56 protein-coding genes and 2 pseudogenes (2 of these 58 running past the window's edge) are annotated in these 54,440 nt (G+C 67.2%); 19 read left to right on the forward strand and 39 right to left on the reverse strand.

The annotated features are described in order from the left end of the window. Positions 1-1,915: the 5' portion of a TonB-dependent receptor gene (locus tag AC07NN_RS15770; RefSeq protein WP_494642734.1), read on the reverse strand. The gene continues 752 nt to the left of window position 1, outside the view; 1,915 of the gene's 2,667 nt are visible here — the first part of the coding sequence; its start codon is at positions 1,913-1,915; its stop codon lies off the left edge, out of view. 277 nt (positions 1,916-2,192) lie between these two features. On the opposite strand from AC07NN_RS15770, the gene AC07NN_RS15775 reads away from it, so the two are divergent. From AC07NN_RS15775 to nagA, 3 genes are read left to right on the forward strand one after another with little or no spacing between them, the layout of a single operon-like run. Continuing rightward, positions 2,193-2,936 carry a GntR family transcriptional regulator gene (locus AC07NN_RS15775; RefSeq protein ID WP_494642736.1) on the forward strand — a complete coding sequence of 248 codons (744 nt, stop codon included), beginning with the start codon at positions 2,193-2,195 and terminating at the stop codon, positions 2,934-2,936. Positions 2,937-2,979: 43 nt separating this feature from the next. Next, a complete protein-coding gene (locus AC07NN_RS15780) occupies positions 2,980-4,056 on the forward strand; it encodes an SIS domain-containing protein (protein ID WP_494642738.1) in 1,077 nt (358 codons plus the stop codon). Next, the gene (nagA, locus tag AC07NN_RS15785; RefSeq protein WP_494642740.1) at positions 4,056-5,192 is read left to right on the forward strand and encodes an N-acetylglucosamine-6-phosphate deacetylase; all 1,137 of its coding nucleotides are present in this window, start codon (positions 4,056-4,058) and stop codon (positions 5,190-5,192) included. Before AC07NN_RS15780 ends, nagA begins: the two co-directional genes overlap by 1 nt. Before the next feature lie 116 nt (positions 5,193-5,308). Here nagA and AC07NN_RS15790 read toward each other — a convergent pair whose 3' ends face one another. The 13 genes and pseudogenes from AC07NN_RS15790 to AC07NN_RS15850 all read right to left on the reverse strand — a co-directional run bounded on the left by AC07NN_RS15790 (position 5,309) and on the right by AC07NN_RS15850 (position 18,472). Next, on the reverse strand, positions 5,309-8,359 hold the full coding sequence (locus AC07NN_RS15790) for a TonB-dependent receptor (protein ID WP_494642742.1): 3,051 nt from the start codon (positions 8,357-8,359) through the stop codon (positions 5,309-5,311). Positions 8,360-8,642: 283 nt separating this feature from the next. Further along, on the reverse strand, positions 8,643-9,113 hold the full coding sequence (locus AC07NN_RS15795) for a chemotaxis protein CheE (RefSeq protein WP_494642744.1): 471 nt from the start codon (positions 9,111-9,113) through the stop codon (positions 8,643-8,645). Continuing rightward, positions 9,110-9,712: a response regulator gene (locus AC07NN_RS15800; protein ID WP_494642746.1), complete on the reverse strand. Its 603-nt coding sequence runs from the start codon at positions 9,710-9,712 to the stop codon at positions 9,110-9,112. The genes AC07NN_RS15795 and AC07NN_RS15800 overlap by 4 nt, the downstream gene beginning before the upstream one ends. Before the next feature lie 6 nt (positions 9,713-9,718). Further along, positions 9,719-10,105, reverse strand: a complete 387-nt coding sequence (locus AC07NN_RS15805; RefSeq protein ID WP_494642748.1) for a DUF8776 family protein — start codon at positions 10,103-10,105, stop codon at positions 9,719-9,721. Between the two features lie 5 nt (positions 10,106-10,110). Next, entirely contained in the window at positions 10,111-10,677 is a 567-nt protein-coding gene (locus AC07NN_RS15810) for a chemotaxis protein CheD (protein ID WP_494642750.1), read from the reverse strand. Further along, positions 10,674-11,063 (reverse strand): response regulator, encoded by a 390-nt coding sequence (locus AC07NN_RS15815; RefSeq protein ID WP_494618900.1) that lies wholly within the window; start codon positions 11,061-11,063, stop codon positions 10,674-10,676. Before AC07NN_RS15815 ends, AC07NN_RS15810 begins: the two co-directional genes overlap by 4 nt. Before the next feature lie 3 nt (positions 11,064-11,066). Next, a complete protein-coding gene (locus AC07NN_RS15820) occupies positions 11,067-12,101 on the reverse strand; it encodes a protein-glutamate methylesterase/protein-glutamine glutaminase (protein WP_494642752.1) in 1,035 nt (344 codons plus the stop codon). Beyond that, on the reverse strand, positions 12,101-12,982 hold the full coding sequence (locus AC07NN_RS15825) for a CheR family methyltransferase (RefSeq protein ID WP_494642755.1): 882 nt from the start codon (positions 12,980-12,982) through the stop codon (positions 12,101-12,103). The genes AC07NN_RS15820 and AC07NN_RS15825 overlap by 1 nt, the downstream gene beginning before the upstream one ends. After that, a complete protein-coding gene (locus AC07NN_RS15830) occupies positions 12,982-13,449 on the reverse strand; it encodes a chemotaxis protein CheW (protein WP_494642760.1) in 468 nt (155 codons plus the stop codon). Before AC07NN_RS15830 ends, AC07NN_RS15825 begins: the two co-directional genes overlap by 1 nt. 2 nt (positions 13,450-13,451) lie before the next feature. Next, the gene (locus AC07NN_RS15835) at positions 13,452-15,716 is read right to left on the reverse strand and encodes a chemotaxis protein CheA (protein WP_494642764.1); all 2,265 of its coding nucleotides are present in this window, start codon (positions 15,714-15,716) and stop codon (positions 13,452-13,454) included. An 86-nt stretch (positions 15,717-15,802) separates the two neighbouring features. Beyond that, entirely contained in the window at positions 15,803-16,168 is a 366-nt protein-coding gene (locus AC07NN_RS15840; protein WP_099581620.1) for a response regulator, read from the reverse strand. Beyond that, entirely contained in the window at positions 16,165-16,452 is a 288-nt protein-coding gene (locus AC07NN_RS15845; RefSeq protein ID WP_494642768.1) for an STAS domain-containing protein, read from the reverse strand. The genes AC07NN_RS15840 and AC07NN_RS15845 overlap by 4 nt, the downstream gene beginning before the upstream one ends. After that, positions 16,452-18,472, reverse strand: a pseudogene (locus tag AC07NN_RS15850) (methyl-accepting chemotaxis protein). The gene AC07NN_RS15845 and the pseudogene AC07NN_RS15850 overlap by 1 nt, the downstream one beginning before the upstream one ends. A 297-nt stretch (positions 18,473-18,769) precedes the next feature. On the opposite strand from AC07NN_RS15850, the gene AC07NN_RS15855 reads away from it, so the two are divergent. Continuing rightward, entirely contained in the window at positions 18,770-19,081 is a 312-nt protein-coding gene (locus AC07NN_RS15855) for a hypothetical protein (protein ID WP_494642773.1), read from the forward strand. A 113-nt stretch (positions 19,082-19,194) separates the two neighbouring features. Here the strand turns inward: AC07NN_RS15855 and AC07NN_RS15860 are convergent, their stop codons facing one another. The 5 genes from AC07NN_RS15860 to AC07NN_RS15880 all read right to left on the reverse strand — a co-directional run bounded on the left by AC07NN_RS15860 (position 19,195) and on the right by AC07NN_RS15880 (position 25,072). Continuing rightward, positions 19,195-20,865: a methyl-accepting chemotaxis protein gene (locus tag AC07NN_RS15860; RefSeq protein WP_494642778.1), complete on the reverse strand. Its 1,671-nt coding sequence runs from the start codon at positions 20,863-20,865 to the stop codon at positions 19,195-19,197. Between the two features lie 197 nt (positions 20,866-21,062). After that, on the reverse strand, positions 21,063-22,211 hold the full coding sequence (locus AC07NN_RS15865; RefSeq protein WP_494642781.1) for an acyl-CoA dehydrogenase family protein: 1,149 nt from the start codon (positions 22,209-22,211) through the stop codon (positions 21,063-21,065). A gap of 84 nt (positions 22,212-22,295) precedes the next feature. Next, a complete protein-coding gene (locus AC07NN_RS15870) occupies positions 22,296-23,783 on the reverse strand; it encodes an amino acid permease (RefSeq protein WP_494642783.1) in 1,488 nt (495 codons plus the stop codon). A 33-nt stretch (positions 23,784-23,816) separates the two neighbouring features. Further along, on the reverse strand, positions 23,817-24,818 hold the full coding sequence (locus AC07NN_RS15875) for a putative sulfate exporter family transporter (protein WP_494642785.1): 1,002 nt from the start codon (positions 24,816-24,818) through the stop codon (positions 23,817-23,819). Beyond that, positions 24,815-25,072 (reverse strand): DUF6356 family protein, encoded by a 258-nt coding sequence (locus tag AC07NN_RS15880; protein ID WP_494642787.1) that lies wholly within the window; start codon positions 25,070-25,072, stop codon positions 24,815-24,817. Before AC07NN_RS15880 ends, AC07NN_RS15875 begins: the two co-directional genes overlap by 4 nt. 123 nt (positions 25,073-25,195) lie before the next feature. Here AC07NN_RS15880 and AC07NN_RS15885 point away from each other — a divergent pair, with 123 nt between their 5' ends. Then, a complete protein-coding gene (locus AC07NN_RS15885) occupies positions 25,196-25,663 on the forward strand; it encodes an Lrp/AsnC family transcriptional regulator (RefSeq protein ID WP_494642790.1) in 468 nt (155 codons plus the stop codon). A gap of 21 nt (positions 25,664-25,684) precedes the next feature. On the opposite strand, the gene AC07NN_RS15890 is transcribed toward AC07NN_RS15885, so the two are convergent. The 4 genes from AC07NN_RS15890 to AC07NN_RS15905 are packed head-to-tail and all read right to left on the reverse strand — an operon-like array spanning position 25,685 to position 26,543. Continuing rightward, on the reverse strand, positions 25,685-25,936 hold the full coding sequence (locus AC07NN_RS15890; RefSeq protein WP_494642791.1) for a hypothetical protein: 252 nt from the start codon (positions 25,934-25,936) through the stop codon (positions 25,685-25,687). 36 nt (positions 25,937-25,972) lie between these two features. Further along, positions 25,973-26,164: a hypothetical protein gene (locus AC07NN_RS15895; protein WP_494642795.1), complete on the reverse strand. Its 192-nt coding sequence runs from the start codon at positions 26,162-26,164 to the stop codon at positions 25,973-25,975. Beyond that, positions 26,161-26,346: a hypothetical protein gene (locus AC07NN_RS15900; protein ID WP_494642799.1), complete on the reverse strand. Its 186-nt coding sequence runs from the start codon at positions 26,344-26,346 to the stop codon at positions 26,161-26,163. The genes AC07NN_RS15895 and AC07NN_RS15900 overlap by 4 nt, the downstream gene beginning before the upstream one ends. Further along, positions 26,343-26,543 carry a hypothetical protein gene (locus tag AC07NN_RS15905; RefSeq protein WP_494642802.1) on the reverse strand — a complete coding sequence of 67 codons (201 nt, stop codon included), beginning with the start codon at positions 26,541-26,543 and terminating at the stop codon, positions 26,343-26,345. Before AC07NN_RS15905 ends, AC07NN_RS15900 begins: the two co-directional genes overlap by 4 nt. A gap of 540 nt (positions 26,544-27,083) precedes the next feature. Between AC07NN_RS15905 and AC07NN_RS15910 the strand changes: the two genes are divergently transcribed. The 3 genes from AC07NN_RS15910 to AC07NN_RS15920 all read left to right on the forward strand — a co-directional run bounded on the left by AC07NN_RS15910 (position 27,084) and on the right by AC07NN_RS15920 (position 28,600). Further along, entirely contained in the window at positions 27,084-27,209 is a 126-nt protein-coding gene (locus tag AC07NN_RS15910) for a hypothetical protein (RefSeq protein ID WP_494642804.1), read from the forward strand. Beyond that, a complete protein-coding gene (locus AC07NN_RS15915; RefSeq protein WP_494642806.1) occupies positions 27,206-28,123 on the forward strand; it encodes a beta-1,6-N-acetylglucosaminyltransferase in 918 nt (305 codons plus the stop codon). Before AC07NN_RS15910 ends, AC07NN_RS15915 begins: the two co-directional genes overlap by 4 nt. 87 nt (positions 28,124-28,210) lie before the next feature. Then, positions 28,211-28,600, forward strand: a complete 390-nt coding sequence (locus AC07NN_RS15920; protein WP_494642808.1) for a hypothetical protein — start codon at positions 28,211-28,213, stop codon at positions 28,598-28,600. Between the two features lie 15 nt (positions 28,601-28,615). Here AC07NN_RS15920 and AC07NN_RS15925 read toward each other — a convergent pair whose 3' ends face one another. Further along, the gene (locus tag AC07NN_RS15925) at positions 28,616-29,245 is read right to left on the reverse strand and encodes a TetR/AcrR family transcriptional regulator (protein WP_494642810.1); all 630 of its coding nucleotides are present in this window, start codon (positions 29,243-29,245) and stop codon (positions 28,616-28,618) included. 285 nt (positions 29,246-29,530) lie between these two features. On the opposite strand from AC07NN_RS15925, the gene AC07NN_RS15930 reads away from it, so the two are divergent. Together AC07NN_RS15930 and AC07NN_RS15935 are read left to right on the forward strand one after the other, a co-directional pair. Then, positions 29,531-30,373, forward strand: a complete 843-nt coding sequence (locus tag AC07NN_RS15930) for a UDP-2,3-diacylglucosamine diphosphatase (RefSeq protein WP_494642814.1) — start codon at positions 29,531-29,533, stop codon at positions 30,371-30,373. Continuing rightward, positions 30,373-31,464 (forward strand): glycosyltransferase family 4 protein, encoded by a 1,092-nt coding sequence (locus AC07NN_RS15935; RefSeq protein WP_494642817.1) that lies wholly within the window; start codon positions 30,373-30,375, stop codon positions 31,462-31,464. Before AC07NN_RS15930 ends, AC07NN_RS15935 begins: the two co-directional genes overlap by 1 nt. 1 nt (position 31,465) lies before the next feature. Here the strand turns inward: AC07NN_RS15935 and AC07NN_RS15940 are convergent, their stop codons facing one another. The 7 genes from AC07NN_RS15940 to phnC form a co-directional block, all read right to left on the reverse strand. Beyond that, on the reverse strand, positions 31,466-32,086 hold the full coding sequence (locus AC07NN_RS15940; protein ID WP_494642819.1) for a glutathione S-transferase family protein: 621 nt from the start codon (positions 32,084-32,086) through the stop codon (positions 31,466-31,468). A gap of 35 nt (positions 32,087-32,121) precedes the next feature. Further along, the gene (locus tag AC07NN_RS15945) at positions 32,122-33,435 is read right to left on the reverse strand and encodes a hemolysin family protein (RefSeq protein WP_494642821.1); all 1,314 of its coding nucleotides are present in this window, start codon (positions 33,433-33,435) and stop codon (positions 32,122-32,124) included. A gap of 163 nt (positions 33,436-33,598) precedes the next feature. Then, positions 33,599-34,642, reverse strand: a complete 1,044-nt coding sequence (locus AC07NN_RS15950; RefSeq protein WP_494642823.1) for a substrate-binding domain-containing protein — start codon at positions 34,640-34,642, stop codon at positions 33,599-33,601. A 74-nt stretch (positions 34,643-34,716) separates the two neighbouring features. After that, positions 34,717-35,976 carry an OprO/OprP family phosphate-selective porin gene (locus tag AC07NN_RS15955; RefSeq protein WP_494642825.1) on the reverse strand — a complete coding sequence of 420 codons (1,260 nt, stop codon included), beginning with the start codon at positions 35,974-35,976 and terminating at the stop codon, positions 34,717-34,719. Between the two features lie 289 nt (positions 35,977-36,265). Then, positions 36,266-37,081: a phosphonate ABC transporter, permease protein PhnE gene (gene phnE, locus AC07NN_RS15960; RefSeq protein WP_494642830.1), complete on the reverse strand. Its 816-nt coding sequence runs from the start codon at positions 37,079-37,081 to the stop codon at positions 36,266-36,268. An 8-nt stretch (positions 37,082-37,089) separates the two neighbouring features. Beyond that, positions 37,090-38,118: a phosphate/phosphite/phosphonate ABC transporter substrate-binding protein gene (gene phnD / locus AC07NN_RS15965; RefSeq protein WP_494642835.1), complete on the reverse strand. Its 1,029-nt coding sequence runs from the start codon at positions 38,116-38,118 to the stop codon at positions 37,090-37,092. Next, a complete protein-coding gene (phnC, locus tag AC07NN_RS15970) occupies positions 38,115-38,909 on the reverse strand; it encodes a phosphonate ABC transporter ATP-binding protein (RefSeq protein WP_494642839.1) in 795 nt (264 codons plus the stop codon). Before phnC ends, phnD begins: the two co-directional genes overlap by 4 nt. Positions 38,910-39,146: 237 nt before the next feature. Here phnC and AC07NN_RS15975 point away from each other — a divergent pair, with 237 nt between their 5' ends. From AC07NN_RS15975 to AC07NN_RS16005, 7 genes and pseudogenes are all read left to right on the forward strand, one after another. After that, a complete protein-coding gene (locus tag AC07NN_RS15975; protein ID WP_494642843.1) occupies positions 39,147-40,406 on the forward strand; it encodes a type III PLP-dependent enzyme in 1,260 nt (419 codons plus the stop codon). 162 nt (positions 40,407-40,568) lie between these two features. Beyond that, entirely contained in the window at positions 40,569-41,621 is a 1,053-nt protein-coding gene (locus AC07NN_RS15980; RefSeq protein WP_494642848.1) for a 1,9-bis(guanidino)-5-aza-nonane synthase, read from the forward strand. Between the two features lie 96 nt (positions 41,622-41,717). Continuing rightward, positions 41,718-42,497 carry an acid phosphatase gene (locus AC07NN_RS15985; RefSeq protein ID WP_494642852.1) on the forward strand — a complete coding sequence of 260 codons (780 nt, stop codon included), beginning with the start codon at positions 41,718-41,720 and terminating at the stop codon, positions 42,495-42,497. 17 nt (positions 42,498-42,514) lie between these two features. Beyond that, positions 42,515-42,669 (forward strand): annotated as a pseudogene (locus tag AC07NN_RS15990) (hypothetical protein); the annotation flags it as partial. Between the two features lie 77 nt (positions 42,670-42,746). Continuing rightward, positions 42,747-43,529 (forward strand): acid phosphatase, encoded by a 783-nt coding sequence (locus AC07NN_RS15995; protein WP_494642857.1) that lies wholly within the window; start codon positions 42,747-42,749, stop codon positions 43,527-43,529. 166 nt (positions 43,530-43,695) lie between these two features. Then, positions 43,696-44,184 (forward strand): transcriptional repressor, encoded by a 489-nt coding sequence (locus AC07NN_RS16000; RefSeq protein ID WP_494643988.1) that lies wholly within the window; start codon positions 43,696-43,698, stop codon positions 44,182-44,184. Positions 44,185-44,382: 198 nt separating this feature from the next. Next, on the forward strand, positions 44,383-45,330 hold the full coding sequence (locus AC07NN_RS16005) for a thioesterase family protein (protein ID WP_494642865.1): 948 nt from the start codon (positions 44,383-44,385) through the stop codon (positions 45,328-45,330). Between the two features lie 101 nt (positions 45,331-45,431). On the opposite strand, the gene AC07NN_RS16010 is transcribed toward AC07NN_RS16005, so the two are convergent. Next, a complete protein-coding gene (locus AC07NN_RS16010) occupies positions 45,432-46,322 on the reverse strand; it encodes an alpha/beta fold hydrolase (protein WP_494642869.1) in 891 nt (296 codons plus the stop codon). 87 nt (positions 46,323-46,409) lie between these two features. Here AC07NN_RS16010 and AC07NN_RS16015 point away from each other — a divergent pair, with 87 nt between their 5' ends. Beyond that, positions 46,410-46,844, forward strand: coding sequence for a DUF488 domain-containing protein (locus AC07NN_RS16015; protein ID WP_494642871.1), 435 nt, complete (start codon positions 46,410-46,412; stop codon positions 46,842-46,844). On the opposite strand, the gene AC07NN_RS16020 is transcribed toward AC07NN_RS16015, so the two are convergent. Together AC07NN_RS16020 and AC07NN_RS16025 are read right to left on the reverse strand one after the other, a co-directional pair. Next, complete coding sequence (locus tag AC07NN_RS16020) at positions 46,841-47,149, reverse strand: antibiotic biosynthesis monooxygenase (protein ID WP_494642873.1); 309 nt, start codon at positions 47,147-47,149, stop codon at positions 46,841-46,843. The two genes, AC07NN_RS16015 and AC07NN_RS16020, sit on opposite strands and share 4 nt — an antisense overlap. A 50-nt stretch (positions 47,150-47,199) precedes the next feature. Continuing rightward, positions 47,200-47,991 carry an SH3 domain-containing protein gene (locus AC07NN_RS16025; RefSeq protein WP_494642878.1) on the reverse strand — a complete coding sequence of 264 codons (792 nt, stop codon included), beginning with the start codon at positions 47,989-47,991 and terminating at the stop codon, positions 47,200-47,202. An 87-nt stretch (positions 47,992-48,078) separates the two neighbouring features. On the opposite strand from AC07NN_RS16025, the gene AC07NN_RS16030 reads away from it, so the two are divergent. Then, complete coding sequence (locus AC07NN_RS16030) at positions 48,079-48,939, forward strand: crotonase/enoyl-CoA hydratase family protein (RefSeq protein ID WP_494642882.1); 861 nt, start codon at positions 48,079-48,081, stop codon at positions 48,937-48,939. Positions 48,940-48,985: 46 nt separating this feature from the next. Here the strand turns inward: AC07NN_RS16030 and AC07NN_RS16035 are convergent, their stop codons facing one another. From AC07NN_RS16035 to AC07NN_RS16055, 5 genes are all read right to left on the reverse strand, one after another. Further along, positions 48,986-50,410, reverse strand: a complete 1,425-nt coding sequence (locus AC07NN_RS16035; RefSeq protein ID WP_494642884.1) for an alpha/beta hydrolase — start codon at positions 50,408-50,410, stop codon at positions 48,986-48,988. A 75-nt stretch (positions 50,411-50,485) separates the two neighbouring features. Beyond that, positions 50,486-51,721, reverse strand: coding sequence for a pentapeptide repeat-containing protein (locus AC07NN_RS16040; protein ID WP_494642886.1), 1,236 nt, complete (start codon positions 51,719-51,721; stop codon positions 50,486-50,488). 132 nt (positions 51,722-51,853) lie between these two features. Beyond that, a complete protein-coding gene (locus tag AC07NN_RS16045) occupies positions 51,854-52,813 on the reverse strand; it encodes a magnesium transporter CorA family protein (RefSeq protein WP_494642888.1) in 960 nt (319 codons plus the stop codon). 138 nt (positions 52,814-52,951) lie between these two features. Further along, positions 52,952-53,659 (reverse strand): CHAP domain-containing protein, encoded by a 708-nt coding sequence (locus AC07NN_RS16050; RefSeq protein WP_494642890.1) that lies wholly within the window; start codon positions 53,657-53,659, stop codon positions 52,952-52,954. 67 nt (positions 53,660-53,726) lie between these two features. Next, positions 53,727-54,440, reverse strand: the 3' portion of a protein-coding gene (locus tag AC07NN_RS16055) for an acyltransferase family protein (RefSeq protein ID WP_494642892.1). It continues 384 nt past the right edge of the window; only the last 714 of its 1,098 coding nucleotides appear in the window; its start codon lies beyond the right edge, outside the window; its stop codon occupies positions 53,727-53,729.

The following is a 54,440-nucleotide window of genomic DNA, read 5'->3' on the forward strand; positions in this document are numbered from 1 at the left end:
CGATGATGTTCACGCTCGGCAGGACGTTGTCGTAGCTCTTCTTGCTGGTCTGCCAGGCCCAGTCGGCGGCGGTGTTGCAGGCCGCGCCGGGCTTGCAGACGTAGCCGGCGCTGTCGACCGAGGTCTTCACATAGCGGAAGCCAAAGTTACCGCGCACGTTGTCGGCCTTGAAGTTGGCCTGAGCGTACAGGGCGTCGATGTTCTCCTGGATGGTCCAGTTGCCGGCCGTGAACTCGGCGGCGGCGAACACCGAAGGCTTCGGCATCGAAGCGCCGGCGGCCAGCCACTTGCCGCTCTCGACGTACGACAGCATCGTCTCGCCGTTGATGCGGAAGCGACCCGCCATCTGCGTGCCGACGTTGTCGAAGCCCTTCAGATAGTTGCTGGGCACGGTGCTCGGCGCGAACAGCGAGGACGGGGCGGCAACGCCGGTGATGGCGATACCGGCGTACTGCTGGCTGGTCTGGTGCTCACGACGCTTGTAGCCGACCTGCACGCGCTGGATGACCCCGTCGAAGTCCTTGCCCAGGTCGACCTGAGCGTACTTCTCTTCGTCCGACGTCGGCTTGGTGACGATGTTGCCGCTCCAGCCCGGATCGGTCGCGAAGGCGGCCGGGTTGGACATCACGTTGGTCGCGTAGGTCAGGCGGCCCGGGCTCTTGGGCGTGCCCGACAGGTCGACGGTGTAGTCGGCCCAGTTCAGGAACTCGAGGAAGACCTGACGCTTGGTGCCGCCGTCGGCGGTCGACTTGCCGATCTCGCCGTTCAGATCCCAGCCGTCACCCTTGTACTGGCCCTTCAGGTGATAGGTGTCGGAGTTCAGCTCGGCTTCGCGGTACTGCACGTCCAGGACGCTGAGGGCGTTCTTGAACGAGGCCTTGGTGACGACGCCGTTGTTGACCTCGATGCCCGTCAGGGCGCCCAGGCTGTTCCAGGTGTTGCCCTGGAAGGCGTACATCGACTGGTTGGTGTTGTCGTAGGTGGCCTTGATCTTCATCCAGTTGAAGTCGAACGCCAGCTGGTCGGTCGGCTTCCACTGCAGGCCGGTGGTGTAGGTCGTGCGGACCCGGCCCTGTTCGAAGAAGTGCGTGCCGAAGGCGTTCGGGCTGCGGGCGTTCAGGTTGGCCGTCAGGGTCGTGGCGCACGAGCCGACGCAACCAGCCTTTCGCGAGTCGACCGGGTTGTCCGGATTGCCGCCGGCCCACTGGTTGGCCGCGATCGTGCCGTAGCTTTCGATACCGTCGCGACGCAGTTGATCCTCGGCGCGCTGGACCGCGAAGCTGGCGCCGAAGGTGTTGGCGTCGTTCTTCCAGCTCGTCAGGAACGAACCCTGCAGATCGCCCTTCTTCGAGCGGTCAGTGTAGAGATAGCTCACCGCGCCAGCGATCATGCCGGACTTCAGGTCCAGCGGCTTGCGGGTGTTGACGATGACCGTGCCGCCGATGCTGCCTTCGTCGATGCGGGCTTCCGGCGACTTGTAGACTTCCACCCGGCCGACGATCTGCGGAGCCAGGAGGGCGTAGTTGAACGTGCGGCCCGGAGTGTCCAGGATGAACCAGTCGGCCGAGGCGACGGTCTGGCCGTTCAGCAGGGTGCGGTTCAGCGCCGGGTCGGTGCCCAGGATGCTGACCTTCTCACCTTGGCCGAAGGCGCGGTCGACGGTGACGCCCGGAACGATGGTCAGGGCTTCGGCGACGTTGCTGCTCGGGAACTTGCCCACGTCCTCGGCGGTGACGACGTCGACGATGGCGTCGGCCTTGCGCTTGGATTCGATGGACTGCAGCAGCGAGGCGCGGATGCCGGTGACGACCACTTCCTCGACGGTGCTGTTGTCTTGGGCCAGGGCCGGAGCAGCGACCATGACCACCATGGCGCTGGCCGACGCGGCCAATACGGACTTACGGAAATTCTTCATAACTCGGCTTCTCCCCATTATGCCGGGCCATTGGACCGGAGCCGAACCCCAAGCCCAATATGATACCAATTTTCTGGGAGGTTCCGCAGAAAGTGGTACTTCTCAGGCCTCGGACGGGAACTGTGACGAAAATTTTGCGGATGACAAGGCCAAAAAGAAACCAATTGCAGACCATGTTCTTATTGGTATGAAAATGGTCATATGCTATCGAGACAGGGACGAGGGGCGCCGTCGATTTGCGCGACCAGTCCGAATGCAAGCAGGGGGAGGGCTGTAAATGACGTTTGCTGAACGGATCGGACGGCTCGACGCCAAGGGCGATCACGCCCCGCTCTACAAGCAGCTGCAGCGCGCCCTGCGCGACGCCATCCAGAAGAAGGTGCTGTCGCCCGACGACGCCCTGCCCGCCGAGCGCGACCTGGCCGACGAGTTCAACATCTCGCGCATCACGGTGCGCAAGGCGCTGGACGGCCTCGTCAGCGAAGGCCTGCTGACGCGCCGCCAGGGCGCGGGCACCTTCGTCGCCGCCCGGGTCGAGAAGAGCTTCTCGAAGCTGTCCTCGTTCACCGAGGACATGATCTCGCGCGGGCGCACCCCGCGCAGCGAATGGATCAGCCGCGCCGAAGGCCAGGTGACTCCGGAAGAGTCGTTGACCCTGGGCCTGTCGCCCGGCACGCCGGTCTATCGCTTCGCCCGTATCCGCTACGCCGACGGCGCGCCGATGGCCGTGGAATACACGACGATCGCCGCTTTCGCCCTGTCCTCGCCCGATGCGGTCGGGACGTCGCTCTACGAAGCCCTGGAAAAGACCGGCCACCGTCCGGCGCGCGCCCTGCAGCGGCTGCGCGCAGTGCTGTTCCAGGCAGAACAGGCCGACCTGCTGGGCGTTCCCGTGAAGGACGCCGGGCTGCTGATCGAGCGGCGCGGCTTCCTGAAGGACGGCCGGGCGGTGGAAGTCACGCAATCCTACTATCGCGGCGATGCGTACGATTTCGTCGCGGAACTGAACTCGCTGTCCTGAGCGGCAGTGTCCCTAAGTGCGTTTTGAGTCCGAGGAGTAGAGCTTGGAGGCGACTGTCTTGACCCGTCCTGAGACCCCCGCGCCCGCGCGGAAGTCGCCTGAATCCACGCGTATGTTCCTTGAAGCCGGCCAAGCTTCGGCGGTCGCCGCCGCCCAGCTGACCGCCAACGCCCGCAAGATCGAGGCCCTGGCCGAGCGCCTGCGCGCCAACCCGCCGCGCGTGGTCGTCACCATCGCTCGCGGCAGCAGCGACCACGCCGCCACCTTCGCCCGCTACCTGATCGAGACCAAGGCCGGGGTCCTGACCTCGTCGGCCGGCCTGTCGGTCAGCTCGGTCTACGACGCCTCGCCCAATCTGGAAGGCGCGCTCGTCCTGGCCATTTCGCAATCGGGCAAGAGCCCCGACCTGCTGGCCGCCGTGAAGGCGGCCAAGGCCGCCGGCGGCTATGCCGTGGCCCTGGTCAATGTCGTCGACTCGCCGCTGGCCGAGCTGGCCGACGAGGTCATCCCTCTGCACGCCGGCCCCGAGCTGAGCGTCGCGGCCACCAAGTCCTACATCGCCGCCCTGGTCGCCATCACCCAGCTGATCGCCGCCTGGACGCAGGACGAGGAGCTGACCAAGGCCCTGGCCTCGCTGCCGACCGCGCTGGCCGAGGCCTGGGCCCTGGACTGGTCGCCGGCCGTCGAGCGCCTGAAGCTGGCCCGCAATCTCTACGTCCTGGGACGCGGCGTCGGCTTCGGCGTCGCCCTGGAGGCGGCCCTGAAGTTCAAGGAGACCTGCGGCCTGCACGCCGAGGCCTTCAGCGCCGCCGAGGTGCTGCATGGCCCGATGGCCCTGGTGAAGGACGGCTTCCCGGCCCTGGTCTTCGCGCAGGATGACGAGAGCCGCGCCAGCGTCGACGACATGGCCAAGGGCCTGCGCGAACGCGGCGCCGACGTGCTGCTGGCCGGTCCCGGCGACAATGGTCCCGGCGCCCTGCCCGCCCTGTCCAGCCACCCGGTGCTGGAGCCGATCCTGATGATCCAGAGCTTCTACCGAATGGCCAATGCGCTTTCGGTCGCGCGCGGCTACGATCCCGATAGCCCGCCCCATCTCAACAAGGTGACCGAAACCGTCTGATGCTGGCTGCTCTCGTAAATGGCCGCGTCCTGACGGAAGCCGGCGTCGTTGATGGCAAGGCCGTGCTGGTCGAAGACAGCGCAGTCGTCGGGATCGTCGATGCGCGCGACGTCCCGGCCCACGCCGAGCGTCGCGACCTGGCCGGCGACCTGCTGGTTCCCGGCTTCATCGACACCCAGGTCAATGGCGGCGGCGGCGTGCTGTTCAACGACTCGCCGACGGTCGAGGCGATCGCCGCGATCGGCGCCGCCCATCGCGCCTACGGCACGACCGGCTTCCTGCCGACGCTGATCAGCGACGACCTCTCGGTGGTCGACCAGGCGATGCGCGCCACCGAGCAGGCCATCGCGCAGGGCGTGCCCGGCGTGCTGGGCGTGCACATCGAGGGCCCGTTCCTCAACCCCAAGCGCAAGGGCATCCACGACGCCGAGAAGTTCCGCGTCATCGATGACGAGGCCCTGGCGCTGCTGACTTCGCTGAAGGTCGGCAAGACCCTGGTCACCCTGGCGCCCGAGCGCACGACGCCGGACATGATCCAGCGCCTGGCCGACGCCGGGGTGCGGGTCGCCGCCGGCCATACCAACGCCCTCTACAAGACCATGCGCCAGGCGCTGGACCACGGCCTGACCGGCTTCACCCACCTCTTCAACGCCATGTCGCCGCTGACCAGCCGCGAGCCCGGCGCGGTGGGCGCGGCGCTGGAGAGCCAGTCGGCCTGGTGCGGGATCATCGTCGACGGTCGCCACGTGGATCCGGCGACCCTGAAGATCGCCCTGCGCACCCGACCGCTGGACCGGTTCATGCTGGTCACGGACGCCATGCCGACCGTCGGCATGAGCGACAAGCAGTTCAACCTGCAGGGCCGCCACATCCGCGTGGTCGACGGCGTCTGCGTCGACGACCACGGCACGCTGGCGGGCTCGGACCTCGACATGGCCGGCGCCGTGCGCAACGCCATGGCGATGATGGGCCTGTCGGTGGACGACGCGGTGATGATGGCCTCGGCCGCTCCGGCGGCGTTCCTGGGCCTGGGCGACCAACGCGGCCGCATCGCTGTCGGCCAGGCGGCGGACTTCTGCCTGCTGGACGGCCAGATGAAGGTCGTCGCGACCTGGATCGACGGGGCCGAGGCCTAACCATCCTCGTCACGCCGCACCCTAAGCGCGGGATGACGGCTGCTGGATGAGCAAAAGAAAAGGGCGCTGACCTCGCGGTCAGCGCCCTTCCTTTTAGGCCCGGCGGCCGTGGAAGCTTAGAACTTCCACTTCACGCCCATGTAGAACTGACGGCCGTAGTGCACGTACTCTTCCGAGATCATGCGGGTCGAGTCGTCGAGCTTGCTGTCGGCCTGGTCGGTCAGGTTGATGCCTTCCAAGGTGACGGTGAAGTTGCCGAAGTTGTAGCTGACCTGGGTGTCGATGTTCATGGTCTTCTCTTTGATCCGAACATCGTTGTTGTTGGTGGCCGACGGGGCCACCTGGATCAGGTACGGGTCGCGGTACGAGGCCGAGACGCGGGCCTTAAACGGACCCTTTTCGTAGTAGAGCGTCGCGTTGTAGGCCTCGGGCGACAGGTTCACCAGCGGCTGGGTCAGCAGCACCGCGGGCGTGGTCAGCACGCGCGGCGTACCCGAATAGACCGGGTTGGCGATCACGTACTGGATGTCGCTCTCGACGTGCGTGTAGTTCACGATGCCGCCGAAGCCGTCGAACGGCGCGGGCAGGAAGGTGAACGGACGCTGCAGCGAGATCTCGTAGCCCTTCAGCTTGCCGCCGGGGGTGTTGATCTGCGTCGTGACCGTGAACAGCGTGTCGGCCGCGTTGCCGTTGGTCAGCAGGCTGTTCGACAGTTCGGTTTCCGACCACGGCATGGTGACCGCCGAGGTCTGGATGAAGGACTTGATGTCCTTGTAGAAGAAGCCGACCGAGAACAGGGTTTCCTTGTCCGGATACCACTCGAAGCTGAGGTCCAGGTTCTTGGACATCATCGGATCGAGGTCCGGGTTGCCGCGCGTCAGGGTCTGGGCCGACTGGCTGATGGCGGTGTAACCCGGGGTCAGGTTCTGCAGCTGCGGGCGGGTCATCGCCTTGGCGGCCGCGAAGCGGACATAGAAGTTGTCGTAGGGCTGAGCCGAGATGTTCAGCGACGGCAGGGTCCGCGTGTATTCACGCGAGGTCTTCTGGGTGCCGTCGGTCGGAACGGTCGTCGAGATCGTGCCGAAGGGCGTCGCCACCGGCGTGGTCACGCTGCCGGTGTTGTAGTGACCCAGCCCGTCCTGCTCGGTCTTGACGTAGCGGACGCCAAGATTGCCACGCACCGGAATGTTGGCGATGTCGTAGTCGAAGTCGCCCTGGATGTAGAGCGAGACGTCCTTTTCGTTGATCTGGCGCCAGGCGCCGAGCTGGTTCAGGACGCTCAGGCGGAAGTCGCCGTTGGCGTTGATGCAGTTACAGTCGTAACCGAGCTTGGCCTTCAGCTTGTCGAGGTCCGGCGCCAGCCACGAGGTCGGCACGCCGGCCGGCAGGTCGAGGCCGCGACCGAAGCCGGTGATCACGCGCGAGACGTCGGCCACGGTGGTGCCGGCGGGCAGGCCGAACGCGGCTTCCGACGTGAAGGTCGTGCCGGTGGTCGCCAGGTTGCGCGAGAAGAGGCGCTTTTCCCACGAGTTGAAGCCGTACTTCTTGAAGGCCGCGCCGTAGCGCAGCTTGAAGCCGTCCAGGATCTGGTAGTCGACGTCGGCGCGGAAGGTCTTGAACGTGTTGACCGCCTTGCTGGGACGCAGACGCAGCAGCGAGGCGTCGCCCAGGGCGTTGCTGGCGCTGTACTGGTAGTTGGCCGGGTTCGTCGGATCGAAGCCGTAGTTGAAGTTCGGCAGCTTGTCGTTGGCCGAGTAGTCGTAGCTGTAGCCGTCGCTGTCGTAGCGATCGAACGAGAAGGTCGTCTGGACCGGGTTGTCCTGGATCGAACGCGACTGGCCGTAGACCATGTTCAGGTGGCCGGCTTCGCCGAACTTGGTGTCGTAGGTCAGGACGAACTGGTTGAACTCGGTCTTCAGGTCGTCGTGGCGGTACTCGACCCGGGCGTCGACGTCATCGAACGTGCCCTTGATCAGGGTGCCCTTGCTGTCGGCCGTGAAGTTCACGACGTCGGTCAGGGGCAGGCCCGCGCCGCTACGGCTGAACGAGATGATCTCGAGATAGGTCTCGTCGCGGTTGTTCTTGAACTTGGCCAGCATCGCGTCGAGCGTCAGGGTCGAGCGATCGGTCGGACGCCATTGCAGCGAACCGGTCAGGCCCAGGCGGCGCTGATCGTAGTCCAGGCGGCCATAGCGCGGGATCCGCGGGTGCCACAGGTTGTTGGCGGTGCCGGCGGCGGCGAGGACGGTCGGCGTGGTGCCGCCCGTGACGGTGCCGATCGTCGTACAGGCCGGCGAGTTGGCGGCCGTCGTGCCGCCCGCGGCGGCGCCGGCGGTCGACGGGTTATAGGCCGCGCCGAAGCAGGGGAACGCCGTCGACGAGTTGAAGCGGACCGAGGGGTTCTCCCAGCGGCCGGTCGAGGAGCCTTCTTCGCGCTGTGCGCGGGTGGCGTAGGCGACCGAGACCAGGGCGCCGACTTCACCGATGCCCGTGTCCCAGCGGTTGCTGACCAGGAAGGTGTAGCGCGGGTCGCTCTTCCGCGAGAGGTCGTTCCAGCCCATCTTGCCGGACGCGCTCATCGTGAACTTGCTGTAGTCGAACGGGCGCGCGGCCTGCATGTCGACGATCGCGCCCAGCGAGCCTTCTTCGTTGCTGGCCGAGGTCGACTTGCGCACGGTGACGCTGTTGAACAGCTCCGAGGCGAAGATCGAGAAGTCGAACTGACGGCTGCGGTTGGCGCCGCCCGAACCATCCTTGCCGCCCGTGGTGGCGATGGCTTCCAGGCCGTTCAGGCGCACGACGGTGAAGTCGGCGTTCAGGCCGCGGACGGTGATCGTACGGCCTTCGCCGCCGTCACGGTCGATCGACACGCCCGGCACGCGCTGCAGCGACTCGGCCAGATTCAGGTCGGGGAAGTCGGCGATATCTTGCGCCTTGATGACGTCGACGAGGTCGTTTTCACGACGCTTGACGTCCAGGGCGTTGGCTAGCGAAGCGCGGAAGCCGGTGACGACGACGGCCTCGACGGTCTCATCGGCGGCGGGCGCGGCTGCCGCCGGAGCGGTCTGGGCCGATGCAGCGCCGGCAAAAGCCATCGCCAGGGCCAGTGCGCCGCCAGAGACGCCGTATTGCAGAGCGCGCACGCGCCCCGTGGTTTTCTTGGACATAGAACCTCCTCCCGTGTCGACCATTGTGGTCGGCGACGTTTCCGCCGCCTCGGCCTTGGTTCCGATTTCGCGTCCTTCCCACGAAATCGGCCTCAGCCATTTGGATCTTCATTTTTGCCACCGGTGTCAGAACCGAACAGAGGTTTTTGACACCGGTATCAGAGTGCTAACAAAGGCCGAGACGGCCGACAAGGCCACAAAGCCGTCACAACCTCTCAGACTCATACCGCCGTTGCCTTTCCGACACAGAGCGGCGTTCTGTCACAGACCCTGCCTTGGGGGTTCAGGCCTCGTCGGGGCGGTAGTGGCTGACCTGGTAGAGACCCTGGAGCATGGCGTCGCGCTGCGCGGCGGGCAGCTCGGCGCCGACCTGCCGCAGCAGCTTCAGGGCGTTCAGGTGCACGTCCACCGCGTCCCAGCGCCAGGCGCCCTGCTCCGAGCAGCTGTCGGCCAGACCGCACAGCGACGTCGCCGCCTTGTCGATCCCCGCATTGGCCACGAAGATGCTGACGTCGATCACCTTGGAAGCCAGCAGATACAGGGCTTCAAACGATTCCGAGACGCGATCCGGATTGCCCTTGCCGAAGCGCCGCTCGATCTCGGTCAGCTGCTCGTCCAGGGCGGCCATGGTGGATTCGCGCAGGGTCTCGACGCCGGCTTCGGCGGCGGCCAGGGCGTCCTTGGCCAGGACCCCACCCTTGTCCTTGATCAAGGAGGCCAGCCGGTTGGGCGGGCGGAACTTACGGACGGTCATATCTGCACCTTCGCTGGGCGCATCAGGTTGGCGATCTCGTCGTCCGACATATTGGGCGTCTGCGCATCGCCCACCTCCGCCGGTAGATCATCTTTACGCCGCCCGTCCGTCCCGGGGGGCGGCCCTTCGTGCTTGAAACGTCGATCCGGTCCGATGAACGTATCACATTCGATAAAGGCGCGGTCCTCCCGCGCTACCCAGAACACGCGTTCAAGCAACACCTTAGGCGTGATCGGCTTGGCCACGACATAGTTCGCGCCAGAGTCGCGAATCTTGAAAATCTGCGTGGTGCGCGTGTGACCGGTCACAAGAATGACCGGCACATAGCGGTTCGATTCGCCGCTCTCCCGCCTCAGCCACTCGATGAACTCGATGCCGTCCGTGACGGGCATCTGCACATCGCTGATGATCAGGTCGAAGGTGTGGACGCGGATCAGGGCCTGGGCGTCCATGACGCTTTCGGCGCGGTGCAACTGCTTGACGCCGAAGCCCGAGACGACCTGCGAGAGGATGTCCAGCGACGCGCCGTTGTCATCGAGGACCAGCACCGTGGCGCGCTCGAGGTTGATCCGGGTCGAGGGGAGGAGCGCGTCGACCATGGGCCGCTAGAAGAAGTCCAGCTCGCCCGCTTCGGCCTGCCAGCCGGCGTCCTCGCTGGCCCGCAGGCGCACCACGAGGTCGGCCAGGCCCAGGCCTTCCAGCAGGGGCTCGATCGACATGCTCCATTCGCCGGAGGCGTGCTGACCGATCCGCTGCAGCACCGCCGAAAGGCCGTGCAGGCGTTGGCTCAGCTCGTCCAGCGCCTGGAGCCGCGCGAGGTTCGCCAGCGCCGCGCCACCGTCGGCGAGGTCGCCGACGATGTGCTCGCAGTCCTGGCAGATGGCCGCCGCCGAGGCCAGCTCCACCGACAGACGACGCGATAGCTCTCCAACCGCGAGGTGTTCCCCGGGCGGATTGATCGGCGGCGTCGTCTGGAGCGGCAAAGCGGACATAGGCGTCAGAACAGATCCACGTCGCCGCTGGAAGCGGCAGGCATCGGGGCGGGCGCGGGACGACGGACGTCGCTCGGCGCGTTGTCGACGGCGACCAGGCGCTGGCGCACCCGGCCCGAGGTCGGCCAGAACTCGACGCGACGGGCCGAAACCCCGCCTGTGCTGGACGAGACGATCGGGATGCCTTCGTCGCGCAGGAACCGCTCGGCGAAGGCCGAGTTGCTGGCGCCGACGTCCGACAGGCCGTCGAACAGCTTGGCCCCGCCGAAGATCTTGGCTTCCAGCCGCTCGCGGCGGGCGCCGCGCTTCAGCAGGTCGTTGATCAGCAGTTCCATGGCGTAGGCGCCGTAGCGCACGGCGTCGCCGTCGCGGCGGTTGTCGCCCGAGTCCGGCAGCAGGAAGTGGTTCATGCCGCCGACGCCGGCTTGCGGGTCGCGAATGCACGCCGCGATGCACGAGCCCAGCACGGTGGTCATGACCACCTGGGGATCGGCCGTCACGTGGCTTTCACCTTGCGTGACGTGCACCTTGATCGAGCGTTCGAGGTCTTCGGATTGGTTGAATGGCGTCATGTCAGCGGTCCGAACACCTGTTCAATCTTCTCCCTCAAGCCCTGCACGGTGAAGGGTTTGACGCAGTAGTTGTTGACGCCGAACTGCACGGCGCGCTGGACCAGTTCACGGTCGGCGCGGCCCGTCAGCATGACGAAGGCGGTCTGGCGGATCGGCGGGTGCGAGCGCACGGCTCGCAACAGCGCCAGGCCATCCATCTTCGGCATGTTGAAGTCCGAGATGACGAGGTTGGCCGGCTTGGCCAGGAGGTTCTTAAGAGCCTCCTCGCCATCGGGCGCCTCACGGATGTCCTTGAAGCCGATCTGCTGCAGCGCATTGCGGATCAGAGCCCGCATGGTGAGCTGGTCGTCGACCACGAGAACGGAGATGGTGCTAGCTTGCGGCATGGTTCATCGCCTCGCGGAGGCCAGATCGAGAATGGATTGGCCCATGGAGGACAGGGAAACCTGCTTCTCCACCGCGCCAAGTTCGAAAGCGGATCGGGGCATGCCGTAGACGACGCACGAGGCTTCGTCCTGGCCCAGCGTCCTGGCGCCGGCCTTGCGCATGGCCAGAAGGCCTTGGGCCCCGTCGCGGCCCATGCCGGTCAGGATCGCCCCGACCGCCTTGTCGCCGACGGCGTTGGCCACCGAGTTGAACAGCACGTCCACCGACGGGCGGTGGCCGCTGACAGGATCGCCCTGGACCAGGCGGCAACGCAGGCCGGCCGAGCGAACGACCTCCAGGTGCGTGGCGCCGCCGGGGGCGACATAGACCTTGCCGGGCTCCAGCAGGGCGCCGTCCGTGGCTTCCTGCACCTTGGCCCCGCTGGCGCGATCCAGGCGCGCGGCGAAGCTGGCGGTGAAGGTGGCCGGCATGTGCTGGGTGATGACCGTCGGCGGGCAGGTCTCGGGGAACAGCTGCAGGATCGACAGCAGGGCTTCCACCCCACCGGTCGACGAGCCGATCGCCACGATGTCGCCCGAGGGCATGAAGTCCTTGCGACGCACGGGCGCGGCGCTCGGCGCGGCGCCGGCGTTGGTGCGGACCGCGGCGCGGGCGGCGATCTTCACCTTGGTGACGATCTCGGCCAGGGCTTCCTGGGTGCCGGTGGCGTCGGTGGGCTTGCCCACGCAGTCCACCGCGCCCAGTTCCAGGGCCCGCAGCGTCATCTCCGCGCCGGCCTGGGTCAGGGTCGAGACCATGACCACCGGCATCGGCCGCAGGCGCATGATCTTCTCGAGGAACTCGATGCCGTTCATGTTCGGCATCTCGATGTCGAGCGTGACGACGTCGGGGTTCAGGGTCTTGATCATGCCCCGCGCCTCGAACGGGTCGCCGGCGCCGCCGACCACCTCGATGTCCGGGTCACGATTGAGGGCCGCCGTGATCAGGCTCCGCATCGTGGCGGAGTCGTCGACGACGAGAACGCGAATCTTGGGCATCAGCGACCCGCCTTCCGATAGGCGGTGAGGCCGCAGCTCTCGAACGCGGTCACCGAGGCGCCGACGCGTTCCGAGTGGCCGACATAGAGGCGGCCGCCAGGCGCGAGGAGCGGCGCGAAGCGGCTCCAGACGCGTTCCTGGGTGGGTTCATCGAAATAGATCACGACATTCCGGCAGAAGATGGCGTCGAACGGGCCTTTCATTGGCCAGGACGGACCGTTGAGATTTAGTTCGCGGAACGCGACCAGGCTGCGGGCTTCCTCGCAGACGCGGAAGGCGCGGCGGTCCGACGGATCGCGCTCGAAATACTGGTTGCGCGCGGCGGCCGGGATGCCTTCCAGCAGGCTCTCGTCGTACGAGGCGGCCCGGCCGGTGGCCAGCACGTTGGTGTCGATGTCCGTGCCCAGGATCCGGATGTCCAGATCGGCGGCGTTCGGCCACACCGACAGCACCGTGAAGGCCATCGAATAGGGCTCCTGGCCCGACGAGCTGGCCGCCGACCACAGGCGCAGGCGGCCGCCGGCGCGCACCTTGTCGGCCATGGGCTCCAGGATGTTGGCGCGCAGGTCGTCGAAGTGGTGCGGCTCGCGGAAGAAGCGCGTGACGTTGGTGGTCAGCGCCCGGAGCATCTCCTGGCTTTCGTCATGGCCTTTGTCGCTGGCGACGAAGGCGCAATATTCGGTGAACGAGCGCAGGCCGAGGGCGCGCAGGCGCTTGGCCAGGCGCGAATAGACCAGCGTCGCCTTGCTGTCGGGCAGGCTGATGCCGGCCAGGTCGTACAGCAGCGCGGCGATGCGCTTGAAGTCTTGAGTCGTGAACGCGAACTCGCCATCGACGATGGCCTCGCGGCGTTCCGAAGCGGAGGCGGAAGCAGTGCTCATCAGGCGGCCAGGGCCTCGCGTTCGGGAAGGATACGATCCAGCGAGATCTCGCTGATCATGCGGCCTTCGATCGAGATGATGCCGCGAACGAAGCTGCGGACGGTGTCGCAGGCCATGTCCGGCGTCGGTTGGATCATATCGTCGTTGATCGACAGGATGTCGGACACCGCGTCGACCAGCAGGCCGACGGTGCGGTCGCCCGCCTTGACCACGATGAACACGCTGCGGACGGTCGGCTCGATCACCGGCATGCCCAGACGGCAGGCCAGGTCCATGATCGGCAGGACCGCGCCGCGCAGGTTGATGACGCCGCGCATGAAGCCGGGCGATTGCGGGAGCACCGTGGCCGGGCTCCAGCCGCGGATCTCGCGGACGGCCATGATGTCCACGCAGTATTCCTGATCGCCCACGCGGAACGAGATCAGCTCTCTGCGGTCAACACCGGTGGAGGTGGCATGGTCGGTCATGACTACTCCGCTGCGATGAGGGTGGGTTCGGTTGGGCGAGGCGCGCCGCCTTCGCGGCGACGCATGGCGATCGTGGCGTCGACGTCGAGGATCAGCGCGACGCGGCCGTCGCCCAGAATGGTCGCGGCGGCGACGCCTTCGACCTGCTGGTAGTTCTGTTCCAGCGACTTGATGACGACCTGGCGCTGACCATGGATGGCGTCGGCCACCAGGGCGGCGCGCGAACCATCTTCGCCTTCAACCAGCAGGACGACGCCTTCGGTCGGGTGCGGCGTGTGAGCGCGATAGCCGAGCGCCTGGCCGACGTCGATCAGCGGCACGAAGCTGTCGCGGACGGCCAGCACCGAGCCGACCGGGCCCAGCGGGCGAACTTCTTCCGGCTTCGGACGCAGGCTCTCGACGATGGCGGCCAGCGGCACGACCAGGGTCTCGCCGGCGACGTCGACCACCATGCCGTCCAGGACGGCCAGGGTCAGCGGCAGGCTGAGCGTGAAGGTCGAGCCGAGACCCGGACGCGAGGTGATCGAGATGCGACCGCCCAGGGCCTGGACCGAGCGCTTGACCACGTCCATGCCGACGCCGCGGCCCGACACGTCCGAGATCTTCTCGGCGGTCGAGAAGCCCGGCAGGAAGATCAGGTTGTCGATCTCCTCGTCGGTCAGCTGCAGGTCGGGGGCGATCAGGCCCTTCTTGACCGCGATGCCGAAGACGCGCTCGCGGTTGATGCCCTTGCCGTCGTCCGAGACCTCGATGACGATCCGGCCGCTGCGGTGCAGCGCGGCCAGGCGCACGACGCCTTCGGGATTCTTGCCGGCCGCCTTGCGCTCCTCGGGGCTTTCCAGCCCGTGGTCGATGGCGTTGCGCAGCATGTGGGTGATCGGGTCGGACAGACGCTCGATGACCGTCTTGTCGACTTCGGTGTTCTCGCCTTCCATCACCAGACGAGCCTGCTTGCTCGTCATGTTGGCGACTTCGCGGACCAGGCGCGGCATGCGCTGGAACACCGACTTCACCGGCTGGGCGCGGATGGCCATGACGCTGTCCTGGATCTCGCGGGTGAGCTGTTCCAGCTCATCCAGACCCATGGCCAGGTTCGAGGACGGGGCGATGCCATATTCGCCGACGCGCTGCGCCAGCATGGCCTGGTTGATGACCAGCTCGCCGACCAGGTCGATCAGGCGATCGATGCGCTCGGGGTCGACGCGGATGACCGACTGGCCGGGACCCGGGACTTCGACCGGGGTGGCCTTCGGCGTGGCGGCGGCCGGAGCAGCGGCGGCGGCGGGCTTGGCGGCTTCGACCACCGGCGCGGGGGTCGGAGCGATCGGAACGATTTCGGCGACCGGCGGGGCGACGACCTCGATCGGAGCCGGCGCGGCCGTCTCGACGATCACGGGCGCCTCGGCCACGGTCAGCAGCGAGGCCATCGCGTCCCCGACGGAGCCTTCGCCGCGGGTGATTTCAAGATCGCAGTCGCCGTCGACGAATTCGAAGACCTCGCGGATGGCGCTCTCGTCTTCCTCGGTCTCGAGGCGGACGCTCCAGGTCACGAAGGCGGCTTCCGGGTCCAGGTTTTCCAGGGCCGGCAGGGCGCTATCGTCCAGCGTCGCCTTGATCGGACCCAGGCGGTTGAGCTCGCGCAGCAGCAGCGCCGTCTCGTTGGCCTTGCGGTAGAGGTCCGACTTCGGACGGATCGACACCGTCCAGACGTTCGACGGAACCAGGTCGGCGTCGGCGGCCTGCGCCTCGACCGAAATGGTCTGCGGCACGAACACGAAGCCGAGGTCGTCGTCGTCCATGGCGTCGTCATCAGCGGCGATAGGCGCCGGAGCGGCTTCCTCGACCATGACCGGAGCGGCGGCGGCGGGAGCCGGCGCGGCGTTCGGGTCGGTCCAGGTTTCCAGCTCGGCGGCCATGGCGGCCGAGGCGCCCATGTCGACATCGCCCAGGCCGCGAGCGGCGCTGACGTGGTCGGCCAGGATGTCGGAGGCGCGCAGCAGGACGGCGGCCAGCTCGACGGTGTTCGGCACCGAGCCGGCGCGCACGGCGTCCAGCAGGGTCTCGAACACGTGGGCGAAACGCACCAGCGGCTCGAGGCCGAAGGCGCCGGCCCCACCCTTGATCGAGTGGACGGCGCGGAACACGGCGTTGACCGTCTCGAGGTCGCCGGCCCCTTCCTGCATAGCCAGGAGACCGCCCTCGAGGTCGGCGAGGAGCTCCTCGCATTCCTGGAAGAAGGTAACCTTGATGGCCTCTAGCTCGTCCATATCCCGTACGTCCTAATTCGCGTCTAGCAACGGGTACTCAAAAAACGGGGTACTAAGTCTTGGCCTGGATCAGGCGGCCCAAACCCTTAAGCAGCAACGCGACGGATCGCGTCGACCAGCTTTTCCGGGTTGAACGGCTTGACGATCCAGCCCGTCGCGCCGGCTTCGCGAGCCCGCTGCTTCTTGGCCGGGTCGCTTTCCGTGGTCAGGACCAGGATCGGGATGGCGCGATAGTCGTCATCGACCCGCACCGCCTCGATGAAGCCGAAGCCGTCAAGCTTGGGCATGTTGATGTCCGTGATGATGATGTCGGGGCGATGGGCGGAGAGAACCTCCAGACCATGCTCGCCGTCGACAGCCTCGACCACGTTGAACCCAGCGCCGACCAGAGCCATGCGCAGCATGTCCCGCATGGTCCGGGAATCATCGACCGTGAGAACCGTACGCGTCACGATTCAGCTCCTTGGAATTCCGCCGAGAGGAGCGCCCCTTCGGCGCCGAATAGACGGGTGGTTTCGACAAAGGCCTCGGAAGGCCCCTTGATGGAGAAGGATTGACCGTCCTGGTCCCAAGCCTTGCGGGCCGCGAGCAGGACCTGCAGACACAGGCCGCCAAGGCGACGGACCTGGTCGGCTTCCACCGTGATCGCCGCGCCGCGGCGTTCCAGCAGAGCGGCCTTGAGAGGGGCCGCGGCCTTGAGGTCCAGGGTTTCAGGCAGCGCGATCGCAGCAGCCATCAGAATTCCTCCCAACCATCCGTAGCAGGGGCTTGAGCGACTGCCGCCGAACCGCTGCTCCGGCCCGGACGGGCGAAGGCGTTCAGGCGAGCTTGCTGCTCGGCCACCGGGTTGCGCGCCGGAGCGTGCTGCGCCGTGTCGGCCATGGCCGGACGGGCGTAGGACGCCGAACCCGAGCCCACTTGGAAGCGGGCCATCAGGCGGACCAGTTCACCGGTTTCACCCTTCAGCGAGTGCGTCGCGGCGGTCGATTGCTCGACCATGGCGGCGTTCTGCTGGGTGACCTGATCCATCTGGTTCACGGCAGTGTTCACTTCGTTCAGACCGGTCGCCTGTTCCGCCGCCGAGGCCGCGATTTCAGTGACCAGGGCGTCGATCTCACCGACCTTCACCACGATCCGTTGCAGAGCCTCGCCCGTCTGGCCGACCAGGCTCACGCCTTGGCTGACCTGCTGGGTCGAGCTGGAGATCAGGGTCTTGATCTCCTTGGCCGCTTCGGCGGAGCGCTGGGCCAGGGCCCGGACTTCCTGGGCGACGACCGCGAAGCCGCGGCCCGCTTCACCAGCCCGCGCGGCTTCGACGCCGGCGTTCAGGGCCAGGAGGTTGGTCTGGAAGGCGATTTCGTCGATCACGCCGATAATCTGGCTGATCTGCTTGGACGAGTTTTCGATCTCGCCCATGGCCGAGACTGCCTGATGCACGACTTGGCCGCTATGCGTCGCTTCGCCACGCGTCGTCGAGACGACGTCCGAAGCTTGGCGAGCGCCCGAGGCCGTACGGCGCACGGTGGCGGTCAGTTCGTCCAGGGCGGCGGCGGTCTCTTCCAGGCTGGCGGCCTGTTGTTCCGTGCGGCGCGACAGGTCGTCCGAAGCGTGGGCGATCTCGTCGGCGCCGGTGCGCAGGCCGTCGGTCGAGGCGGCGATGACCTTCATCGTCTCCTGCAGCGAGCCCATGGCGCCGTTGAAGTCGTCCTTCAGCTTGCGGTAGTCGCCCGGGAAGTCGGCGGTGACGCGGAAGGTCAGGTCGCCCTTGGCCAGCTTCTCCAGGCCTTCGGCCAGGCTGCTGACGACAGTGGCGGCTTCCTGGGCCGAAGCCGCGGCGGCGGCTTCCTTGGCGCGGCGCTCGTCGGCCGTGAGGGCGGCGGACTTCTCCTGCTCGGCGCGCAAGGTTTCCAGGTGCAGCTGGTTGTCGCGGAACACCTTCAGGGCCGTGACGATGGCGCCCAGCTCGTCGCCGCGCGTCATCTTCTCCAGATCGATGGTGTTGTCGCCCTTCGACAGCTTGTCGGTGGCGCCGGCGATGTCGTTGATCGACTTGCGGGTCGTCATGACGGTCAGGAAGGCCAGGGCGCCGACGGCGCCGAGGGTGATCAGCGACATCACGATCGTGGCGCTCATCGCGGCCGTCGCTTCAGCTTGACGCTTGGCGGTCTCGCGCTCGGTCCGCACGTTGGCGGCGGCGACGACCTGGTCGAGCTGGCCAGTCATCTTGGCGTATTGTTCTTCGAAGGGCGCGATGAAGCCAGCGGCCATGCCGAAATCGACGCCGATCATCCCACTGACCGTATCGATGGCGCTGCGGCATTCCTCGAGCGACTTGATCAGCTCGGCGATCTTCGGTTGTTCGGCGACCGGCAGCTTGCTCTTCAGCGCCGTCAGGTCCTTCTTCACCGCGTCGGTCTCGGCCAGGACGGCGGCCATGCGAGCGTCGTTCTTGTCGACCTCGATGTTGCCCGCCTTGTGGGTCATCACGACGAACAGCTCGCCGTTGATGTTCGAGATACGCTTGGAAATCTTCTGGATCTCCATGTTCTGGCGCATGTCGTTTTCCACGACCTGCTTCAGAGCAGCCGACTGGCTCTTTTGAACGACGATCGCGCCACCCGCCATCAAAGCCAGCATCAACAGCGCGAACGCCGGTGCGAAACCGATTTTAATGATCAACGGCAGATCGACGAGACGAATCCGTTTCATCGCTAGTTCCCTCCAACCAGCGTTCCGTGCCCACGGATCGCCAACATGAGGGGGGATAATCCCGATAGATTCCTAACAACCTCTGACTTGGTTAAAGGGAATTCGACATAACTTGTCCTGTTTTGGGCCAGTTGGTCGTTTGGTCGCAGGTCCCCGCCCCAGGAGTCTATAAAGAGGGATTGAGCGAACCAGAGTCTCCCAGAATCAAGATCGTGGTTACCTGAAAGTAAACTTTCAATATTTGAGTTCGACTCAGAATATCTTAACTCGCACCTGCGAAGTTGCTCCTGCGTCCGGTTGACGCGTCGTCCACAGGACGAGATTTCATTACTAGGAGCAGCGGGATGAAATATCCGATCGCTATTGCCGCGGGAATCGCAGGCAGCTTTTTCATCGCTCAGGCCGCTACGGCCGCCGGCGGTTTTGAAGACCAAATGGGCCGTTGCCTGCAGCAGTTCGCGAACACCCGCGACGCCGCGCAGGTGATGCTGGAATGCACCGCCGACGCCGGCAAGCTGTCGGACTGCAAGGTCGTCGACAACAGCGCCGCTGGTAAGGGCTTCGACAAGGCCGCCATGTGCATCGCCGAAAAGCTCCCCATGGGCGCGAAGACCGGCACCGTGAAGGTTCCGTTCCGCTTCCCGGGCGGCGCGTAAGCGTCCAACCCGTTCAGGGGGAACAAAACGCCCTCGCCGACTCGGTCGGCGGGGGCGTTCTGCTGTCTGGGTCATGGCTTGCACGGCGCTTGCGCTCTTGACCTGACTTTACTCTAGAATTCTTCCCACTCGTCTTTGACGGCCACGGCCGTATTGCCGCGCGAGACCGGCGCTGAAGCGCCCGGACGGCTCGCGGGGCGGCTGACCGGACGGCTGGCGACAGGCGCGCGAGACGGCGCGGCGGCGGTCGGCTGGGCGGGCCGGCTGCCCGACACACGGCCCGACACCTGGCCCGACACCCGGAAAGTCGCGACCTGCTTGATCAGTTCGGCGGTCTGGCCCTTGAGGGAATGGGTCGCGGCCGTCGTCTGCTCCACCATGGCGGCGTTCTGCTGGGTGACCTGGTCCATCTGATTGACGGCCGTATTCACCTCGTGAAGGCCCTGCGCCTGCTCCTGGGCCGAGGACGAGATCTGGACGATGAGATCGTCAATCTCGGCGACCTTGTCGACGATGCCGCGCAGGGCCTCGCCGGTCTGGCCGACCAGGCCCACCCCGGCCTCGACCTGGCGGGTTGAGGCGCTGATCAGGGCCTTGATCTCCTTGGCGGCGTCGGCCGAGCGCTGGGCCAGGGCCCGGACTTCCTGGGCGACGACCGCGAAGCCGCGACCGGCCTCGCCAGCGCGAGCCGCTTCGACGCCGGCGTTCAGGGCCAGCAGGTTAGTCTGGAAAGCGATCTCGTCGATCACCCCGATGATGTTGCCGATCGAGCGCGAGCTGGTCTCGATCTCGCCCATGGCGGCCACGGCCTGGTCGACGACCATGCCGGACTTCTCGGCCTCGGCCTTGGCGCCGGCGACGACGTCCTGGGCCTGCTTGGCCCCGGCCGCCGAACGACGGACGGTCGAGGTGATCTCGTCCAGGGCGGCGGCGGTTTCCTCCAGGCTGGCGGCCTGCTGCTCGGTGCGGCGCGACAGGTCGTCGGCGGCCGCGCCGATCTCGTCGGTTCCCGAACGGATGCCGTCCGTGGCCTCGGAGACGCGGCTCATGGCGCCCTCCAGGATGCCGACGGCGTTGTTGAAGTCGTCCTTCAGCTTCTGGAATTCGGGCGTCACCTCGGCGCTCAGGCGGCCGATCAGGTCGCCCTGGGCCAGGCGGTCGAGCGCGTCGCCCAGGGCCTGGACCACCGCCTTCTGGCTGGCCTCGTTGGCCAGGCGCACGGTCTCCAGACGCTGACGCTCGGCCTCGATGGTCTCCAGATAGATCGAGATGGCGAAGTCCATGTCCAGCATGACCGCCTTCATCAGCGACGAGACGGCGTCACCGGCCTTGCCGGGATCGCCCTTGGCCATGAAGCCCTTGGGCCACAGCTCGTCGATCGTCGCGCGGATCAAGTGCTCGCTGACGACCGCATAGCCGCCGATGTACCAGCGCGGCTCCAGGCCGATGCGGGCGTGGGTCTGGCCGATGGTCCGCACGGCCTTGACGTAGGTCTCGTCGAAGGAGGCCTTGGAGATCAGGTCCCAGTGCGACTGCTGCCGGCCGGAAGCGGCCTGCATGTGCTTTTCGTCGCCGAAGAATTTGCGCGTCTCGGGCGTGGCCCGGACGTTGGCGTAGAAGGCGTCCAGCGCCTTGCCGATGGTCTTGCGGATGACGGGCTGCAACTCGCGCAAGGCGCCGCGCGCCTTGTCGTCCAAGCCCATGAACGCCACTCGTTCATTGATCGCGTGATCCTGGCTCATCGCCGTCCCCGTTTCAGATGCGGGGAAAGGCTCGGCCAGCATGCTTAATCGCGCCTTAAATCTTCACGCGGCGCGAGCGACAGGATGTCGCACGCACCCTAGAGTATAACTCGGCAGCTCTGCGTACCAACGTTTGCACAAAGCCAGCCCGGATCATGGATTGACGCCCTCCATGCGGCAGTGCGCCGCACTTGAGACCCGGCAGGCGCCGCGACATCCCGCCACATCCGGGCTCGTACCTAGCCGCCGCGCTTCAGGGTCTCGCGGGCGATGACCAGCTGCTGGATCTGGCTGGTGCCCTCGTAGATCCGGAAGATCCGCACGTCGCGATACAGGCGCTCGATTCCATAGTCGGCGACATAGCCGGCCCCGCCGAACACCTGCACCGCCCGGTCGGCGACACGGCCGACCATCTCCGAGGCGAACAGCTTCGAGGACGCCGCCTCCAGCACGATATTGGCCCCGCCGTCGCGCTTGCGAGCGGTGTCCAGCACCAGCGCCTTGGCGGCCAGGGCCTCGGTCTTGCTGTCGGCGATCATCGCCTGGATCAGCTGGAAGCTGGCGATGGGTTGGCCGAACTGCTTGCGCTCGCTGGCATAGGCCACGCAGTCCTTGATCAGCCGCTCGGCCACGCCCACGCAGACGGCGGCGATGTGCAGCCGGCCGCGATCCAGCACCTGCATGGCGACCTTGAAGCCCTCGCCTTCCTCGCCAAGGCGGTTCCAGGCCGGCACGCGGACATTGTCGAAGGTGACGTCGTGGATGTGGGCGCCCTGCTGGCCCATCTTCTTCTCGGGCTTGCTCACGGAAAGCCCCGGCAGGTCGCGCGGAACCAGGAATGCCGAGACGCCCGAGCCGCCCTTGGCGTCCGGATTGGTGCGGGCCATCACCGTGAACAGCGACGCCTTGCCAGCATTGGTGATGAACCGCTTGCCGCCGTTCAGGACGTAGTGCTCGCCGTCCAGGGTGGCGCGGGTCTGCACGGCGGCGCTGTCGGAGCCGGCCTCCGGCTCGGTCAGGGCGAACGAGGTGATGATGTCGCCGGACGCGATGCCCGGCAGCCACTTGGCCTTCTGCTCGTTATTGCCGAACATGACCAGGCCCTGGCTGCCGATGCCGACATTGGTGCCGAACACCGAGCGGAAGGCCGGCGAGGCGCGGCCCAGCTCGATGGCCACCAGCGCCTCTTCCTCCATGTTGAGGCCAAGGCCGCCGTGCTCTTCGGGGATCGACAGGCCGAAGAGGCCCAGGCTCTTCATCTCCTCGATCACGTCGTCCGGCACGGCGTCGTTCTCGGCCACCTGGGCCTCGATCGGACGCAGACGCTCGGCCACGAAGCGCGCGACGGTGTCGATCAGCTGCTCGCGAGTTTCCAGGTCGAGGGCCATGCGCTTCTTCTCCCAACTTCAAACGCTTGTTTTGAAGTCGACTTTAGCGATGGCCCCCGAGAATGGAAGGCGGGAATGGAAGCCTTACCCTGCGGACTTCTCAGCCTGAGCCAGCACGCTCTTGTGCATGCCGTAGGCGAAGTAGACGACCGCCCCGATGATGTGGGCGATCAGGAAGAACTTCTGGGTCTTGCCCGGCAGGCTATAGAACAAATAGAGGCAGCCCAGGATGCCGGCGGGGGCGATCACCTGCCAGAACGGCGTCGAGAACACCCGGGGCCGGTTGGGCTCACGGCGGCGCAGGATGATCACCGACAGCCCCACGGCGATGAAGGCCGCCAGCGTGCCGGCATTGGCCAGGGCCGCGATGTCCTTCAGCTCTAGGAAACCCGCCAGCGCCGCCGCCAGGGCGCCGGTCAGCAGGGTCATGACCACCGGCGTGCCGGTCTTGGCGTTGACCTTCGACAGGGCGCGGGGCAGCAGGCCGTCGCGGGACATGACGAAGAAGATCCGGCTCTGGCCGTACATGAAGGCCAGGATCACGGTCGGCAGGGCGACGACAGCGGCCAGGGCCACCAGCTCGGCCATGCGCGGATGCTTCAGGCTCTCCAGCACGAAGACCAGCGGCGCGCCGGCCTTGGAGAACACCTCGGTCCGCGAGGCCCCGATCGCGGCGGCGGCGACGATCATGTAGATCGCCGTGCAGGCGGCCATCGAGCCGACGATGCCGATGGTCAGGTCGCGCTTGGGGTTCTTGGTCTCCTCGGCGGCGGTCGAGACCGCGTCGAAGCCGTAGAAGGCGAAGAAGATCAGGCTGGCGGCCGCCATCACGCCGATCTTGGCGGCGTCCGGCGCGGCCCCGGCCGGCAGGTGGGCCGAGAAACCGTTCGGCATGAAGGGCGTGAAATGGTCGGCGTTGAACGCCGGCAGGCACAGCGCCACGAACACGGCCAGCGCCGTGATCTTCACCGCCACCAGCACCATGTTGACCGTGGCGCTCTCGCGGGTGCCCAGGGCCAGCAGGCCGGCGACCGCCATCGAGATCAGGATGGCCGGCAGGTTCACCAGGCCATGGCGTCCGTCGGGCAGGATCACGTGCGGTCCGGCCAGCAGCACGTCCGGAACGTGGGCGAGGCGGAACAGGCCAACGGCGTGATCGGACCAGCCGACGGCGACGGCCGCGCAGACCAGGGTGTATTCGAGGATCAGGCTCCAGCCGACGAACCAGGCGACCGGCTCGCCCATGGCGGCGTAGCTGTAGGTATAGGCGCTGCCCGCCGCCGGCATCATGGTCGATAGCTCGGCGTAGCAGAGCGCGGCGCAGGCGCAGACCGCGCCGGCGATCAGGAACGACAGGATGACGCCCGGCCCGGCCAGGCCCGCGCCGACGCCGGTCAGGGTGTAGATCCCCGTCCCGACGATGGCCCCGACGCCCAGGGCCACTAGGTGCGGCCAGCTCAGGGTCTTCTTCAGTTGATGGCTGTCCGCGTGTCCGGCGGTGATGGTGTCGATCGCCTTGCGGCGCGTCCAGAAGCTCACTTTAGGGTCCCTCCGACTCTCGGACGGGACCATGGGGCTACTTTCGTGCTCAGCCAAGCCTTGAACTTAGAAGAAAATTCTCGTCAGCGCGTAGGCCAGCACGGCGATAGCGATTGTGACCGTTCCCAGCTGGATCGCCAGGCGCGGCGAGACCTCCAGCAGGGCCTTGGGACCCAGCTTCGCCGAGATGGCGCCGACGCCGGCCAGCAGCAGGAAGCTGGAGCAGGTCGCCAGCAGCGGGATCAGCGAGGCGGGGATCAGGCCCAGGCCGCGCGCGACGGCGAGACCCGCGAAACCCAGCACGAACAGCGGCGGAGCCTTCAGGCCGCCGACCACGCCGCCTTCCTTGCTGCGGGTCAGCATCAGGCCGATCAGGATCACGGCCGGGCCGAGCCAGACGATGCGGGCTAGCTTGGCCAGGGCCGCGGTGCTGGCGGTCTCGGGCGAGACCGAGGCGCCGGCGCCGGCCACCTGGGCGACGTCGTGGATCGACAGGCCGAAGAACACGCCGGCCTGGTGCTGCGAGAGGCCCAAGGCCTGAGCCAGCGGCGGATAGGCCAGCATGGCCACGGTCGAGAGCAGGTTGACGCCGACGATCACGAGGGCCGTCGTGCGCTGGTTGGCCGGGCTGGCCGGCGCGGCTTGCGATGCGGCCAAGGCGGCCGAAGCGCCGCAGATCGAGCAGGCGGCGGCGGCGATCAGGGCCTCGGCGAACGGCAGGCCGAGCGCGGTCCCGGCGAGCGCGCCGATGCCCAGGCCGCCCAGCACGACGGCGCCGCTGGCCAGGACGGCCGGACCGCCCAGGGCGGCGAATTCGCTCCAGCTGATCTGAGCGCCCATCATGGCCACGCCGAGACGCAGGCCGGGCTTGGCGAAGATGTCGAGGCCCGCGCCCAGCTGGGCCTGCAGGCCCATGGCGCCCAGCATCATGCCCAGCACGACGGCGACCAGCGGAGCCGGAGCGTGCAGGCTTCCCGCCAGCAGCTTGGCCAGCACCGCCAGCAGCAGGCCGGCGACCAGGCCCGGACCCAGGCGGCTGGCATTGAGCCGAAGCGCGGCAGCGGTCATCCGCGGACAGTCTCGCCCGAAACCGGAGCCCCGGCGAAATGCGCGTCGGCCTTGTCGCAGCGGCTGGACAGCCGCGCGTTCAGGCGCTGGACGGTCCGGCTGCCGGTGCGTTCGAAGGCGAAGGGCAGGATGCCGTGGACGATGCAGGCCAGGCCCGCGCCCAGGAGGGTGAAGCCGAAGCTCCAGGCCACGCCCATGTGCTCGCCATAGGTCTCGCCGACGGCCTTGGGGTGACGCGTGAAAGACAGGTCCATGGAAGCCCCGCTGCAATTCCGAGGCTCTCCATTGTGGCGACGATTCGAAGAAAGGCATTACTGGATTGGTCGCCGATCCGGGCGTAGAGAGAATTTCATTCTTCGTTTCGCGGGGCTTCCGAGATGATTGATCTCGACCAGATCGACCGGCGCATCCTGGCCATCCTGCAGGACGACGCCACCGTCGCCATCGCCGAGCTGGCCGAACGCGTCGGCCTGACCCAGACCCCGTGCTGGAAACGGGTCAAGCGCCTGCAAGAGGCCGGCGTCATCATGGCCCGCGTCGCCCTGCTCGATCGCGAGGCCCTGGACCTGTCCCTGACCGTCTTCGTGGCGGTCAAGACCGGCCGCCACGACGAGGACTGGCTGACCACCTTCGCCGCCGGCGCCAAGGCCCTGCCCGAGGTCATCGAGTTCTACCGGATGAGCGGCGACGTCGATTACCTGCTCAAGGTCGTGGTCAAGGACATCGCCGCCTATGACCGCTTTTACAAACGCCTGATCGCGACGGCGCCGCTGACGGACGTGTCGTCCAGCTTCGCGATGGAGCAGATCAAGTTCACGACGGCCCTGCCGATCTGCCCGACGTAGGGCTGCGGGGTCGAGCCCAGATCAGTCCTGGGTCACGCCGTGAGCCCTCGCGAACTGTGAAGCGTCATCCAGGCGGCTCTTGATCTGCTGGTGCACGGTCTCGTGCTCCGCGGGCTTGCCCGAATGGGAAAGCTCGGTGTCGATCAGGATCTCACGCACGGCGCCCAACAGGGCCGGTTGCCGGATCGCCAGCGCGCGCAGCAGAGCATCGACGATGCGTTCCTGCGCGAGAAAGCGCGCATCCTGGGCGAGGTCTTTTCGCGTGGCCGGCATGAGGTCTCCTGAGAAGCATCGAGGCGTGCGAACAAGCTAGCCGCCGGCCGCGGCGGCGAGCGCCGCCGATCCGGCCGGGGTGATGACCCAGCCGCCGCCGGTCCGCTCGGCCAGCCCCAGCTCGGTCAGCGCGCGGGCGTCGCCGATATTGATCCAGTCCACGTCCTCGCCGGATTTCTTCAACGCGAGGTTCTTCAAGGCGGCGAGCTGGCCGGACGTCAGCGTCATGCTTGCCCGCCCGCGAGAGGGTCGGGCGCTCGCCACGCATTTCGGCCGCTCAGCCGCTCCAGTTCCTGCTGCATGCGCAGGACCTGGCCGCCGAGACTGGTGACGTCGCCCTGGAGCTGGGCGTTCCTGAGCTTGAGATAGTCGTTCTCGCGACGCATCGCCTGGGCGTCTTCGTCGGTCATGGGCGCGCTCCCTCGGCGGCGGGCGTCATGCGGATAACCGCGCGCAGAAGCGCCGCGCGATCGGGATCAAGGTCCGGCGCCCGCAGCTCCTTTTGCGCACCGGCTCGGATCTCACCCTTGTGGCGATTGCCCAGGAAGAAGGCTTCGGCCTGAACTTCACGCAGTGAGACCCGGCGCACGCCGAAGATCGCCAGCACAGCGCTCCAAGGGCTCATGGAGACACCGCGCGCGTGAGCGTGCGGATTGGGGTTTTCGAGGGGGCGGACATGACGTCCTTTCGGGCCGACGAGCCCGCATGGCGCGGGTTAATCCGTGGCTTGCGTATGATAGCGCGATCCGAGGCGGATAGCTCCCTGGCGATACAATCATTTCCCCCTATCGCGGCGACGTCCGTGCTACTCCTCCTTCGAGGCGCTCAGTCACGCCATTCGGATCGATCCGCCTAGCGGAAGGTCCCACGGTCCCGAAGCCGGGACACCATCGTCAAAAATCGATCGGCCATAGCAGGTTGGGCTTCGCCCAAGCCCGCGCCCATGGCCGACGCCCCATCGCCCCCGAAAGGAGCGCCCCTTGTCCAAAGGCAATCGTGAAGTCCGCAAACCCAAGGCGATCAAACCCAAGGTGATCGCCGCCGCGCCCTCGATGCTCTCGCAGACCCTGACGCCGCGAAAGAAATAGCAACCGGGCTCCAGGAGACCGAGCGCCGCGGACCGGCGCGCTCGACCAGAGGCCAAGTCATGAAAACCTATCCCGGAACGCGCCCCTCCGTCCCCAAGGGGCTGAACGATTCTCGATCAACGGGAAGCCAGCCCGCCAGGCCGCGACCGATCGATCCGGACGCCCTGCGAGGCACCAAGTCTTGATCAAGCCCCGCGAGCCGCCGACCATCGCCTACCTGATCCTGGTCCATCGCTATCCCGAACAGTTCAAGCGGCTGTTCAAGGCGATCCACGATCCGGCCAACCACTACCTGGTCCATGTCGACAAGAACGCCGGCCCCGGCCTGGAGGGCGATCTTCGCGCCTTCCTCGCCGCCTATCCCAACGCCGCCGTCCTGGAGGGCCAGCGCGCCCTGTGGGGCGGCTACAGCCTGGTCGAGGCCGAGCTGCGAGGCATGGCTCGGCTGCTCGAGATGGACGCCCGCTGGGACCACTTCATCAACCTCAGCGGCCAGGACTTTCCCCTGGCGACGCAGGCGCGCATCCGCGCCTTCCTGGGCGCCAACCGAGGCCGCGAATTCATCCGCGTGCTAGATCAAGCCAAAAGCCGGCCCGAAACCATGGGCCGCGTTCTCCAGCACGTGGTCGAGCGGGGCGGTCGCATTATCGACAGCCTGGTCACGCGGCTCTTCATGAAGGACGCCACGCCCTATATCGGCAACCAGTGGAAGATCGTCAGCCGGGCGTTCTGCCGGTTCGTCTGCCACGACCTGTCGGCGGATCGCTACAAGGCCTTCTATCGTAACACCTTCATCGCCGATGAGGGCTTCTTCCAGACCGTGATGATGAACACCGCCGCGCACGGCGAGATCGTCAACGACGACAAGCGGATGATCGACTGGGTTCCAGACGGCGACATCAAGCTTCGTCCCAGAACGTTCACCGCCGCCGACGCTGACATGCTGACGTCGAGCTCGGACCTCTTCGCGCGCAAGTTCGACGCCGAGATCGATGCCGAAATCCTCGACATCCTGGAAGCGCATCTGCGGTCCCAGGTCGTCGCGAACGAACGCACGCCAAAGGCGATCCCGGAGCTTCCGGCCATGCTGGTGGCCTAGAGATCGGCGGCGTCCACGCCATCCGGTCAGGACGCCGCCTCACCCTATCGATCGCACACCGCTCTTTCCTGGAACTGGAACACCGACATGGTCAGCCGACATCTTGTCATAGCGGGATGCGCCCTGGCGTACGCCGGCGCCATTGGCTTTTCAGTGACCGACCTTCTGCGCGATCCGCCCATGAAGGCCTATTCCATCACGCCTGGCGGGGACGTGACACGCTGCGTCGAGATTCGCGCCACCAGCCAGCGCATGGCCAGCCAAGCCGCGAACCTTCATCCGCGCCGCCCAAGCGACAGCGGCGACTGTGCGGCGCTCCCCGCCGTCACGGCGATGGACCCAGGCCTGGTGCTTGCGCGGATCGCCAACGCCTTCCTGTTCGTCACGGCGATCCTGGCTACGCTCTGGATGGCCGTCGGCATTGTCCGCCTATGGCGCCGAGACGTCGCTACCGAGATTGAAGGCGCCCAACCGTAACGGCCAACCTCGCCCCTACTCCGGCCACAAATCCTGCACATCCCCCTTTCGGTTCAGCATGTGCGTGGCCCGCTTGATCAGCATGAGCAGGCGCTCTTTGCGGCCGTCCTTGTCGTAGGTCAGCGTCGTGCGCGCCAAGCCCTCCAGCATGAACCGGGCCAGGTCCCGGCTGGCCTGGAACCTCGGGCCGGCGCCGGCGTGGAGGATCTTCAGGAAGTGGTCGCCGGCCTGGGCGCGGTCGAACTCGGCTTGGGCGGGCGCGAGGAGCGCGTGGATGGCCGGGTCGGTGCGGCCGGCGGCCTCCATCTCGGCGAAGGCGGTGAAGGGCGTCGAGTGCAGCAGGTCCCAGTAGCTGTCGATCGCGTGCTCGGTGACGTCGGCGCCGGGCGGCAGGCTGTCGGCGGCGGCGCGGAACAGGGTCGAGCGCTCGGCCTGGATATGGGCCACGGCGGCCTCGACCAGGGCTTCGCGGGTGGGGAAGTGGTAGAGCATCGCCCCGCGCGTCAGGCCGGCCGCGTCGGCGATCGCCGGGTTGGTGGCCGCATGGTAGCCGATCTCGGCGATCAGGTTCATCGCGCAGTCGAGAATCCGGGCGCGGGTCTTCTGCGACTTCGGGGTGTCCTTGGCGAGGCGGGCGGCGTCCATCGGGGTGACTTAGTGCGCTCGATGTTGCACCGCAACAGCTCGCGCGGGGCCAAGCGGCAAAAGGGGTCGGGGATGCGTCCAGTTTTTTGACGAACTTGGTAAAACTGCTCATTTCTCAGGCTGACGTTACGGAAGCTTCGAGGCAGTTCGCGGCGAACGCCGCCAAAAAGGCCGCAGCCTCATTTCATCAAAGCGACACGCAATCAGCTTAATCGCCGGGCGTTGGCCGCCCTCTTTCCGATCCGGGGACGGAAAGATGTGCGGCGCCACAACGGGGGTTCGACCATGAGCGCCGACGTCGCCGTTCGCCGCTACCGCTCCATCTTCATCAGTGACCTGCACCTGGGCACGCGGGGGTGCCAGGCCGAGCTGCTGCTGGACTTCATCCGCCACGTCGAGTGCGAGAAGCTGTATCTCGTCGGCGACATCATCGACGGCTGGAAGCTGCGCAGCGGCTGGTACTGGCCGCAGGCGCACAACGACGTGGTGCAGAAGATCCTGCGCATGGCCCGCAAGGGCACCGAGGTGATCTATGTGCCCGGCAACCACGACGACCGGATCCGCGACTTCTGCGGCGTCCACTTCGGCGGGGTCATCGTGGCGCGCGACGTGATCCACGAGGCGGCCGACGGCAAGCGCTACCTGGTTGTCCACGGCGACGAGTTCGACGGCGTCGTGCAGCACGCCAAGTGGCTCGCCTTCCTCGGGGATTGGTCCTATAGAACCATCCTCATGCTGAACACTCTGGTGAATCGCCTGCGGCGTCGCCTTGGGTTCGGCTACTGGAGTCTCTCGGCCTATCTGAAGGTCAAGGTGAAGAACGCGTTGCAGTTCATCGAGAACTTCGAGGCCGCCGTGGCCGACGAAGCTCGGCGTCGGGGGGTCGACGGCGTGATTTGTGGTCACATCCACAAGGCCGAGATGCGCGACATCGACGGCGTCCGCTACATCAACGACGGCGACTGGGTCGAGAGCTGCACGGCCCTGGCCGAGCACGCCGACGGCCGTCTCGAGATCCTGGAATGGGCCAAGCTGCGCTCGTGGTCGGTGATCGATCGCGCCAGCACGCTGCCCGCCGCCCTTGGTGATTCCGCCGACGAGCCCTTGCCGGAGCCGGCCGCCGCCTGATGCGAATACTTCTTGCTACCGATGCGTGGGAACCTCAGGTCAACGGGGTGGTGCGCACCCTGAGCCGGGTGACCGAGGAGCTGCGCGCCCTGGGCCACGAGGTCGACGTCGTCAGCCCCGAGCAGTTCCCGACCTTCCCGCTGCCGACCTATCCCGAGATCAAGCTGGCGATCGGCGCCTACGAGCCCGTGCAGGAGCGCTTCAAGTCGTTCGAGCCCGAGGCGATCCACATCGCCACCGAGGGTCCGATCGGTCTGGCGGCGCGGCGGATCTGCCTGGAGTGGAAGCTGCCGTTCACGACCAGCTACCACACCAAGTTCCCGGAATATGTCTCGGCCCGCCTGCCGCTGCCGCTGGCGGCCGGCTACACCTACATGCGCTGGTTCCACAAGCCGTCGGGCCGCCTGATGGTGGCGACACCGACCATGCGCGACGAGCTGGCCAAGCACGGCTTCCGCAACCTCTCGCCTTGGTCGCGGGGCGTGGACACCGACATCTTCAAGCCGCGCGCCCCCGACGACTCCGACCCGTTCGAGGGCCTGGCGCGGCCGATCTACCTCAATGTCGGCCGGGTGGCCGTCGAGAAGAACATCGAGGCCTTCGCCAGCCTGGACCTGCCGGGCACCAAGGTGGTGATCGGCGCCGGTCCCCAGCTGGAAGAACTGGCCGAGAAGTATCCCGAGGTGAAGTTCCTGGGCGCCAAGTTCGGCGACGAGCTGGCCCGCTACTTCGGCGGCGCGGATGTCTTCTGCTTCCCGTCCCTGACCGACACCTTCGGCCTGGTGATCCTGGAGGCCATGGCCGCCGGCGTGCCGGTGGCGGCGTTCTCGGCCCCGGGGCCGGTCGACATCATCCCGGGCTCCAACGCCGGCGTGCTGGCGCCGGGCCAGACGGACGGGCTGAAGGAAGCCTGCCTCGCCTGCCTGGACCTGGATCGCACCGTGGTCCGCAAGTTCGCCGAGCGCTTCTCGTGGCGCGCCTGCGCCGAGGAGTTCTACCGCAACCTCCAGCCCTATCCGGAGCCGGAGAAGACGCGGTTCTGGCGCCGACTGCGACGGCTGGCGCGGCTGCGGAAGAAGACGGCGGCCTAATTCAGACCCCCTCGTGCGACCGCTCCATGGCGCGCTTGTAGGCGTCGCGGCCGGTGGTGCGGGCGATGTAGGCCTGTTCGGCGTCGCCGAGGATGAGGCCGCAGGTCCGCTGGCCCAGGTTCAGGGCGTAGGTCACCGAGATGTCGGCGGCGGTGAAGTCCTCGCCGGCGAGGTAGGGCGAGCTGGCAAGCCGCTGGCTGACCAGCTTCAGCCGCTTCTGGAACGACTTCAGGCACCAGGCCGCGCCCCAGTTCTCCCGTTCGGCCTCGGGCGCTATGAAGCGGCTGACGATCACGGGCATCATCAGGGTCGCCAGGCCGGCCTCGCCGAGATGCAGGAACTGCTGGTAGGCGGGGAAGGTCGCATCCTGTGGCGCGGGCGCCAGCGGCGTCGGCCCGTAGCGGGCCATCAGATATTCCATGATGGCGATCGACTCGACCATGACGACGTCGCCGTCCTGGATCGCTGGGATGTAGTCGGCGGGGTTGATCGCCAGGAACGCCGGGTCCTGCTCGGCGGCCAGCATGTCCACCTGCCGCACGCGGTAGGGCAGGCCCATCTCCTCCAGCACCCAGACGACCCGGATCGATCGCGAGGTCTGTCCGCCCCAAACGGTGATCATGCGCAGGCCCTTTCGCTGTGGCGTCGGCGGGGGCCCTACCCCTCCGCCGCGTCCTTCTTCCGCTTGCACGGCTTGAGGATGACCTTGTCGATCCGCGAGCTGTCCATGTCGACGATCTCCAGGTCGAAGGCGCCGATCTCTACGTGTTCGCCCTCGACCGGGATGCGGCCCAGGCGGTCCAGGATCAGGCCGGCCACGGTGTGGTAGCCGCCGTCGGCCTCGAAGTTCTCGCCGAGGTGATCGTTCAGCTCCTGGATGTCGAGGCGGGCGTCGATCAGCCAGCTGCCGTCGTCGCGGCGGACGATGCGCTTCTCGTCGTCCGCATGGTCCTCGGGGAAGTCGCCGGCGATCATTTCCAGCAGGTCCAGCGGCGTGATCGCGCCCTGCAGCGAGCCGAACTCATCGACGACCAGGGCCATGTGCAGGCTGGTCGACTTGAAGACCTGCAGGGCCTTCAGCAGCGACATGGTCTCGGGGATGGCGACGGGCTGCTGCACGTGGGCCTTGAGGTCCAGAGGATCGCCCGACAGGCAGGCGTCCAGCAGGTCCTTCTTGAGCACCACGCCGATGTCGCCGTCGAGGTCGTCCTCGGTGGCCACCAGGATGCGCGAGTGGGCGCTGACGCGGATCTCGCTGAGCACGGTCTCGGGGCTGTCGGCCAGCGAGACCCAGAAGAGGTCGCGGCGCGGGGTCATGGCCACGCGGACCGGGCGGTCGCCCAGGCGCAGCACCTCGTTGATCATCGCCCGTTCCTCGGGCTCGATCAGGCCAGCGTCGGCGCCTTCGGCCAGGACCGCTTCCATCTCCTCGGTGGTGACGCCGTTGTTGCGCTCGTCGCGCACGCCCATCAGCTTCAGCACGGCGGCGGTGGAGACGGTCAGCAGGGTCACGAACGGGCGCAGCACCGTGGCCACGATGGCCAGGAACGGCGACATGCGGCGGGCGATGGCGTCGGGGAACATCAAAGCCAGGCGCTTGGGCACCAACTCGCCCAGGATGACCGAGACATAGGTCAGGCCGATGACCACGATCGTGGTGGCGATGCCCTCGGAATATTTGGCCAGCGGCGGGACACTGCTCTCCAGCCAGGTGTCCAGCGCGCCGGCGATGGTGGCCTGGCCGTAGGCGCCGGCGAAGATGCCGATCAGGGTGATGCCGACCTGCACGGCCGACAAGAACCGCGTCGGGTGCTCGGCCATGGCCAGGGCCAGCTTGGCCCCCTTGTCGCCCCGCTCGGCGAAGCCTTGTAGACGCGCCTTGCGGGCCGAGACGACGGCCAGTTCGGACATGGAGAAGACCCCGTTCAGCAGAACGAGGAGGAAGACGACGACGAGCGCGACGAGGATCATGGCCCTTGGGGGTCAGTGACTTGGGGGGTCGGGGACGCGCCGCCGGGCGGCGGCCGCGGCCGGGGTATGGGGGAGGCCCCGGCCCGGTCACTATACAAAGAAAAACGCCGCGGCCCATAGGACCGCGGCGCAAGAGAAAGGCGGGGAGGAAATCGCCTAGTCTTTAGGAGGCCGGACGGCCCATCACGGTCTTGTTGCTCACGACGCCCTTTTGAGCTTCGTGCTGACCGGGGGGCAGCGGGATCAGGCCGCGGCCTTGCAGGTAACCACCACGACCCGTGGCGGCGTCCGAGGTGAATTCCTTCAGGAACTCTTCCAGGCCCGGCGTGACGCCGATGTTGGCCTTCTTCACGTAGATGAAGAGGGTGCGCGACAGCGGGTACGAGCCGTCCGAGATGGTCTGGGCCGAGGGCTTCACGCCGTTGACGGTCGCGCCCTTGATCTTGTCCATGTTCTCTTCGAGGTACGACCAGCCGAAGACGCCCAGCGAGCCCGGGGTCTTGGTCAGGGTGCCGACGATGGCGTTGTCGTTCTCACCGGCGTCGATCCAGCCGTCGCCGCGCAGCGGGTCGACCTGGGCCTTGAACTTCTTCTCGTTGTCCGAGCGGATGGCGTCCAGGGTCGGGAACTTGCGGGCGCCGGCCTCGATGGCCAGTTCGACGAAGGCGTCGCGGGTGCCCGACGTGGGCGGCGGGCCGTAGACCTGGATGCGGTTGCCCGGCAGGCCGCCGGCGACGTCATCCCAGTTCTTGTTCGGGTTCGGGATGAACTGACCACCCTTCAGGACGACCTTCGAGAGACCCATGTAGAGGTTCTCGGTCTTGAAGTTGTAGTCGGCGCCGTCCTTGTCGGTGGCGATCACGATGCCGTCGAAGCCGATCTTGATCTGGATGATGTCCTTGACGCCCTTGCTGGCGCAGGCGTCGAACTCGGCCTTCTTCATCGGACGCGAGGCGTTGGCGATGTCGGGGAAGCCTTCGCCCGTGCCGCCGCAGAACAGCTTGATGCCGCCGCCGGTGCCGAGGCTTTCAACCTTCGGAGCCTTCTTGCCCGACTTCTTGGCGAAGTTTTCGGCGGCGCGGGTGGCGAACGGGAACACGGTCGAGGAACCACCGGCCCAGACATAGTCGCGGGCGGCGTAGGCGGGGGCGGCGGCGAGGCCCGACAGGGCGACCACGGCGGCCGCGCAGGACAGAAGCTTCTTCATGGCGAACTCCTAGAGGAGACGAATGTTGGGGAAGCGGGCGGGCCGCAGCGGCCCGCCCGGAAAAGCGAGTTGGCTTAGAAGTCCAGCTGAGCGCGCAGCTGGAATTGCTTCACGTCGTAGTCCTGGTTCAGGCCGATGTTGTCCGACTTGCCGTCGGTGTAGTTGGCCTGGAAGCGGACGTACGAGACCGGGTAGTAGTTCACGCCCAGGGTCCAGCCGGTGTACTTGCCGGCTTGCGACGTGGCCGGCTTCACCTTCAGGGTGTCGTAGGCGTCGGTCAGGTCGGCGTAGTCGTAGCGCAGGGCCAGTTCCAGACCGCCCATGCCGCCGGCCGTGACCGGGTTCAGGATCTTCGGACGCTTGATCTCGCCAGCGGCCGGATCGTAGTTGCGCATCTCGCCGGTCGGCCAGAACGACACGAAGGCGTAGCCCACCTTCACCTTCGGATCGCCGCCGACATTGGCGCCGCCCGTGCGGGTCACGTCGATGTTCGAGTACTCGCCTTGGACCGAGAACGGACCGTGGATGTACATGCCTTCGACGGCCAGGGTCTTGTCACGGTTGCCGATGCCGCCCGTGGTGTAGAACGTGGTGCCGTTGGTGTAGGCGGTCGTCGTGCGGCCGGTATAGGCGAAGGCGCCTTCGTCGCCGCGGTTGCGGTAGCGGTACGACAGGGCGACGTGCAACTTGTCGGTGTCGGTGTTGACCGGGGCGTAGTGGCCGCGCGCGGTGACGCCGAAGCGCTCCTTGCTGTCGGCGCCGGCGTTGGCGACGTCGGCGGTGTTGATGCTGTTGCCTTGGACGGCCAGCGTCGCCGAGTAGTTGAAGCCCTGGTACTTGGCGACTGCGCTGACCAGGTAGCTGTCGACGCCGAAGTCACCGTACGGACCACGGTCCATGAAGGTGATGAAGCGGGTCGAGGTCAGGTTTTCCAGGCCGGCGGCCTTGATGTTGCCGAACAGCAGCGAGGTCTGTTCGTTCGGCTTGTACTCGATGACCACGTCGTCCCACGAGGCCGCGCCACCGTTCACCCAGCCGCCTTCGGCCTTGTAGGCGAAGTAGTTGTTCAGCTTGCCTTCGACGCCCAGGAACACCTGGCGACCGCGCCAGTTGCTGGTCTTGAAGTCGCCGCCCGGGCCGGCGCGCTCGACGTCCTGGTTGACGTAGTCGACGAGGATCCGGCCGCGGAACTTGAACATGACGTCGTCGTTCGAGAACTGCGGAGCGCCGCTCCACTTGTAGCTCATGTCCTGGGCTTGGGCGGCGACGCCCAGGCCGAGAGCGAGCGCGACGCCCAGCGCCGAACCGGCGACCAGCGAGGTCTTGGTGCTCATCGTGAGAAATCCCCTTGAAGCTTGCCCCTGCCTCTCTCACCCCTCTTGGGGCGGGATCAGGATGTCCGGGGGCTTACCGGGGGCGCGTGACGGTTCCGCCACCGATTTGTGACAGCCCGACGACAAGTGATTTCAAGCGCTTAAGCTGTGGCGTCAGGGCCACAAGGCGACGACGGCCACGGACTGGAAATATCCGTTCACCGACGGCTTCGGAGTCCTTGAATCACAACGCCTCCCCGGCTTTTCGGCGAGGGAGGCGCGTGAACGAAAGCCGCTGTCGGGAAAAAATCTACAGCAACCGGGTGCGGATGATCTGCGACAGCAGGTCGATCATCGAAACGGCCACGACGATGACCAGGACGATGCAGCCGGTCTGGTCGTATTGGAACGCGTTGACCGAATCGAGCAGCACCTGGCCGACGCCACCAGCGCCGATCAGGCCCAGCACGGTGGCCGAGCGGCTCGACGACTCGAAGCGATAGAGGGCGTAGCTGGTCCACAGCGGGGCGACCTGCGGGATGACGCCCCAGACGACTTCCTGCAGCTTGACCGCCCCCGTGGCGCGCACGCCCTCGACGGGACCCTTGTCGATCGACTCGACGGCTTCGGCGAACAGCTTGGCCAGCACGCCGCCGGTGTTGAACGTCAGCGCCATGACGCCGGCGAAGGGGCCCAGGCCCACGGCGGTGATGAAGATCAGCGCCACGACCAGGTCTGGGATCGAGCGGATCAGGTCCAGGACCCGGCGAACGGGCTGCTGGATCCAGACCGGCGTGATGTTGCGCGCGCCCAGCAGGCCCAGCGGGATGGCGACGATGATCGCCAGGAACGTACCCCACAGCGCCATCTGGATCGTCTGCCACATCTTGCCGATGTAGAGCTCCCAGTCGGCCGCCATGAACGCCTTGGCGTCGGTGAACGGCGAGAAGAAGCCTCGCGCGAACTCCTGCATCCGCCCCGCCTCGGTGAAGAGCTGCGGGAACTTGTCGATCTCGGCGGGCTTGAAGCTGATGATCAGCAGCATGGCCACGCCGCCCCAGATCAGGGCGTCGAAGGCCATGGCCGATGTCGAGCGCTTGGGAGGCGCCGGAATGGTCTCGCTCATCAAGCGCCTCAGTTGGCGGGCTGCGCGGGCGCGGCCAGGCCGGCCTTGCCCTCGGCGGCGATGCGCTCGGCCTTGATGCCGTCCAGGTTCTTCTGGGCCGCGGCGATCTTGGCCTGGTCGCCGGTTTCACGGGCGAGGCCGAGACCTTCCAGGGCTTCCATCTCGCGCACCACCAGCAGGTGGGTGTTGTCGGCCGGCTTGAAGCCGCCCATCGACAGCTTCTCGAGATTGGCGCGCTGCTGGGCCGCTTCTGGCGTGTCGCCCTGGCCGTAGGTCAGGAAGAACTGGCGCAGCTTCTCCTTCACGACCGGATCGAGGTCCTTGCGCCAGACGATCGGGTCTTCCGGCAGGGTCGGCGATTCCCAGATCACCTTGACCTTCGAGGTCTTGTTATCCGCGCGCTCGGCGTTCAGGCGAAGGGCCGTGGTGTTGTTGGTCGAGGCGTCCAGCTTGTGGTTGCCGACGGCCGCCAGGTTGGCGTCGTGGCTGGCGCTGAGCACGGTCTTGAAGCAGTTCTCGGGCTTCTTGCCGGCCGGGATGAAGACGTAGGTCATCGGGGCCAGGGTGCCCGAGGTCGACTTCTTGTCGCCGATGCCGAAGTTCAGCGTCTTGTCGCACTTCAGCAGGCCCTCGAGGGTCAGCTTGCTGTCGGCCGGGACGATGATCACCGACTTGTAGCCGTCCGTGCCCGACGGATCGAAGGTGCGGGCGAACACTTCACCGCCCGAGCGGCGCACGGCTTCCAGGCCCGACTGGTTCGAGAACCAGCCCAGATCGGTCTGCTTGGCGCCCATGGCGACGATCAGCGACGAGTAGTTCGACGAGAAGAACGGCTTCACCTTGAGGCCGGTCTGCTTCTCCATGTCAGCCAGGATGGGATCCCAGTACTGCTGCATGTTCTGGGCCGACTCGGTCGACAGGATCGAGAAGGTGACCGTGTCCTTGGCGGCCGCGGCGTCGGGCTTCTGCGAGCACGAGGCCAGGGCCAGGGCCGAAAGACCGGCGGCGATGACGAGAGCCGAGCGACGGCGGATCATTGTGGAGCTCCTTCCCAGAATACGTCCTCGAATTCCGGGCCGTAGATATCGATGAGTTGTTCGCGCTTCAGGCCTTCGGCCGGGCCGTCATAGACCTTCTGGCCGGCCTTCAGGGCCACGACCCGGTCGCAATAGCGCAGGGCGTAGTCCACCTGGTGCAGGGTGACGACGACGGTGAGGCCGTCGCTTTGATTCAGGTCGCGAAGAATCTCCATGACCTTGCGCGCCGAAACGGGGTCCAGCGAGGCGACCGGCTCGTCGGCGAGGATGATCTTGGCCTTCTGGACCAGGGCGCGGGCAATGGCGCCGCGCTGCTGCTGGCCGCCCGACAGGGTGTTGGCGCGCTGGGCCGCGTAGTCGGCGACGCCGACGCGGTGCAGGGCCGCCATGGCCGCTTCGCGCGTTTCCTTGGGCCATGCGCCGAACAGGCCGCGCACGAACGGGATCCGGCCCAGCGAGCCGAGCGCCACGTTGCTGAACAGCGACAGGCGGCCGACCAAGTTGAACTGCTGGGCGATGAAGCCGATCCGGATGCGCGCCTTGCGCACCTGGTCCGACACCTTGCCCTTGGCCTGAACCGGGCCGCCGAAAGCGGTGATGACGCCTTCACCCTCGTCGATGGTCTGCAGACCGTCGATGGAGCGCAGGAGGGTGGATTTGCCCGAACCCGAAGGCCCGATGAGCGCGATCATCTCGCCCCGAGCGACGTCGAGGGAGACGGTGTCCAGCGCACGGCGCGACCCGAAGGTCTTCGAGGCGGCGCGGATCGAGAGAACTGGGTCCGACGTCATGGTCGGGGCGAATCCTTAACGTGGTTTCACGGGTTGGGAAATGCGTTCTCCGGTTTGGGGCAGGGACGCAATGGATTTGTGACAAGCCATGGATCAATTCGCCCCAAACCGGGGCTGCAAAAGGGACTTTACAACCCGGTCCAATGCCCCTATCTCGCACGGCTCCGGCGGACCCGAAGTCCTCTAAACGCTGCTAACGCCGGCCTGGGTTTAACTTCCAACAGGGGGTTACGTGAATTGCGCACGTACCACACACCCCTGGACCTGGTCCGTGAGCGGTCACCGGAACGTCCCGTCGCACTCGTGCGGCCTGACGCGGTTTCCGTAGCTGCGCGCTGGTTCCAGTCCGAATTCAAGGGCGACGTCTTCTATGCGGTGAAGGCCAATCCTTCGCCGTGGGTCATCCGTGAGCTGGCGCAAGCCGGCGTCCGGTCCTTCGACGTCGCCTCGTTGAACGAAATCGAACTCGTGGCCGAGCAGGCCCCGGGCTCGCGCATGGCCTTCATGCACCCGGTCAAGAGCCGCGCCGCCATCTCGGCCGCGTACTTCGACCACGGCGTGAAGACCTTCTCGTTCGACACCCACGAAGAGCTGGCCAAGATCCTGGACTCCACGGGCCAGGCCAAGGACCTCAACCTGATCGTCCGCATGGGCGTGCAGGCCGAGGGCGCGGCCTACAGCCTGTCGGGCAAGTTCGGCGTCGAGGCGCACAACGCCCCGGGCCTGCTGCTGGCCGCGCGTCGCGCCACGCAGGACCTGATGGGCCTCAGCTTCCACGTGGGCAGCCAGTGCATGCGCCCGACGGCGTACCAAGCCGCGATGGCCCAGGCCTCGCGGGCGCTGGTCCGCGCCGGCGTGCTGGCCGATGTCGTCGACGTCGGCGGCGGCTTCCCGTCGATCTATCCGGGCATGGTCCCGCCGGATCTCTCCGAGTATCTGGCCGCCATCGACCGCGGCTTCGCCGAGATGATGGTCCACGAGACCACCGAGCTCTGGTGCGAGCCGGGCCGCGCCCTGGTGGCCGAGGCTTCCTCGCTGCTGGTCAAGGTCGAGCTGAAGAAGGGCGACGCGCTCTATCTGAACGACGGGTCGTACGGCTCGCTGTTCGATGCGGCGCACATGAAGTGGCCCTTCCCGGTCAAGCTGTACCGCAAGAACGGCGAAGTGGTGGAAGAGGGCCTCAAGCCCTTCCGCTTCTACGGCCCGACCTGCGACAGCGTCGATCACATGCCCGGCCCGTTCTACCTGCCGGAAAGCGTCGACGAGGGCGACTACATCGAGATCGGCATGCTCGGCGCCTATGGCGTCGCAATGTCGACCCGCTTCAACGGCTTCGGCGAGACCGACACCGCGGAAGTGCAGGACGCCCCGATGGCGTCGATGTACGGCCTGGCCAAGCGCTCCATCCCGGCGGTCCGCCAGGAGAACGAAGAGCGCAAGATCGTCCGCTTCTCGCGTCCGAAAGGCGCGGCCGGCAAGCGCAAGCGCCGTCGCTAAACCGACGTGGTTCGCCAGTAGATCGTTTCTGAGTTAAACCGCGCGCCGCGCCCGACGTTATGAGACGTCGGGCGTAGCCGCATTTTCGCTCCCGCCGGTCGCTCCGTCCCGGCGAAGAGCTTGTTTCAACGACGGGCGTCCAAAGTCAGGGAAACCGAAGCGATGAACGCTCCCGTTCCGAACAACACCAAGGCCGAGCTGCTGCAGAACGTCGTCGAGCACATCGACATCACGTCCTTCGACGCCCGTCCGATCATCGACTCGATGCGCAAGATGTCGTTCTCGAGCCGCGACACGGCCCGCGCCGCCGACATCTTCAACATGGCCCTGGGCGACACGGGCTGCTCGCCCTGGCTGATCCTGGCCGGTTCGACCTCGGCCGGCGGCTGCATGCACGTGTACCGCGACATGGTGAAGAACGGCATGATCGACGCCGTGGTCGCCACCGGCGCCTCGATCGTCGACATGGACTTCTTCGAAGCCCTCGGCTTCAAGCACTACCAGGCCGCCGGCCCGGTCGACGACAACGTGCTGCGCGACAACTACATCGACCGCATCTACGACACCTATATCGACGAGGAAGAGCTCCAGAACTGCGATCACACGATCCTGGAGATCTGCAACCAGCTGGAGCCGCGCGCCTACAGCTCGCGCGAGTTCATCTGGGAAATGGGCAAGTGGCTGTCGGAAGGCAACGCCAAGAAGCCCGGCTCGCTGATCCAGACCGCCTACGAAGAAGGCGTTCCGATCTTCTGCCCGGCCTTCGTCGACAGCTCGGCCGGCTTCGGCCTGGTCAAGCACCAGAAGGAACAGATCGCGGCGGGCAAGCCCTATCTGATGATCGACGCGGTCGCGGACTTCCGTGAACTGACCGACATCAAGATCGCGGCCGGCACCACGGGCCTGTTCATGGTCGGCGGCGGCGTTCCCAAGAACTTCGCCCAGGACACCGTCGTCTGCGCCGAGATCCTCGGCGTCGAGGCGGACATGCACAAGTACGCCATCCAGATCACGGTCGCCGACGTGCGCGACGGCGCCTGCTCGTCGTCGACGCTGAAGGAAGCCGCTTCGTGGGGCAAGGTCTCGACCACCTACGAACAGATGGTCTTCGCCGAAGCCACCACGGTGGTGCCGCTGATCGCCAGCGACGCCTATCACCGCGAAGCCTGGAAGGGCCGCGAGAAGCCGCGTTGGAACAAGCTGTTCGGCAAGTAAGCCGACTGACGCTCTGAAGGTTGATCGGCCGGCAGGCTTGCCCGGCCGGATGTGAAAATGCAGGGTCCCCGAGCTTTCAGTTCGGGGACCTTTTTCATGCGCGCTTCCTGGCTCGTCACCGCCGCCGCCCTGATGCTGACGGGATGCGCCACGCTGAGCGGCGACGCCCCCGCCGACCGCTACCTGGCCAAGGGCGCGTTCGACGCCCGCGACCACCTGCCGCCCGCGCCGAAGAAGGGCTCGGCCGCGGACCTCCGCGACCGCGAGATCTTCCACGCCACCCGCGCCCTGAAGGACACCCCGCGCTGGTCGCTGGCCCAGGCCGACAACGCCGAGGAAGAGGTGATGGACGCCTATGCCTGCGCCCTGGGGGTCAAGCCCACGCGCGAGAGCAATCCGAAACTGGCGGCCACCCTGCTGAAGATGAGCCGCGACGTCCGTCCGGCGGTTTCCGGGCCCAAGCTGAAGTATCGCCGCCCGCGCCCCTACCTGCACGAGGACGGCCCGATCTGCATCAAGCGGAGCCTCGGCCTCTCGATCGCGCCCGACTATCCGTCCGGCCACTCGACCTGGGGCTGGAGCGTCGGCCTGGTGCTGGCGCAGATCGCGCCGGACCGCTCCGACGCCATCCTGGCCCGCGCCAAGGCCTTCGGCGAAAGCCGCATCGTCTGCGGCGTCCACAACGCCAGCTCCGTCGAGGCTGGCCGCCAGAACGCCCAGAACCTGTTCGCGGCGCTGCAGGCCTCCGACGCCTTCAAGGCCGACCTGGCCATCGCCCGCGCCGAACTGGACGCGGCCCGCGCCAAGGACCCCGCGCCGGATCCGAAACGCTGCGAGGCCGAGGCCGCCATCCTGGCCAAGCCGATCGCCGAGTAGGTTCCCCTTCCCGCCAGCGCCATTTTCCTTGTCATCCCGGCCGCAGCGAGGCGGAGAGCCGGGGAAGAACCGGGACCCAGGGGCAACTGCACTGCGCCGGCCCCTGGGTCCCGGACAGCCTCTGCGAGGCTTCCGGGATGACAAGGGCTTTGAGCTTTCGAATATCGTCTGACGCTAGACACCCCCGCTTGCGAGCGTCGCAATGACCATGCAGGCTCCCCCCCAACAAACGTTCGGGGACTCTTCCGTATGCGCATCAAGCTCGCCCTCGTCGCCGGCGCGACCCTCGTCGTCGCCGCCTCGGGCCTGGCCTTCGCCCGTCAGGAAGCCCCCGCGCAGAAGGGCTATCTGCCGCCTGGCGCGATCGACACCTCGAAGATCCTGCCGCCCGCGCCCAAGGAGGGCGAGGCGCGCTACGAGAACGACCGCAAGGTCTTCCTGGCGACGCGCGCCCTGAAGGACACCCCGCGCTGGGCCCTGGCCCAGAACGACGTCGACGAGCGCAAGATCGTCGCCGACTTCGGCTGCGCGCTGGGCTTCACGCCCGATCCGCAGAAGCTGCCCAAGACCACCGCGCTGCTGATGAAGTTGCGCTTCGACGTCATCGACGCCGTGAACAAGCCCAAGGACCTCTACCAGCGCAAACGGCCCTACCTGATCGACGAGGGTCCGATCTGCGTCGACAAGACCGAGGGCCTGGCCAAGAGCCCGGACTATCCGTCCGGCCACACCACCTGGGGCTGGACCGTCGGCCTGATCCTGGCCGAGGCCGATCCGGCCCACGCCACCGAGATCCTGGCTCGCGCCCGGGCGTTCGGGGAAAGCCGCCTGGTCTGCGGCGTGCACAACAGCAGCGCCGTCGAGGCCGGCCGCACCAACGGCGCGGCCCTGGTCGCGGCCCTGCACGGCTCCAAGGCCTTCCGCGACGACGTCGACGCGGTGCGCGAGGAACTGGCCGCCGCGCGCAAGACGGCCACCGCCCCGGCCCAATGCGACGTCGAGTCCGCCTTGATCGCGAAATCTCCCTACTAGCTCCCCTATCCGCTCATCCCCGCGAAAGCGGGGACCCAAGCGGACGTTCAGGATTGGGCTGATCGCAGCGTGAAATAGCCGGACTCGGCTTGGGTCCCCGCTTTCGCGGGGATGAGCGGTTGTGAGCGTGGTTGCGCACATGTGCGCGGGCCTCTACCTCTTGGCCATGGCCCACGGCTCTTCCTGCGGACACGATCACCACAACCACGGCGTCGCCGGGTCGGCCCTGGCGGCCGAGCTGGAGGCCGCCGAAGCCCGCTGCGCGGCCGCCGAACAGCGCCTGACCGCGCCGCGTCGCCGGGTGCTGGAACTGCTGCTGGAAGCCGGCCAGCCGGTGAAGGCCTACGACCTGATCTCGACCTTCGGCGGCGAGGGTCCGCCCGCCAAGCCGCCGACCGTCTACCGCGCGCTCGACTTCCTGGAGAAGCAGGGCTTCGCCCACCGGATCGAGAGCCTCAACGCCTATGTCGCCTGCCGCAAGGAGGCCGACGGCCACGCCGCCGCCTTCCTGATCTGCGACTGCTGCGGCGCGACCCGCGAGATCGAGCCCAAGGCCAGCGCCGAGATCATCGCCGCCGGCGCCGCGGCCGGCTACGCGCTCACGGGCGTGACCATCGAGGCGCATGGCCTGTGCGGCGATTGCCAGGGCGGCTGAGGTTTCCTTCTGCCCCCTTCCGGGGGCGGACGGTCGCGTAGCGACCAGGTGGGGGCAAGTGAGGTGAGCGTTCCGAGCACTCGCCCCCTCCGCGCTTCGCGCTCCTCCCCCGGAGGGGGAAGAAGGTGCTGCCGCTGGCCAACCTTCACCAAACCCCGCTAGACTCGAACGATCGTTCCACCTCGTTCGAGAGACGCCATGACGACCGCTGAAGCCCTCCCCGGCGTCGAGATCTGGCGTGGTGGGGTCAATACTTGGGACTGCGACGAGATGGGGCACATGAACGTGCGCCACTACGTGGTGCGCGCCCAGGAGGGCCTGGTCGGCATGGCCGCCGAGCTGGGCCTGCAGGACGCCTTCTCGCCCTTCGCCAACGCCACCCTGCTGGTCAAGGAGCAGCACATCCGCTTCCTGCGCGAGGCCCACGCCGGCGCGCCGCTCTACATGCTGGGCGGGGTGATCGAAATGGGCGAGACCGAGGCGCGGCTGCTGCAGCTGTTGATCCACCCGGCCTCGGGCGAGCTGGCGGCGACCTTCCAGACCACCGTCGTCCACGCCACCCCGCGCGACGGCCAGCCGTTCCCCTGGCCGAAGATCGCCCGCGAGCGCGCCGAAGCGCTGAAGGTCGAGGTTCCGGAGAAGGCCCGAGCGCGGAGCATCGACCTGTCACCCTTCACGCCGACCGCCAGCCTGGCCCGCGCCCATGAGCTGGGCCTGCCCCGCATCGGCCTGGGCGGCTTGCTGCCGTCCGATTGCGACGTGTTCGGACGAATGCGCACCGAGCAGTTCATCGGCCGCGTCTCGGACGGCATCGGCACGTTCATCCATCCGTTCCGCGACGTGGTGGTCGAGCACGCGGACAACAGACCGACCCGTTTCGGCGGCGCGGTGCTGGAATACCGGATCGTCCACCTGGCCTGGCCGCGCGCCGGCGACCGGGTGGATATACGCTCGGGCTTGGTGGGCACCGATGCGCGGACCATGCGGGTCGCCCACTGGATGCTCGACCCGGCGACCGGCCAGCCGTGGGGGACTTCAGAGGCCGTGGCGATCACCTTCGATCTGGACGCGCGGAAGGTCGTGCCGGTGACGGACGCGGCGCGGGCGGCGTTGGCGGCCAGCGAGGTGAAGGGGTTGGCGCTTTAGGGGCTCGTCCTCGCCCTTCGACAAGCTCAGGGTGAGGACGACTTTGGGCGCTCCAGTAGAAACCTCACCCTGAGCCTGTCGAAGGGCGAGGTTTCGGCCCCTCAGCCCGTCGCCATGTCGAACAGCGCGTCCCGCACCACGTCCGGCCGTTCCATCGGCAGGAAGTGGCTCGTCCCCTCGACCGTCTCGATCCGGACGGCCTTGCCCCGTCGCGCGAAACCGTCGCCGGCCCGGCAGGTGGAGTGCTTCTCGGCCTTGAGGATCCGCAGCGGCGCCTGGACCTGCCGCACCGCGCGCCACGGGTCGTGGGCCTGGGCGGCGTAGTTGGAGGCCTCCCACGCGGGCGCGCAGGCCAGTTCGACCTTGCCGTCCTCGCGCTCGACGAAGCCGCCGGCGACATAGTCGGCCAGCATCGTCTCGGGCCAGGTCTTGAAGGCGCCGCGGCCCTTGTAGCCGGCGAACACCTGCTCGCGGTCGTCGAACACCGCCCGGCGGCGCAGGGCCGACTGGACCAGCGGCATTTGCTTCCAGAGGCGGCCCGAGGTCCACGGGGCCTTGGCGTAGAGGGTCGCCAGCCAGGGCATGATCACCGGATCCAGCAGGACCAGGCCCTTGACCCGATCCGGGCGTTCGGCGGCGGCCAGCAGGCTGACCGTGCCGCCCATCGAGTGGCCGGCCAGAACGAGCGGCGGACCGTCCAAGGCGTCCAGCAGACTGACGAGATCGTCCCGCAGATCCTTCCACGAGCGGCGGCCGTCGGGATTGGCCGGAAGCGTCGTGCCGCCGTGACCGCGCTGGTCGATGGCCAGGATCCGCAAGGCGCCGGCCAGGGGCGAGAGCAGCACGCGATAGGTCTGGGCGTTGAAGCCGTTGGCGTGGACGAAGACCACGTCGATCGGACGGTCCTCGGGACCGAACTCCAGGCCCGCGATCTCGCCGCCGGCCACCGCCACGACGCGCTTTCGGGGTTCACGAAAGACCGCCGCGTCCATGAGCGTGGCTCCTCAAGAGTAATCGGCCGTAAGGTAGGCTTCCCGACCCGCGCCGTCCATGGAGCCCATAAATGAAAGCGAACGGGAATGAATAAGCTCGCGACCATCGGCTACGAGACCGACACCCAAGGCGGCATGATCGACCGGCTGAAGGCGGCGGAGGTCGAGCTGGTCGTCGATGTTCGCGCCGTCGCCAGCTCGCGCAAGGCGGGGTTCTCCAAGACCCTGCTGGGCAATAGCCTCAAGGACCAGGGCATCGACTATCTGCACCTGCAGCCCCTGGGCACGCCCAAGCCGGGCCGTGAGGCCGCGCGCGCGGGCCGGATCGACGAGATGCGCCGCATCTTCGACGCCCACCTGGAGGAGCCCGCCGCCGTGCTGGCCCTGGCCCAGGCGACGGAGCTGGCCAAGGAACGACGGATCGCCCTGCTCTGCTACGAGGACGATCCCAACTGCTGCCACCGCACGATCGTGGCGAACCGCATCCGCGAGGCGCTGAAGTGCGAGGTGGTGAACCTCTAGGGCGCCTCGCCCATCGCCTCGTAGTGCCGGACGGTCGGCTCCATCTCCAGCAGGTAGTCGGCGTCGAAGGCGTAGTACTTGGCCCGCGCCACGTCCTCGCCGGCGAAGGCGTGGATGGCGGCCAGGTCGGTCCAGAAGGTCAGCATCTCGACGTGGACGATGTCGCCTTCCGGACGGCTCAGCGCCCAGGCCCCGAGATTGCCGGGGGTCTTGCGATAGTCGGGGATCGCGACGTCGCGCATCAGGTCCAGATAGGCGGCGGCCTTGGCGGCCGGCACGCGGCCATGCCAGTTGCGGACGATCATCGAAGCCTCCCGGTAACGGAGCGCGCCTTGGCGCGCTCCGTACACATGGGTCAGGCCTGGGTCAGTTGCCACTCGCCGCGGGTGTCCTTGCAGGCGCTGTAGCGCTGCACCGAGGAGCCCTGGCCGCCGCCGGCCACCGAGGCGTCGATCACGCGGCAGCTGGCGATGCTCGTCCCCGACGGACGCACCAGCGAGGCGGCCGCGTAGCCGACGCCGAAGCCGCTGCGGCCGACCAGCACCCAGCCGCCCGTCGGGGCCAGGCCCAGGGCATCAAAGGTCTCGCCGGCGGCCAGCTTGCCGACCACCGCGCTCTTGGTCGACGGACCGGCGCGCAGGTTCACGGTCGAGGCGGCCGAATAGGCGCCGCCCGTGGCCTCGTAGCTGGGCAGGCTCTGCACGCCCTGGGCGTAGCGGATGTTGCGGCCGTCGATTGGCGGGCCGTAGCTGGACGAGACCACGTTGATGCGGCCCGAATTGCCGGTGCGGCTGTTGGTCCAGGTCTGGGCGACGCCGGTTTCCAGAGCCTTCTTGGTGGCCTGTTCGGCCAGGTTGGCGTCCGTCGTCTGCATGCGGCAGCCGATATAGGCCCCCGCCGCCGCGCCGGCGGCCGCGCCGACCAGGGCTCCGATGGTCTTCTCGTTCTTGGCGACCTTGCTGCCCAGCAGCGCGCCAGCGGCCGCGCCGATCAGGGCTCCGCCTTCCTGCTTCTTGCCCGAGCCCTCGCACGAGAAGATGCCGCCCAGCGGCTTGGATTGGGCCAGCGCGGGCGCCGGCGCGACCAGGCTGGAGCCGATCACGGCGGCGATGGCCAGGGCGGTTGCGGGAGTCTTGCGGGTGGTCATGTCGGAAATTCCTCTTCCGTCGGGTCAGTGTTGTCGCCGCTCCCGCCCCGACCGATAGTCTCGGGGCAACGACAAAGGGAGGCCGGCATGAGCAACCACGATCAGGCGGACTATAGCTGTTTCAAGGTCGAGATCGAGGCCGGCGTCGCTCATATCCAGTTGAAGCGGCCCGAAGCCATGAACACCATGACACGGCCGTTCTGGAACGAGCTTCCCTCAATTGTAAAACATATTGACGATAACGCCCTGGCCCGCTGCATCGTCATCTCCTCGACCGGCAAGCACTTCAGTGCGGGCATGGATCTTTCGGTGTTCACCGACGGCGAGGGCGTTACCGCTACCCGTGACGGCGACCGCTGGGTGGCGGCCGAGAGCTTCCGCCGCTTCGTGCACGTGCTGCAGGACAGCTTCAGCTGCCTGGACAAGGCCCGCATGCCGGTGATCATCGCCATCCAGGGCGGCTGTATCGGCGGGGCGGTCGATTTCGTCAGCGCCTGCGACATCCGCTACGCCAGCGCCGACGCCTTCTTCCAGATCCAGGAGATCAACATCGGCATGACCGCCGACGTCGGCACCTTCCCGCGCCTGTGCGAGCTGATCCCCGAGGGCTGGGTGCGGGAGCTGGCCTATACGGGCCGCCGCCTGCCGGCCCAGCGCGCCAAGGAGATCGGCCTCGTCAACGAGGTGTTCGACACCCACGAGGCGCTGGTCGACCACGCCCTGGCCACCGCCCGCGAGATCGCCGAGAAGTCGCCGCTGGCCGTGGCCGGCAGCAAGGTGATGATCAACTACGCCCGCGACCACAGCATCGCCGACGCCCTGGACTACATCGCGACGTGGCAGACGGGGATGTTCTCGGGCCCGCACATGGCGGAGGCATTCACCGCCAAGGCGCAGAAGCGGGACGCGGTGTATCCGGACCTGCTGCCGCTGAAGAAGTCGATGTGAGAGATTGAAACCCTCTCTCTATGAGAGAGGGTTTCCGGTCAGCGCCTCACTCGTAAGCGAACTTCATCGGCGTAACCGCCGCCGGAAGGCAGCTGCGGTCGACCGGCTTGGTCGGGTCCTGGAAGAAGGCGCGGATCATCTTGCGGGCGCAGGGGCTGCCGCGGCTGACGCCGTGGGTGGCGTTGGTGACGATCACGACCTGCGAGCCCTGATAGCCCTTGGCGGCGGCGCGGGTCAGGTCCGGTGGGCAGCCGGGGTCGATCTCGGCGGCCAGGAACAGGGTCGGGATGGCGGTCTTGACCGGGGCCTGTTCGGCCTTGGAGATCGGGCCGACATCGACGCCCTTGCAGACGTCGTGGATGCGCTGCATCGACACCACCATCAGGCGGGCGACCGGGTCGTTCTGCGTGCCGTCCGCGACGGCGGCGCGGCTTTCGAAGGGGATCTCTTCCTTGCACAGGTGGGTCATGAACTGGCCCTCGCTGTAGTAGTCGCGGCTCTCGACGAACTCCTGCACCGGCGACAGGTCGCCCTGGATGATCTTCCAGAGGTCACGCGGCAGCACGCCGGCCGTGAAATAGCTGGCGTCCATCAGGTAGCCGCCCAGGTCGTCGGCCGTGTAGGTCTTGCCGCCCACGGTCTGCGGACCGGCCAGGAAGCGCTCGGCGACGACGGCCAGCTTGGCCTTCAGGTCGGGATAGCGCTTGGCGCACTCGGCCACGACCGCGCACTTGGCCATGACGATGTCGATCGAGGTCGAGACCATGGCCGGGCCGCCGACGGTCCAGTCGGCCTCGGGCGGCCAGGGCGAGTCCTGGACCACCGCCCGCACGCCTTGCGGCGCGTGCGTCTGGATCGCCGCCTCGATGCGGGTGCCATACGAGCCGCCGAACAGGTCGATCAGCGGCAGCTTCAGCAGCTTGCGCAGGTCCTGGACGTCCTGGGCCACCTCGACGGCGTTGTAGCGCGACAGGTTCACGCCCTTGGCCTGGAAAGCCTTCATGCAGGCGACGATGGCGTCGGCGTCCTTCGGCGAGGGCGGGCCGGCGTCGGTCAGGTTGGCGCCGGGGCAGTCCAGGTTCGGGTCCGACTGCCCACCGCCGCGCTGGTCGATGAAGATCCAGTCCTGGTCGACGGCGACGAATTCGCGCGAGGCCTTGCTCTTCAGCATGCGCGGCAGGCCGCCCAGGGCCGAGCCGCCGGGACCGCCGTGCAGGTAGACCACCGGCGGCAGACCGGCCTTGGGCTCGCTGGCGCGGACGATGGCGACGGCCACCTTGATGCGGCGGCTCTTGGGATCACCGCGCGTCTCGTCGACGATCAGGTTCCCGCACTCGACCTTCAGGCCGGTGTCCTTGTAGTCGCCCGCGCAAGCGCCCGGCTTGAATTGCGGCGCGGCGGCGTGGGCGTTCCCGGCCAGGGTGGCGAGGGCCAAGGCGCCGGCGGCGGCGATCCAGGACAGACGCGACATAGAAGACTCCTGCGTTCGCGCGCATCAACACCAAGGTTAATGCTCACCGCAAGGCTTCGTTGGAAAAGAGAGGTCTCAGGCCGCCGGTTTCGGGGGCATTTCCGCCCCCGTCAAGTCCGCGCCGTCCAGCTTGGCGCGCGACAGGTCCGCCTCGAGGAAGCGGGCGCGCGGGGCGCTGGCGCCGCGCAGATTGGCGCCGCGCAGGTTGGCGCGGGTCAGGTCGGTGCGGATGACGCGGTCCTCGCCGATCTTCAGCGGACCCAGCTTGGCGTTGGTCAGGTCGGCCCGGGCCAGCTGGGCGTCGACGAGACGCGCGCCGCGCAGATCCGCGCCCTTCAGCTTGGCCCCGCGCAGGTCCGCGCCGGCGAGATTGGCGCCCTGCAGCTGGGCGTCTTCCATGTCCATGCCGAAGAACACGGCCTTGGGCGCGGAGAGGCCGCTGAGGCGACGGCCCTTGAGGCGGCGCAGCGGACGGAAGTCGACCTCGGCCAGGCTGCCGACCTTGCCTTCGCGGCCGTCGGATTTGCAGAACAGCTCGTGGGATTCCAGCACGTCGTTCAGCGGCAGGTCGTCGACATAGATGATCGGCGGCGGCGCGCGCAGCACCTCGGTCAGGTCGGCGTCGGTCAGGTCCGCGCCGCTGACATCGACGCCCACCATCACGGCCCGGCGTAGAGAGACATGCGACATGGAGGCGTTGTGCAGGTTGGCGCCCGACAGGTTCACCCCGTCCATGCAGGCGTTGGTCAGCTTCGCGCCCTGCAGGGTGACGTTCGAGAGGTCGGCGTCGGTGAAGTCGGCCTTGCGGGCGAAGGCGCCGGACATCTGCGCGCCCTGCAGGTTGGCCCCCTGCAGCATGGCGTAGTCCAGTTCGCCCGGGCGCTTGGAATGCTCCAGGATGCGCAGGCCCTTGTCCTCGTCCTGCACGGCGGTGACGCCCTCACGCAGGTCGCAATTGGCCAGGTTCGCCCCGCCCAGATTGGCGCCGCGCAGGCAGGCCCCGCGCATGTCGCAGCGCGAGAGATCGGCCTCGCGCAGGTCGGCGTCGCGCAGGTCGGTGCCGTAAAGGGTGGCGCGCGTCAGCTTGGTCCCGCGCAGCGAGGCCCCGCCCATCAGGGCGCCGGTGAAGTCGGCCTCCGACAGGTCGGCGCCGTCGAAGTCGTAGTTGTTGAGGTTCACGTACTGCAGCACCGCCCGGCGGCCCTGCGGCACGCCCTTCAGGTAACGCGCATGCGCTTCCACGGCCTCACGCACCACGGAGGCGTGCAGGTTGCGGATCAGGCTCGGTCGTGATGACGAAGCAGGCGGCATGAGCAGGCGGAGGACGCTTTGGCTGGAGGAACGGGAACGTCCGAGGACCTTGCCACGTCAGCCTTAAGCAACCGTTCAGACCGCGACCGAAAGTCGCAGAACGCGTTCGACGATCGCCGCTCGCGCCTTTCCCTAGAGCCAACCCTTGCGTCGGAACCACAGGAACGGCGCGGCGGCGGCCAGAATCATCATGCCGATGGCCATGGGATAGCCTTCCAGCCATTGCAGCTCGGGCATGTGCACGAAGTTCATGCCGTAGATCCCCGCGATCAGGGTCGGGGGCATCAGGACCACCGAGAAGACCGAGAACACCTTGAAGATCGAGTTCTGCTCGATGTTGATCAGGCCGAGCGCCGCGTCGAGCAGGAAGGTGATGTTGCCGGCCAGGTAGCTGGAGTGGTCGGTGATCGACTGGACGTCGCGCTGCAGCGATTTCAGGTGATCGCGCAGGTCCTTGGAGCCGTCGAACTGGTCGGCCAGGGCCGCGAAGCTGAGCAGGCGGGCCAGGCTGACCAGGCTGTCGCGGGCCTTGGCGTTGACGTTCTGGGCCCGGCCGAGGCGGTTGAGGATCTGCTCGAAGGCCGCGCCGCGTGGGCGGCCGAAGATGGTGCGGGACTGCACCTCGACCTCGGCGGCGGTGCGCTCGAGGATGTCGGCGGTGCGGTCGACAATGGCGTCCAGCAGGCCCAGGAACGTCTGCAGGCCGTTCGGGCACAGGCTGGGCTGGCGCTCGGCCTGGGCGGCGAACACCGCGAAGGCGCGCGGCTCGACATAGCGGATGGTGACCAGGGTCTGGCCGTGCAGCACGAAGGTGACCGGCGCGGCCGTGGGCAGCTCGCCGTCAGCGTTGACCAGGATGGTGGCGGTCATGAACGTGCCGCCGTCCTCCTGATAGAGGCGCGAGGAGGCCTCGATCTCGGCCATCTCCTCGCGGGTGGGCAGTAGCAGGCCGATCGATTGCTCGACGGCGACTTCCTCGGCGCGGGTGGGGTCGACCAGCTCGATCCAGACGGCGTCGGACGGCACGCGCCAGTCGGGCGACAGGCCGCCGTGCTCGAAGCCGGGCGCGCCGTGACGGAGAACTCTCAGCATGGTCGCGCCCTTGAGCCTGTCCGAGGGACAGGCTCACCCCTCAAGACCCGCGTTTGGCGGCGAAACCGCACACACTTTCGCCTAACGCGCTGCGGATCGGGTGTGCCCCGGCCCGCGACTAAGGTCAACGCGCTGAAATCAGCGCGGCGCGGCTTGCTTGTTGGTCGTGTCGTTCGACGACGAGGCGCCACCGCCGGCGGCGGCTTCGATCAGGGCGGCGATCCGGTCGGTCGACTCGGCGGCCTGGCCGATGATGTCCAGCGGCGAGGAACGAACCGAAGCGGCGACCTGGTTGGCGGCCTGCTTGGCGGCCGAGACCACCGCGTTCTGGGCCATGGCGATCTTGCTGGTCGCGACGGCGATCGTGGTCGCCTGGGCGTCCTGGTAGATGAAGCCGTTGGTCGGATAGACGCTGGTGCCGAGATCGCGGATCGGGTCGTACCAGACCTTGACCTGCGTCCAGTCGCCGTTGGGCGAGACGTCGACGACGGTGACGTCCTTTTCGATCTGGCCGCGATCGCCTTCGATGATCGACCAGTTGGCGTGGGTCACCTGGATGACCCGGTCGGTCAGCACCTGGCTGACGAAGGCCACGTGACCGAGATTCATGCGAGCGGTAGGCTTGAACGAAAGAACGGAGCCGATCTTCGGGGTCGAACCGGTGTCATACTTGCCGGCGGCTTGCGACCACCACGTACGGGCGTCGCCAAAGATCTGGATGCCCGACATCAGACGGGCGAACGGCACGCACTGCCAATAGCCGTCAGCACTGGCCGTCACCGGCGCAAAGCTGATCATGGCGGCAGCGGCCAGGGAACCCAACAGGGCCCTTGTCCGTTTCGTCATGCTGTGGGTACTCCCCCGCGTCACTGGGCTAAGGGATAACCTTGCCAGGAAGACGTGAAAAGAGTGTTTATGTCGCACCCGTAATGGCCAAGCGCTGCTGTTTCCAGCCCCTTGACCAAGACTTCATGCGCTCGCGGCACGGGCTTTCGATGATGTGATACGAAAGCGCCGAGAGCGGGATCAATGCCGCGACAATAGCGACCCAGATCAAAAGCGGAAGCTTATCTCCCGAGATGTTGAAGACCTTGCTGGCGGCATTGATCGCCAGGATCTTCCACGGAATGCAGATCATATAGGTCGAGTAACTGATCTCGCCGAGATAAACAAAGACGCCCTGTCCAGCAAACTCGTAACCGGCCTGCGCGAGGCTCGCGAGGGCGAAAATAAATGCTCCCAAAAGCATCACGATCACCAGATCGGGTGCGCCAAATTGCACCGCGGCGACCACGCAGAGCCCCGCGAGGACGGCCGCGTAACCGCTGAGTCGGCTGGGGAATCGGCCCGAGCGCCACAGGGCGTGCAGGGCGCAGCCATAGGCGAAGCACGGCACGATGCGCAGCGCGCCCCACTGGATGGTGGCGTCGGTCAGTGGGAACCCGGCCAGGGCCTGGAAGGTCGGATAGAGCACGGCGATGAAGGCCAGGGCGCCCAGCACGGCCGCGATCGGGCGCCGGCGCAGCTTCCACGCGGCGAAGGCGAAGGCCGGGAAGCTCAGATAGGCGAACCACTCCGCCGAGATCGACCACGAGGCGTGGTTCCAGCCCGACACGGGCGCGAAGCC

The sequence above is a fragment of the Caulobacter sp. GW821-FHT09H08 genome, from assembly GCF_059415885.1.

What these genes read in the sequence shown, in the direction of transcription:
- AC07NN_RS15775 (WP_494642736.1), top strand. Translation starts at nt 2,193, where the DNA reads ATGACGTTTGCTGAACGGATCGGACGGCTCGACGCCAAGGGCGATCAC.
- nagA (WP_494642740.1), top strand. Translation starts at nt 4,056, where the DNA reads ATGCTGGCTGCTCTCGTAAATGGCCGCGTCCTGACGGAAGCCGGCGTC.
- AC07NN_RS15790 (WP_494642742.1), bottom strand. Translation starts at nt 8,359, where the DNA reads ATGTCCAAGAAAACCACGGGGCGCGTGCGCGCTCTGCAATACGGCGTC.
- AC07NN_RS15795 (WP_494642744.1), bottom strand. Translation starts at nt 9,113, where the DNA reads ATGACCGTCCGTAAGTTCCGCCCGCCCAACCGGCTGGCCTCCTTGATC.
- AC07NN_RS15800 (WP_494642746.1), bottom strand. Translation starts at nt 9,712, where the DNA reads ATGGTCGACGCGCTCCTCCCCTCGACCCGGATCAACCTCGAGCGCGCC.
- AC07NN_RS15805 (WP_494642748.1), bottom strand. Translation starts at nt 10,105, where the DNA reads ATGTCCGCTTTGCCGCTCCAGACGACGCCGCCGATCAATCCGCCCGGG.
- AC07NN_RS15810 (WP_494642750.1), bottom strand. Translation starts at nt 10,677, where the DNA reads ATGACGCCATTCAACCAATCCGAAGACCTCGAACGCTCGATCAAGGTG.
- AC07NN_RS15815 (WP_494618900.1), bottom strand. Translation starts at nt 11,063, where the DNA reads ATGCCGCAAGCTAGCACCATCTCCGTTCTCGTGGTCGACGACCAGCTC.
- AC07NN_RS15820 (WP_494642752.1), bottom strand. Translation starts at nt 12,101, where the DNA reads ATGCCCAAGATTCGCGTTCTCGTCGTCGACGACTCCGCCACGATGCGG.
- AC07NN_RS15825 (WP_494642755.1), bottom strand. Translation starts at nt 12,982, where the DNA reads ATGAGCACTGCTTCCGCCTCCGCTTCGGAACGCCGCGAGGCCATCGTC.
- AC07NN_RS15830 (WP_494642760.1), bottom strand. Translation starts at nt 13,449, where the DNA reads ATGACCGACCATGCCACCTCCACCGGTGTTGACCGCAGAGAGCTGATC.
- AC07NN_RS15835 (WP_494642764.1), bottom strand. Translation starts at nt 15,716, where the DNA reads ATGGACGAGCTAGAGGCCATCAAGGTTACCTTCTTCCAGGAATGCGAG.
- AC07NN_RS15845 (WP_494642768.1), bottom strand. Translation starts at nt 16,452, where the DNA reads ATGGCTGCTGCGATCGCGCTGCCTGAAACCCTGGACCTCAAGGCCGCG.
- AC07NN_RS15855 (WP_494642773.1), top strand. Translation starts at nt 18,770, where the DNA reads ATGAAATATCCGATCGCTATTGCCGCGGGAATCGCAGGCAGCTTTTTC.
- AC07NN_RS15860 (WP_494642778.1), bottom strand. Translation starts at nt 20,865, where the DNA reads ATGCTGGCCGAGCCTTTCCCCGCATCTGAAACGGGGACGGCGATGAGC.
- AC07NN_RS15865 (WP_494642781.1), bottom strand. Translation starts at nt 22,211, where the DNA reads ATGGCCCTCGACCTGGAAACTCGCGAGCAGCTGATCGACACCGTCGCG.
- AC07NN_RS15870 (WP_494642783.1), bottom strand. Translation starts at nt 23,783, where the DNA reads ATGGTCCCGTCCGAGAGTCGGAGGGACCCTAAAGTGAGCTTCTGGACG.
- AC07NN_RS15875 (WP_494642785.1), bottom strand. Translation starts at nt 24,818, where the DNA reads ATGACCGCTGCCGCGCTTCGGCTCAATGCCAGCCGCCTGGGTCCGGGC.
- AC07NN_RS15880 (WP_494642787.1), bottom strand. Translation starts at nt 25,072, where the DNA reads ATGGACCTGTCTTTCACGCGTCACCCCAAGGCCGTCGGCGAGACCTAT.
- AC07NN_RS15885 (WP_494642790.1), top strand. Translation starts at nt 25,196, where the DNA reads ATGATTGATCTCGACCAGATCGACCGGCGCATCCTGGCCATCCTGCAG.
- AC07NN_RS15890 (WP_494642791.1), bottom strand. Translation starts at nt 25,936, where the DNA reads ATGCCGGCCACGCGAAAAGACCTCGCCCAGGATGCGCGCTTTCTCGCG.
- AC07NN_RS15895 (WP_494642795.1), bottom strand. Translation starts at nt 26,164, where the DNA reads ATGACGCTGACGTCCGGCCAGCTCGCCGCCTTGAAGAACCTCGCGTTG.
- AC07NN_RS15900 (WP_494642799.1), bottom strand. Translation starts at nt 26,346, where the DNA reads ATGACCGACGAAGACGCCCAGGCGATGCGTCGCGAGAACGACTATCTC.
- AC07NN_RS15910 (WP_494642804.1), top strand. Translation starts at nt 27,084, where the DNA reads ATGAAAACCTATCCCGGAACGCGCCCCTCCGTCCCCAAGGGGCTGAAC.
- AC07NN_RS15920 (WP_494642808.1), top strand. Translation starts at nt 28,211, where the DNA reads ATGGTCAGCCGACATCTTGTCATAGCGGGATGCGCCCTGGCGTACGCC.
- AC07NN_RS15925 (WP_494642810.1), bottom strand. Translation starts at nt 29,245, where the DNA reads ATGGACGCCGCCCGCCTCGCCAAGGACACCCCGAAGTCGCAGAAGACC.
- AC07NN_RS15930 (WP_494642814.1), top strand. Translation starts at nt 29,531, where the DNA reads ATGAGCGCCGACGTCGCCGTTCGCCGCTACCGCTCCATCTTCATCAGT.
- AC07NN_RS15935 (WP_494642817.1), top strand. Translation starts at nt 30,373, where the DNA reads ATGCGAATACTTCTTGCTACCGATGCGTGGGAACCTCAGGTCAACGGG.
- AC07NN_RS15940 (WP_494642819.1), bottom strand. Translation starts at nt 32,086, where the DNA reads ATGATCACCGTTTGGGGCGGACAGACCTCGCGATCGATCCGGGTCGTC.
- AC07NN_RS15945 (WP_494642821.1), bottom strand. Translation starts at nt 33,435, where the DNA reads ATGATCCTCGTCGCGCTCGTCGTCGTCTTCCTCCTCGTTCTGCTGAAC.
- AC07NN_RS15950 (WP_494642823.1), bottom strand. Translation starts at nt 34,642, where the DNA reads ATGAAGAAGCTTCTGTCCTGCGCGGCCGCCGTGGTCGCCCTGTCGGGC.
- AC07NN_RS15955 (WP_494642825.1), bottom strand. Translation starts at nt 35,976, where the DNA reads ATGAGCACCAAGACCTCGCTGGTCGCCGGTTCGGCGCTGGGCGTCGCG.
- phnE (WP_494642830.1), bottom strand. Translation starts at nt 37,081, where the DNA reads ATGAGCGAGACCATTCCGGCGCCTCCCAAGCGCTCGACATCGGCCATG.
- phnD (WP_494642835.1), bottom strand. Translation starts at nt 38,118, where the DNA reads ATGATCCGCCGTCGCTCGGCTCTCGTCATCGCCGCCGGTCTTTCGGCC.
- phnC (WP_494642839.1), bottom strand. Translation starts at nt 38,909, where the DNA reads ATGACGTCGGACCCAGTTCTCTCGATCCGCGCCGCCTCGAAGACCTTC.
- AC07NN_RS15980 (WP_494642848.1), top strand. Translation starts at nt 40,569, where the DNA reads ATGAACGCTCCCGTTCCGAACAACACCAAGGCCGAGCTGCTGCAGAAC.
- AC07NN_RS15985 (WP_494642852.1), top strand. Translation starts at nt 41,718, where the DNA reads ATGCGCGCTTCCTGGCTCGTCACCGCCGCCGCCCTGATGCTGACGGGA.
- AC07NN_RS15995 (WP_494642857.1), top strand. Translation starts at nt 42,747, where the DNA reads ATGCGCATCAAGCTCGCCCTCGTCGCCGGCGCGACCCTCGTCGTCGCC.
- AC07NN_RS16000 (WP_494643988.1), top strand. Translation starts at nt 43,696, where the DNA reads ATGGCCCACGGCTCTTCCTGCGGACACGATCACCACAACCACGGCGTC.
- AC07NN_RS16005 (WP_494642865.1), top strand. Translation starts at nt 44,383, where the DNA reads ATGACGACCGCTGAAGCCCTCCCCGGCGTCGAGATCTGGCGTGGTGGG.
- AC07NN_RS16010 (WP_494642869.1), bottom strand. Translation starts at nt 46,322, where the DNA reads ATGGACGCGGCGGTCTTTCGTGAACCCCGAAAGCGCGTCGTGGCGGTG.
- AC07NN_RS16015 (WP_494642871.1), top strand. Translation starts at nt 46,410, where the DNA reads ATGAATAAGCTCGCGACCATCGGCTACGAGACCGACACCCAAGGCGGC.
- AC07NN_RS16020 (WP_494642873.1), bottom strand. Translation starts at nt 47,149, where the DNA reads ATGATCGTCCGCAACTGGCATGGCCGCGTGCCGGCCGCCAAGGCCGCC.
- AC07NN_RS16025 (WP_494642878.1), bottom strand. Translation starts at nt 47,991, where the DNA reads ATGACCACCCGCAAGACTCCCGCAACCGCCCTGGCCATCGCCGCCGTG.
- AC07NN_RS16030 (WP_494642882.1), top strand. Translation starts at nt 48,079, where the DNA reads ATGAGCAACCACGATCAGGCGGACTATAGCTGTTTCAAGGTCGAGATC.
- AC07NN_RS16035 (WP_494642884.1), bottom strand. Translation starts at nt 50,410, where the DNA reads ATGTCGCGTCTGTCCTGGATCGCCGCCGCCGGCGCCTTGGCCCTCGCC.
- AC07NN_RS16040 (WP_494642886.1), bottom strand. Translation starts at nt 51,721, where the DNA reads ATGCCGCCTGCTTCGTCATCACGACCGAGCCTGATCCGCAACCTGCAC.
- AC07NN_RS16045 (WP_494642888.1), bottom strand. Translation starts at nt 52,813, where the DNA reads ATGCTGAGAGTTCTCCGTCACGGCGCGCCCGGCTTCGAGCACGGCGGC.
- AC07NN_RS16050 (WP_494642890.1), bottom strand. Translation starts at nt 53,659, where the DNA reads ATGACGAAACGGACAAGGGCCCTGTTGGGTTCCCTGGCCGCTGCCGCC.